The organism is Micromonospora fulviviridis, assembly GCF_014648395.1.
GTDB lineage: Bacteria > Actinomycetota > Actinomycetes > Mycobacteriales > Micromonosporaceae > Micromonospora > Micromonospora fulviviridis.
Genome location: NZ_BMRA01000003.1, coordinates 103,055 through 157,916 on the forward strand (window position 1 = coordinate 103,055; position 54,862 = coordinate 157,916).

The 54,862-nt window shown below is 75.2% G+C and carries 43 protein-coding genes and 1 pseudogene; 28 read left to right on the plus strand and 16 right to left on the minus strand.

Annotated elements, in window-relative coordinates; genetic code table 11:
- From IEY96_RS32550 to IEY96_RS09080, 8 genes are all read left to right on the plus strand, one after another.
- The coding region (locus IEY96_RS32550; protein WP_229791483.1) for a lantibiotic dehydratase at positions 1-1,631 on the plus strand (1,631 nt) is incomplete at its 5' end.
- Positions 1,628-3,931: a lantibiotic dehydratase gene (locus tag IEY96_RS09050; RefSeq protein ID WP_189194360.1), complete on the plus strand. Its 2,304-nt coding sequence runs from the start codon at positions 1,628-1,630 to the stop codon at positions 3,929-3,931. The genes IEY96_RS32550 and IEY96_RS09050, both read left to right, overlap by 4 nt.
- On the plus strand, positions 3,928-7,428 hold the full coding sequence (locus IEY96_RS09055; RefSeq protein ID WP_189194361.1) for a non-ribosomal peptide synthetase: 3,501 nt from the start codon (positions 3,928-3,930) through the stop codon (positions 7,426-7,428). The genes IEY96_RS09050 and IEY96_RS09055 overlap by 4 nt, the downstream gene beginning before the upstream one ends.
- 47 nt (positions 7,429-7,475) lie before the next feature.
- Positions 7,476-12,935 (plus strand): type I polyketide synthase, encoded by a 5,460-nt coding sequence (locus tag IEY96_RS09060; protein WP_189194362.1) that lies wholly within the window; start codon positions 7,476-7,478, stop codon positions 12,933-12,935.
- 25 nt (positions 12,936-12,960) lie between these two features.
- Positions 12,961-13,914 carry a TauD/TfdA family dioxygenase gene (locus IEY96_RS09065; protein WP_189194363.1) on the plus strand — a complete coding sequence of 318 codons (954 nt, stop codon included), beginning with the start codon at positions 12,961-12,963 and terminating at the stop codon, positions 13,912-13,914.
- Between the two features lies 1 nt (position 13,915).
- Positions 13,916-14,104, plus strand: a complete 189-nt coding sequence (locus tag IEY96_RS09070) for an MbtH family protein (RefSeq protein WP_107078253.1) — start codon at positions 13,916-13,918, stop codon at positions 14,102-14,104.
- On the plus strand, positions 14,101-17,220 hold the full coding sequence (locus IEY96_RS09075) for a non-ribosomal peptide synthetase (RefSeq protein ID WP_189194364.1): 3,120 nt from the start codon (positions 14,101-14,103) through the stop codon (positions 17,218-17,220). The genes IEY96_RS09070 and IEY96_RS09075 overlap by 4 nt, the downstream gene beginning before the upstream one ends.
- A complete protein-coding gene (locus IEY96_RS09080) occupies positions 17,220-22,766 on the plus strand; it encodes a non-ribosomal peptide synthetase/MFS transporter (protein WP_189194365.1) in 5,547 nt (1,848 codons plus the stop codon). Before IEY96_RS09075 ends, IEY96_RS09080 begins: the two co-directional genes overlap by 1 nt.
- 40 nt (positions 22,767-22,806) lie before the next feature.
- On the opposite strand, the gene IEY96_RS09085 is transcribed toward IEY96_RS09080, so the two are convergent.
- Together IEY96_RS09085 and IEY96_RS09090 are read right to left on the minus strand one after the other, a co-directional pair.
- Positions 22,807-24,042 (minus strand): hypothetical protein, encoded by a 1,236-nt coding sequence (locus tag IEY96_RS09085; RefSeq protein WP_189194366.1) that lies wholly within the window; start codon positions 24,040-24,042, stop codon positions 22,807-22,809.
- Between the two features lie 40 nt (positions 24,043-24,082).
- Positions 24,083-24,601, minus strand: coding sequence for an NUDIX hydrolase (locus tag IEY96_RS09090; RefSeq protein ID WP_189194367.1), 519 nt, complete (start codon positions 24,599-24,601; stop codon positions 24,083-24,085).
- A gap of 56 nt (positions 24,602-24,657) precedes the next feature.
- Here IEY96_RS09090 and IEY96_RS09095 point away from each other — a divergent pair, with 56 nt between their 5' ends.
- The gene (locus tag IEY96_RS09095; RefSeq protein WP_189194368.1) at positions 24,658-25,395 is read left to right on the plus strand and encodes a class I SAM-dependent methyltransferase; all 738 of its coding nucleotides are present in this window, start codon (positions 24,658-24,660) and stop codon (positions 25,393-25,395) included.
- A 10-nt stretch (positions 25,396-25,405) separates the two neighbouring features.
- On the opposite strand, the gene IEY96_RS09100 is transcribed toward IEY96_RS09095, so the two are convergent.
- Together IEY96_RS09100 and IEY96_RS09105 are read right to left on the minus strand one after the other, a co-directional pair.
- Positions 25,406-25,828, minus strand: a complete 423-nt coding sequence (locus IEY96_RS09100) for an OsmC family protein (RefSeq protein ID WP_189194369.1) — start codon at positions 25,826-25,828, stop codon at positions 25,406-25,408.
- A 66-nt stretch (positions 25,829-25,894) separates the two neighbouring features.
- Complete coding sequence (locus IEY96_RS09105; RefSeq protein WP_189194370.1) at positions 25,895-26,497, minus strand: DUF4291 domain-containing protein; 603 nt, start codon at positions 26,495-26,497, stop codon at positions 25,895-25,897.
- A 96-nt stretch (positions 26,498-26,593) separates the two neighbouring features.
- Between IEY96_RS09105 and IEY96_RS09110 the strand changes: the two genes are divergently transcribed.
- Positions 26,594-27,088 carry a type II toxin-antitoxin system PemK/MazF family toxin gene (locus IEY96_RS09110; protein WP_189194371.1) on the plus strand — a complete coding sequence of 165 codons (495 nt, stop codon included), beginning with the start codon at positions 26,594-26,596 and terminating at the stop codon, positions 27,086-27,088.
- Between the two features lie 78 nt (positions 27,089-27,166).
- Here IEY96_RS09110 and IEY96_RS09115 read toward each other — a convergent pair whose 3' ends face one another.
- Entirely contained in the window at positions 27,167-27,802 is a 636-nt protein-coding gene (locus IEY96_RS09115) for a GGDEF domain-containing protein (RefSeq protein WP_189194372.1), read from the minus strand.
- Positions 27,803-28,056: 254 nt separating this feature from the next.
- On the opposite strand from IEY96_RS09115, the gene IEY96_RS09120 reads away from it, so the two are divergent.
- The 5 genes from IEY96_RS09120 to IEY96_RS09140 all read left to right on the plus strand — a co-directional run bounded on the left by IEY96_RS09120 (position 28,057) and on the right by IEY96_RS09140 (position 32,240).
- Positions 28,057-28,311 (plus strand): DUF397 domain-containing protein, encoded by a 255-nt coding sequence (locus IEY96_RS09120; protein WP_189194373.1) that lies wholly within the window; start codon positions 28,057-28,059, stop codon positions 28,309-28,311.
- 115 nt (positions 28,312-28,426) lie between these two features.
- On the plus strand, positions 28,427-29,314 hold the full coding sequence (locus tag IEY96_RS09125) for a Sco1979 family transcriptional regulator (RefSeq protein WP_189194374.1): 888 nt from the start codon (positions 28,427-28,429) through the stop codon (positions 29,312-29,314).
- Positions 29,315-29,402: 88 nt separating this feature from the next.
- Complete coding sequence (locus IEY96_RS09130; RefSeq protein ID WP_229791484.1) at positions 29,403-30,452, plus strand: LacI family DNA-binding transcriptional regulator; 1,050 nt, start codon at positions 29,403-29,405, stop codon at positions 30,450-30,452.
- A 2-nt stretch (positions 30,453-30,454) separates the two neighbouring features.
- The gene (locus tag IEY96_RS09135) at positions 30,455-30,676 is read left to right on the plus strand and encodes a hypothetical protein (protein WP_189194375.1); all 222 of its coding nucleotides are present in this window, start codon (positions 30,455-30,457) and stop codon (positions 30,674-30,676) included.
- A 130-nt stretch (positions 30,677-30,806) separates the two neighbouring features.
- A complete protein-coding gene (locus IEY96_RS09140) occupies positions 30,807-32,240 on the plus strand; it encodes a protein kinase domain-containing protein (RefSeq protein WP_189194376.1) in 1,434 nt (477 codons plus the stop codon).
- 7 nt (positions 32,241-32,247) lie between these two features.
- Here the strand turns inward: IEY96_RS09140 and IEY96_RS09145 are convergent, their stop codons facing one another.
- From IEY96_RS09145 to IEY96_RS09155, 3 genes are all read right to left on the minus strand, one after another.
- Complete coding sequence (locus IEY96_RS09145) at positions 32,248-33,075, minus strand: MOSC domain-containing protein (RefSeq protein WP_229791485.1); 828 nt, start codon at positions 33,073-33,075, stop codon at positions 32,248-32,250.
- Entirely contained in the window at positions 33,072-33,728 is a 657-nt protein-coding gene (locus IEY96_RS09150; RefSeq protein ID WP_229791486.1) for a phosphotransferase, read from the minus strand. The genes IEY96_RS09145 and IEY96_RS09150 overlap by 4 nt, the downstream gene beginning before the upstream one ends.
- 76 nt (positions 33,729-33,804) lie before the next feature.
- The gene (locus IEY96_RS09155; RefSeq protein WP_189194378.1) at positions 33,805-34,497 is read right to left on the minus strand and encodes a carbon-nitrogen hydrolase family protein; all 693 of its coding nucleotides are present in this window, start codon (positions 34,495-34,497) and stop codon (positions 33,805-33,807) included.
- 65 nt (positions 34,498-34,562) lie between these two features.
- On the opposite strand from IEY96_RS09155, the gene IEY96_RS09160 reads away from it, so the two are divergent.
- Together IEY96_RS09160 and IEY96_RS09165 are read left to right on the plus strand one after the other, a co-directional pair.
- Complete coding sequence (locus IEY96_RS09160; RefSeq protein WP_189194379.1) at positions 34,563-35,315, plus strand: DedA family protein; 753 nt, start codon at positions 34,563-34,565, stop codon at positions 35,313-35,315.
- A 441-nt stretch (positions 35,316-35,756) separates the two neighbouring features.
- Positions 35,757-36,332, plus strand: a complete 576-nt coding sequence (locus IEY96_RS09165; RefSeq protein WP_189194380.1) for a hypothetical protein — start codon at positions 35,757-35,759, stop codon at positions 36,330-36,332.
- Between the two features lie 65 nt (positions 36,333-36,397).
- On the opposite strand, the gene IEY96_RS09170 is transcribed toward IEY96_RS09165, so the two are convergent.
- Both IEY96_RS09170 and gdhA read right to left on the minus strand, forming a co-directional pair.
- Positions 36,398-37,765: a hypothetical protein gene (locus IEY96_RS09170; RefSeq protein ID WP_189194381.1), complete on the minus strand. Its 1,368-nt coding sequence runs from the start codon at positions 37,763-37,765 to the stop codon at positions 36,398-36,400.
- 165 nt (positions 37,766-37,930) lie between these two features.
- On the minus strand, positions 37,931-39,268 hold the full coding sequence (gene gdhA / locus IEY96_RS09175; protein WP_189194382.1) for an NADP-specific glutamate dehydrogenase: 1,338 nt from the start codon (positions 39,266-39,268) through the stop codon (positions 37,931-37,933).
- 91 nt (positions 39,269-39,359) lie between these two features.
- Here gdhA and IEY96_RS09180 point away from each other — a divergent pair, with 91 nt between their 5' ends.
- The 5 genes from IEY96_RS09180 to IEY96_RS09200 all read left to right on the plus strand — a co-directional run bounded on the left by IEY96_RS09180 (position 39,360) and on the right by IEY96_RS09200 (position 43,467).
- Positions 39,360-39,668, plus strand: a complete 309-nt coding sequence (locus IEY96_RS09180; RefSeq protein ID WP_189194383.1) for a pyrophosphohydrolase domain-containing protein — start codon at positions 39,360-39,362, stop codon at positions 39,666-39,668.
- A 428-nt stretch (positions 39,669-40,096) separates the two neighbouring features.
- The gene (locus tag IEY96_RS09185) at positions 40,097-40,672 is read left to right on the plus strand and encodes a hypothetical protein (protein WP_189194384.1); all 576 of its coding nucleotides are present in this window, start codon (positions 40,097-40,099) and stop codon (positions 40,670-40,672) included.
- A 261-nt stretch (positions 40,673-40,933) separates the two neighbouring features.
- The gene (locus tag IEY96_RS09190; RefSeq protein ID WP_189194385.1) at positions 40,934-41,779 is read left to right on the plus strand and encodes a toast rack family protein; all 846 of its coding nucleotides are present in this window, start codon (positions 40,934-40,936) and stop codon (positions 41,777-41,779) included.
- A gap of 15 nt (positions 41,780-41,794) precedes the next feature.
- A complete protein-coding gene (locus IEY96_RS09195) occupies positions 41,795-42,766 on the plus strand; it encodes a pirin family protein (protein WP_189194386.1) in 972 nt (323 codons plus the stop codon).
- A gap of 32 nt (positions 42,767-42,798) precedes the next feature.
- Positions 42,799-43,467, plus strand: a complete 669-nt coding sequence (locus IEY96_RS09200; protein WP_189194387.1) for a hypothetical protein — start codon at positions 42,799-42,801, stop codon at positions 43,465-43,467.
- A 212-nt stretch (positions 43,468-43,679) separates the two neighbouring features.
- Here the strand turns inward: IEY96_RS09200 and IEY96_RS09205 are convergent, their stop codons facing one another.
- Entirely contained in the window at positions 43,680-44,342 is a 663-nt protein-coding gene (locus IEY96_RS09205) for a DUF1345 domain-containing protein (protein WP_229791487.1), read from the minus strand.
- Between the two features lie 8 nt (positions 44,343-44,350).
- Positions 44,351-44,620: a DUF2795 domain-containing protein gene (locus IEY96_RS09210; RefSeq protein ID WP_189194388.1), complete on the minus strand. Its 270-nt coding sequence runs from the start codon at positions 44,618-44,620 to the stop codon at positions 44,351-44,353.
- Between the two features lie 156 nt (positions 44,621-44,776).
- Between IEY96_RS09210 and IEY96_RS09215 the strand changes: the two genes are divergently transcribed.
- Entirely contained in the window at positions 44,777-45,181 is a 405-nt protein-coding gene (locus IEY96_RS09215; RefSeq protein ID WP_189194389.1) for a DUF2267 domain-containing protein, read from the plus strand.
- Between the two features lie 30 nt (positions 45,182-45,211).
- Here IEY96_RS09215 and IEY96_RS09220 read toward each other — a convergent pair whose 3' ends face one another.
- Entirely contained in the window at positions 45,212-46,357 is a 1,146-nt protein-coding gene (locus tag IEY96_RS09220) for a CaiB/BaiF CoA transferase family protein (protein ID WP_189194390.1), read from the minus strand.
- Between the two features lie 250 nt (positions 46,358-46,607).
- On the opposite strand from IEY96_RS09220, the gene IEY96_RS09225 reads away from it, so the two are divergent.
- The 4 genes from IEY96_RS09225 (at position 46,608) to IEY96_RS32555 (ending at position 49,386) form a co-directional block, all read left to right on the plus strand.
- Positions 46,608-47,627, plus strand: a complete 1,020-nt coding sequence (locus IEY96_RS09225) for a TerC family protein (protein ID WP_189194391.1) — start codon at positions 46,608-46,610, stop codon at positions 47,625-47,627.
- 94 nt (positions 47,628-47,721) lie between these two features.
- Positions 47,722-48,312 carry a sulfite oxidase-like oxidoreductase gene (locus tag IEY96_RS09230; protein ID WP_229791528.1) on the plus strand — a complete coding sequence of 197 codons (591 nt, stop codon included), beginning with the start codon at positions 47,722-47,724 and terminating at the stop codon, positions 48,310-48,312.
- A 1-nt stretch (position 48,313) separates the two neighbouring features.
- Positions 48,314-49,075, plus strand: a complete 762-nt coding sequence (locus IEY96_RS09235) for a ferredoxin reductase (protein ID WP_189194393.1) — start codon at positions 48,314-48,316, stop codon at positions 49,073-49,075.
- 17 nt (positions 49,076-49,092) lie between these two features.
- Entirely contained in the window at positions 49,093-49,386 is a 294-nt protein-coding gene (locus IEY96_RS32555; RefSeq protein ID WP_308429899.1) for a DUF6510 family protein, read from the plus strand.
- Here IEY96_RS32555 and IEY96_RS09240 read toward each other — a convergent pair.
- From IEY96_RS09240 to IEY96_RS09250, 3 genes and pseudogenes are all read right to left on the minus strand, one after another.
- Positions 49,387-50,925 (minus strand): annotated as a pseudogene (locus IEY96_RS09240) (glycosyltransferase family 2 protein); the annotation flags it as partial.
- The gene (locus IEY96_RS09245) at positions 50,907-52,478 is read right to left on the minus strand and encodes a glycosyltransferase family 4 protein (protein WP_189194769.1); all 1,572 of its coding nucleotides are present in this window, start codon (positions 52,476-52,478) and stop codon (positions 50,907-50,909) included. The pseudogene IEY96_RS09240 and the gene IEY96_RS09245, both read right to left, overlap by 19 nt.
- Before the next feature lie 226 nt (positions 52,479-52,704).
- Positions 52,705-53,931: an MFS transporter gene (locus IEY96_RS09250; protein WP_189194394.1), complete on the minus strand. Its 1,227-nt coding sequence runs from the start codon at positions 53,929-53,931 to the stop codon at positions 52,705-52,707.
- Between the two features lie 390 nt (positions 53,932-54,321).
- Here IEY96_RS09250 and IEY96_RS09255 point away from each other — a divergent pair, with 390 nt between their 5' ends.
- Positions 54,322-54,849 carry a GNAT family N-acetyltransferase gene (locus IEY96_RS09255; RefSeq protein ID WP_229791488.1) on the plus strand — a complete coding sequence of 176 codons (528 nt, stop codon included), beginning with the start codon at positions 54,322-54,324 and terminating at the stop codon, positions 54,847-54,849.
- Positions 54,850-54,862: the final 13 nt, after the last annotated feature.

Sequence of the window (54,862 nt, forward strand, 5' to 3'; positions counted from 1 at the left end):
GCAGCGCCGCCGACCTGGTGGCCGACCCGGCCATCGGGCTGCGCCGCCCCGAGGACGGGTACGCCCTGCTCGACCGGCTGGTGGAGCGGGAACTGATCAGCTGGGACGCCGCGCTGCCGGTCAGCCCGGACGCCGAGCGGGTGCTGGCCGACCGGATCGCGGGGATCGGCGACGAGGCCGCCCGGAGCACCGCCCGGGCCGGGTTCGACCGGCTGCGCGCCGCCCGCGACGCGGTGGCCGAGGCGGCCGGTGACCCGGTGCGGCTGCGTGCCGCCCTGGACACCCTCGACGCCACCTTCACGGAGCTGACCGGCGTCCCCGCCGTGCGCCGCGCCGGCCAGATGTACGCCGGCCGCACCATCTGCTACGAGGACAGCGCCCGCGACCTGGACGTGGTCTTCGGCGCGCCGCTGCTGGCCGAGCTGGCCGCCCCGCTGGACGTGCTGCTGCGCGCCGCCCGGTGGATGGGGAACGCGCTGGCCGAGGCGTACGACGAGGTGTTCCGCGGGCTCTACGAGGAGCTGCGCGCCGAGGCCGGCGCCGGCCCGGTGGCCCTGGCGGACCTGTGGTTCCTGGCCCAGGGCCTGTTCTGGGGCGGGGGCGAGCGCCCGGTCGACGCGGTCGCCGCCGACTTCGCCGCCCGCTGGGCCGGGCTGTTCGGGCTGGACGGGCTGCCGCCGGGCACCACCGACGTGCGGCTGCGGGCGGCCGACCTTGCCGACCGGGTCGACGCGGCCTTCCCCGGCGCCCGGCCGACCTGGTCCAACGCCGTGATGCAAAGCCCCGACCTGCAGATCTGCGCCACCGACGCGGCGGCGCTGGCCCGGGGCGAGTACACCGTGGTGCTCGGCGAGCTGCACGCCGCCTGGTCCTCGTTCGACTGCGCGGTCTTCACCCCGTCCCACCCCGACGTGGAGCGGCTGCGCGCCGCGCTGGCCGAGGACCTGGGCGAGCGGCGGGTCCGGCTGCTCTTCCCGGCCGAGTGGCCGCGCCGGACCAGCCGTACCGCCGAGTCGTTGACCGGGCCCACGGACCGGCACCTGGCCTTCCAGGACGCGCCGGGCGCGGAGCCGGACCGGGTGCTGCCCACCGTGGACCTCACCGTCACCGAGGTCGACGGGCGGCTGGTGGCCACCGCCTCCGACGGGCAGCGCTGGCCCCTCACCGAGGTCTTCGCGGAGCTGCTCAGCGCGCACGCGGTGGACGGCTTCAAGCTGGTCGCCGCCGCGCCGTACACGCCCCGGATCACGCTGGACCGGCTGGTGGTGGCCCGGCAGACCTGGCGGACCACGGTGGGGGAGACCGGCCTGGCGCAGGCCGCCGGCGAGCGGCAGCGCTTCCTGGCCGTACGGGACTGGCGGCGCCGGCTCGGCCTGCCCGAGCAGGTCTACGTGAAGCTCGGCACCGAGACCAAGCCCTGCTTCGTGGACCTGGCCAGCCCGGCCTTCGCCAACATGTTCTGCGCCATGGTCCGGGCCGCCCGGGTCGACGGCGGCGACGGCGTCTCGCTCACGGTCAGCGAGATGCTGCCCACCACCGACCAGGCGTGGGTGCCCGACGGCGCGGGCCGCCGCTACTTCAGCGAGCTGCGCCTGCACCTCGTGGACACCCAGGGGACGGAGGACCGATGAGCCACCTGCTGCCACTGGGGGAGACCGGCTGGTCGGTCTGGCGGGACGTGGTGCTGCGTACCGCCGGTTTCCCGGCGGCGGGCCTCGACCGGTTCGCGGCGCCGGAGGCGGCGGCCGTCGCCGACGGGGTGCTCACCGGCGCGAGCGGCCCGGAACTGCTCGACAAGGTGCTGCGCGAGGCGTTCGCCGAGTCGTCCGCCGTGGTGAACGAGCTCGCCGCCGACCCGCTGCTGCGCGAGGCGGTCACCTGGCAGAACGCGGACATGCTCGTGGCGCTCGACGGCCTGCTGCGCACCGATCCCGAGGTGCGCAACGTACGCCGGCGCAAGCGCGAACTGAGCCTGCTGCGCTACTGGCAGCGGTACTGCGGCAAGGCGGAGACGATCGGCTTCTTCGGCCCGGTCTGCTGGGGGACCTTCGATCCGGCGGAGCCGGGTGTCCGGTTGTCGCCCGGCCCGTCGCTGGTCGACCGGCGGCACGTGTTCTTCGAGGCGTGGGCGCTGATCGCGTACGCCGACCGGCTGGGTGACGACCTGGCGGTGCGCCGCTGGTGGGCTCCCGCGCTGCAACCGCACCTGACCGTCGACGGGCGCCAGCTGCGCTGGCCACTGCACCCGCCGATCGCGCTGACCCCGACCGAGGCCCGGCTGCTCGCCGCCTGCGACGGGCGGACGCCCGCGATCGAGCTGGCCGAACGGATGCACGCCGACGGCGAGGTGCACGGCGTCGACGACGTCTACCTGCTGCTCGACCGGTGGGTCGATCGCGGCCAGCTCATCTGGGGCGCCAACCTGCCGGTCAGCCCCGACGCCGAGCGGGTCCTCGTGGAGCGGATCGGGCTCATCGGCGACGAGAGCGTCCGGGTCGAGGTGGCGGCCGGCTTCGACCGGCTCCGCGCGGCCCGGGACGCGGTCGCCGCCGCGGCCGGCGACCCGGACCGGCTCGGCGCCGCCCTGGCCGCACTGAACACCGAGTTCACGGCGGTGACCGGCCGGCCGGCCACCCGCCAGAGCGGCCAGATGTACGTCGGCCGCACCGTCTGCTACGAGGAGACCGCCCGGGACCTGGAGTTCACGGTCGGCTCGGCCGTCCTGGACGCGCTGGCCGGCCCGCTGGCGCTGGTGCTGCAGACCGCCCGGTGGTTCACCGGGGAGGTCGCCGCCCGATGCGCCGAACTCTTCGCCGAGCTGCACGACGAGCTGGCCGCCGACGGCCCGGTGCGGCTGGCCGACCTCTGGTCGCTGGCCCAGGGGACCCTGGTCGCACCGGACGGCCCCATCGGCCGGGCCGGCGCCACCCTGACCGAGCGGTGGGCGGAACTGTTCGGCCTGCGCGACCTGCCCGCCGACCAGGCGGAGCTGCTGCTGCGCGCCGAGGACCTGGCCGAGCGGGTCCGGCAGCTCTTCCCGGCGGAGCGCCCCGGCTGGCCGTCGGCCCGGCTGCACAACCCGGACGTCCAGCTCAGCGCGGCGTCGCCGGAGGCGATCGGGCGGGGCGAGTTCCTGCTCGTGCTCGGCGAGCTGCACCCGGCCCATGTCGCCTACGACAGCGCCGTCTTCGGCCTGTTCCACCGCGACCCGGCCGCGCTGCGGGCCGCCGGCGACGTCGACCTCGGCCCCGCCCGGCTGCGGCTGCTGTGGCCGGACAGCTATCCCCGCCGGACCACCCGCACCACGTACGGACTGACCGGGCCCGCCGACCGCCAGCTCGGCATCGACAGCGCCCACGGCGCGGATCCCGACCAGCTGGTGCCGGCCACCGCGGTCACCGTGGAGGGCGCCGCCGGCCAGCTCGTCGCGATCTTCCCCGACGGCGGACGCCGGCCGCTCATGGAGGTCTTCGCCAGCCTGCTCGACTCGCTGCTGATCGACGCCTTCAAGCTGCTCGACCCGGCACCGCACACGCCCCGGATCACCATCGACCGGCTGGTGGTGGCCCGCCGCACCTGGCGGAGCACGGCCGGCGAATGCGGCCTGGCCGGGCACACCGACGAGACCGCCCGCTACCTCGCCGTACGCCGGTGGCGGGCGGCCGCCGGCCTGCCCGAGCGGGTGTTCGTGAAGGTGGGCACCGAGATCAAGCCCTGCTACGTCGACCTGACCGGCCCGCTCTACGCGCAGTCGCTGTGCGCCATGGTGGACGCCGCCCACCGGACCAGCCCGGACGTCCCGATCGTGGTCTCCGAGCTGCTGCCCGCCCCGGACCGGTCCTGGGTCACCGACGCGCAGGGCCGCGGCTACGTCAGCGAACTGCGACTCCAGATCACCGACCCGACCGAGCACCGGGGAGACCACGGGTGACCGACATCCTGACCGTCAGCGCCGCGTACGGGGCGGACCTGCCCTGGCCCGACGCGACCCTGGCCGACCTGATCGCCGCGCAGGCCGCCCGCACCCCCGACGCGGTGGCGGTACGCCAGTGGGACACCCGGCTGACCTACCGGCAGCTCGTCGACCGGGCCGCCGGGCTGGCCGCCGCGCTGCGCGAGCGCGGGATCCGCCCCGGCGACCGGGTCGGGGTCTGCGGGGCGCGTACCCCCGACCTGGTGGTCACCGTGGTCGGCGTGCTGCTGGCCGGGGCCGCGTACGTGCCGTTGGAGCCGGGCGGCCCCCGCGAGCGGCTGCGCGAGATCGCCCGCGACGCCGGGATCCGGGTGGTGGCCGGGGACGCCGCGGCGGCCGAGTTCGGCGACGAGCCCGGCGTCGAGGCGGTCGGCCTGCCCGGCCCGGCCCCCCTCGCGCCCTGCCCGGCCCGCCCCGGCGACCCGGCGTACGTGCTGTTCACCTCCGGCTCCACGGGCCGGCCCAAGGGGGTGCTCACCACCCACCGCAACGCCGTCGAGTTCGTCACCGGCGTCGCCGCGCTGACCGGCGCCGACGCCTCGGTACGCAGCCTCGGCATCGCCTCGCTCGGCTTCGACGCGGCCACCATGGACCTGTTCGTGCCGCTGCTGCTGGGCGGCGCAGTGCAGCTGCTCGGCGCCGACGACCGGGCCGACCCGGTCCGGCTGGCCCGGTTCGTCGCCGCGCACGAGGTGACCTGGGGCTTCATCACCCCGACCGTGCTCGCCCTGCTCGACCCGGCGGAGCTGCCGTCCTGGCGGGTGCTGCTCTGCGGCGGCGAGGCGGTCCCGGCCGAGCTGGTCGCCCGCTGGGCCCCCGGCCGGCGCTTCCTCAACGGCTACGGCCCCACCGAGACCACCGTGCTGGCGGTCAGCGGCGACCTCACCGCCGCCGACACCGACCCGGTGCCGATCGGCCTGCCCCTGCCCAACCACCGGGCGTACGTGGTGGACGCCGACCTGCGCCCGGTGCCGCCGGGGGAGACCGGCGAGCTGCTGATCGGCGGCCCCGGCCTGGCCGACGGCTACCTCAACCGGCCCGGGCTGACCGCCGAGCGGTTCGTCCCCGACCCGTTCGGCGACCGCCCCGGCGAGCGGCTCTACCGCACCGGCGACCTGGTCCGCCAGGCGTCCGACGGCCGGATCGTCTACCTGGGCCGGGCCGACCGGCAGGTCAAGGTGCGCGGCCAGCGGATCGAGCTGGGCGAGGTCGAGGCCGTGCTGGCCGGGCACCCCGGCGTCGACCGGGTCGCCGTGGAGGCCCTGCCCGGTCCGGCCGGCACCGAGCTGGTCGCCTTCCTCACCCCCGCCGACGCGCCCGACGACGAGACACTGCGGGCGTACGCCGGGCCGCGGCTGACCACCGCGATGCTGCCGGCCCGGACGGTGCGGCTGGCCGCGCTGCCGGTCAGCCCTACCAGCGGCAAGCTGGACCGGCCGGCGCTGCGCGCCCTCGCCGTGGCCGCACCGCGGGAGGCCGACGAGGACGCCGGCGGTGACCCGGTGGAGGCGGCGGTCCGGCGACTGTGGGCCCGGCTGCTCGGCGCCGTCCCCGGCCCGGACAGCGACTTCCTGGCCGCCGGCGGCAACTCCATCGCGGCCATGCGGCTGGTCGCCGCGCTCCGCGCCGAGCTGGGCCGGCGGGTCGACACCCGGGTGCTGTTCACCGACCGCACCTTCGCCGCGCTGGTCGACCGGGTACGGGCCGCCGCCCCCGCCGACGGCGACGAGCTGACCACCGGCAACCCGCCCACGCTCTCCCCGCCGCAGCGGCGGCTCTGGTTCATGGACCAGCTCGCCCCGTCCAGCGCCCCGTACAACATCGCCGTGGCGCACCGGCTGCGCGGGCCGCTGGACACCGCCGCGCTCGGCGCCGCGCTGCGCGCCGTGGCCGAGCGGCACGACGTGCTGCGCTGGCGGATCCCGCAGACCGGCGGGGTGCCGTACGCGGTCCGCGAGGAACCGACCGACGTGGCCGTGCCGGTGGTCGACCTGACCGGCGCCGCCGACGCCGAGGCGGAGCTGGCCGGCATGCTCGCGGCCGGCGCCGGGCACTCCTTCGACCTGGCCACCGGGCCGCCCTGGCAGGTGACGGTCTACCGGCTGGCCGCCGACACCCACGTGCTCGCGATCACCGTGCACCACGCGGTCTTCGACGGCTGGTCCGAGGCGCTGCTCTACGACGAGCTGGCCGAGGCGTACGCCCGGGCGGGCGCCGGCGCCCCGCCGGCCCGGCCGCCGCTGCCCGCCACGTACGCCGACTACGCGGTCTGGCGCGCGGAGCGGGACCGCCGCCGCGGCGCGGCCGACCTGGCCTGGTGGACCGAGCACCTGGCCGGCGCGCCGACCGTGCTGGACCTGCCCCGGGACCGGCCCCGCCCGGCGGTGCAGACCTACGCCGGCGTCGAGGCCGCGGTGCGGCTCACCGAGGCGGCCGACCGGGCCGTGCGCGAGCTTGCCGCCCGGCGCGGCACCACCGTGGCGGCCGTGCTGCTGGCCGGCTTCGGCGAGCTGCTGCGCCGGCTCACCGGCGGCGACGACCACGTGCTCGGCGCGATCGTCGCCGACCGGCGGCTGGCCGCCTTCGACGACGTCATCGGCTTCTTCATCGACACCGTGCCGGTGCGGGTCCGCACCGGCGGGGCGACCTTCGCCGGGCTGGTCGACCGGTGCGCCGCCGAGCTGCACGCGGTCACCGAGCATCCCGGTGCGCCGCTGGAACGGATCGTCGAGGCGCTCGGCGTCGGGCGGGACACCTCCCGCGCGCCGCTCGTGCAGGTGCTGTTCAACGTGCTCAACTTCGTCCCGCCCCGGCTCGCGCTGACCGGCCTGGCCGTCGAGCCGGTGCCGGTGCCGAAGCCCGGCTCGCCCTTCGACATCACCGTCTACGTGGTGGAACGGGACGGCCGGGCCGGCGTCGAGGTGGTGCACAACCCGGACCTGTTCGACGCGGCCCGGATCGAGGGGCTCCTGGCCGACCTGGCCGCCCTGGTCGGCGCCCTCGCGGCCGACCCGGACGCGCCCGCCGACCAGGTCGCCCCGGAGCTGCCCCGGCCGGCGGTACGGGTGCCGGCGCTGGGCGCCATGACCGTGGCCGCCGCCGAGCCGGCCCGGGCCCCGCTGCCCACCGGGCCGGACGCGCTCACCGCCACCGAGGAGCTGATCGCCGGCATCTGGCGGGAGGTGCTCGGCCGGGACCGGGTCGGGGTCGTCGACAACTTCTTCGACATCGGCGGCCACTCGATGGCCCTCGCCGCCGTGCACGCCCGGCTCACCGAGGCCACCGGCCGCTCCCTCACCATGCTCGACCTGTTCCGCCACCCGACCGTGCGGGCACTCGCCGCCAGCCTCGACGGCGCCGCCGACCGGCCGGAACTGGCCCGCGCCGCGCTCCGGGCCGCCGCCCGGCGGGGCCGCGCCCGCCGTACCCCACCCCGACGACCGAACCAGCCGTGACGCCGCAACCCCTCCCCGACGTACCGCGTGAGCTAAGGACAACCCCGATGCAGAACGACATCCCCTCCACCGACGACGGCATCGAACCGATCGCGATCGTCGGGCTCGCCGCCCGCCTGCCCGGCGCGGCCGACGTCGACGAGTTCTGGCGAAACCTGGTCGACGGCGTCGAGTCGGTGACCGAGCTGACCCGCGAGGAGCAGCTAGCCCGTGGCGCCACCCCCGAGGAGGTCGACGACCCCGGCTGGGTGAGCCGCGCCCCGCTGGTCGACGGCTACGACGAGTTCGACGCCGGCCTGTTCGGGATGACCGCCCGCGAGGCCGAGATCACCGACCCGCAGCACCGCCTGTTCCTGGAGAGCTGCTACACCGCGCTCCAGGACGCCGGCTACGACCCGGCCCGCTACGACGGCGCGGTCGGCGTCTACGCCGGCACCGGCGGCAACACGTACCTGCACCGCAACGTGCTGCGCAACAAGCGGGTCGGCGGCAGCCCGCACGGCGCGGTCTCGCTGGCCACCGGCAACTCGCCGAACTACGTGGCCACCAACGTCTCCTACCGGCTCGACCTGCGCGGCCCCAGCCTGACCGTGCACACCGCCTGCTCCACCTCGCTGGTGGCGTTCCACCTGGCCTGCGAGGCGCTGCGCAACGGCGAGTGCGACATGGCCCTGGCCGGTGGGGTGAACATCGAGCTGCCGCACGTCGGCTACCTCGGCATGGACGGCTTCACCTCGCCGGACGGCCGGTGCCGCCCGTTCGACGCCGGGGCCAACGGCACGGTCTGGGGCAGCGGCGTCGGGGTGACCCTGCTCAAGCGCCTCTCCGACGCGATCGCCGACGGCGATTCCATCCGCGCCGTGGTGCTCGGCAACGCGATCAACAACGACGGCGCCGGCAAGGTCGGCTTCACCGCGCCCAGCATCGACGGCCAGATGGAGGCGGTCGCCCAGGCGGTCGGCCTGGCCGGCATCGACCCGCGCACCATCAGCTACGTCGAGGCGCACGGCACCGGCACGGCGCTGGGCGACCCGATCGAGATCGCCGCCCTCTCCGCGGTGTACACCAAGGACACCGACGACCGGGGCTGGTGCGGCATCGGCTCGGTGAAGTCCAACATCGGCCACCTCAGCCAGCCGTCCGGCATCGTCAGCGTGATCAAGACGGTGCTCGCCATGGAGCACGGCCTGATCCCGCCGACCATCAACTACGAGACCGCGAACCCGGCCATCGACTTCGCCGACACGCCGTTCTACGTGGCGAACACGCTGACCAAGTGGGACACCGACGGCGGGCCGCGGCGCGCCGGGGTCAGCTCGTTCGGCATCGGCGGCACCAACGCGCACGTGGTGCTGGAGGAGGCGCCGGCCGCGTACCGGACCGAGCGGCGGGTCCGCCCGGCACACCTGCTCCAGGTCTCGGCGAAGACGCCGGCCGCGCTGGACACGGCGGTCAAGCGGCTCGCCGACCATCTGGAGAACGGCACCGCGGGAGGTCCGGAGCTGCTCGCCGACGTCGCGCACACCCTGCGGGTCGGCCGCCAGCAGTACCCGCACCGCGCCGCCGTGGTCGCCAGCGACCTGCCGTCCGCGGCGGTCGCCCTGCGCGACAAGCGCAAGGGGCACCGCGGCGCCCTCGACGGCCCCGCCCCGCGGGTCGCCTTCCTGTTCAGCGGCCAGGGCTCCCAGTACGCCGGCATGGGCGCCGAGCTCTACGCCGAGGACCCGGCCTTCGCGGCCACCGTGGACGAGTGCGCCGAACTGCTCCGCCCCGAGCTGGGCCTGGACATCCGGGACCTGATCCTGGGCCGCGACCCGGAGGCGGGGGAGAAGCTCACCCAGACCCGCTACACCCAGCCCGCCCTGTTCACCGTCGAGTACGCCCTCGCCACCGCCTGGCAGCGCGCCGGCGTCGCCCCGGCCGCGATGCTCGGCCACTCCATCGGCGAGTACGTCGCCGCCACCGTGGCCGGCGTGCTCACCCTCCCCGACGCGCTGCGGGTGGTCGCCGCCCGGGGCCGGCTCATGCACTCGCTGCCGGCCGGCTCGATGCTCGCCGTGACGCTGGACGAGTCGGCCGTCGCCGACCGGCTGCCCGCCGGGCTCTCGGTCGCCACCGTCAACGGCCCGGGCACCTGCGTGGTGGCCGGCGAGACCGCGCTGGTCGAGGAGTTCGCCGCGAGCCTGGGCGGCAAGAACAAGTCCAAGCTGCTGCGGACCTCGCACGCCTTCCACTCGCCGATGATGGAACCGATCCTCGACGAGTTCACCGCGCTGATGGCGAGCGTGCCGCTGCGCCCGCCGGCCGTGCCGTTCCTGTCCAACGTGACCGGCACCTGGATCACCGAGGCGGAGGCCACCGACCCGGCGTACTGGGCGGCACACCTGCGCCGGCCGGTCCGCTTCGGCGCCTGCGTGGCCACGCTGCTCGCCGAGGGCACCTGGGCGCTGGTCGAGTGCGGCCCGGGCCGCCAGCTCGCCAACCTGGCCCGGATGCAGGTCGCCAAGGCGTCCGAGGCGCAGCGGAAGCTCACCCCGCTGGGCAGCCTGCCCGGGCCGGGCGAACCGGTCGGCGACCTGGCCACCCTGCTCGGCAGCGCCGGTGCGCTCTGGTGCGCCGGGGTGCCGGTCACCCTGGCCGTCGACCCCGACGCCCGGCGGGTGCCGCTGCCCACGTACCCCTTCGAGCGGCGCCGCTACTGGGTCGAGCCGGACCCGGTGGAGCAGGCGACGGCGCCGGTCGAGACCGGGCCCCGGCCGCTGCCGGAGTGGTTCGCGGTGCCGGTGTGGCGGCAGGCCGCCCCGGCGCGCACCGTCGTCCCGCTGGGCCGGTGCCTGGTGCTGGCCGACGGCCCGCGCGGCGAGGCGCTCGTCGCCGCGCTGCGCGCCGCCGGCGACGACCCGGTCGAGGTACGCGCCGGCACCGCCTTCGCCGCCACCGGCACCGGCTTCCGGCTACGCCCCGGGGTCCGCGAGGACCACGAGGCGCTGGTCGCCGCGCTCGGCGCCGACCTGCCCCGCCGGATCGTGCACGCGTACGCCCTCGACGGGGAGCCGGCCGGCACGGACATCGCCGCGGCCTGGGCCGCGCAGGACCGGGGCTTCTTCAGCGCGCTGCACCTGGTGCAGGCGCTCGCCGGCGCCGGGCTGACCGCCGACGAGGAGGGCATCCACCTCGACCTGGTCACCGCCGGCACCGGCGACGTCCGCGGCGACGACCTGGTCCGGCCGGAGCACGCCACCCTGGCCGGCCTGGCCCGGGTGCTCCCGGTCGAGATGCCCGGGCTCACCGTCCGGCTGGTCGACGCCGACACCGCCGCGCGCGGGGTCGCCGCGCTCGCGGCCGAGCTGCGCGCCCCGGTCGACCCGGAGCACCCGGAGGTGGCGCTGCGCCGCGACCGGCGCTGGGTGGCCGGCTACGAGCAGGTCACCGTGGACGCCGAGGGCGAGCCGGGCGTGCTGCGCGAGGCGGGCCGCTACCTGATCACCGGCGGTCTCGGTGGCATCGGCGTCACCCTGGCCGAGGACTTCGCCCGCCGGGCCCGCGCCAAGCTGGTGCTGCTGGCCCGCTCCGGCCTGCCCGAGCGGGACGGCTGGGACGAGCACCTCGCGGTGCACGGTGGCGCCGACCGGGCCGGCCGGGCCATCGCGGCGATCCGCCGGATGGAGGCGGCCGGGGCCGAGGTGCTGGTGCTCGCCGCCGACGTCACCGACCCGGACGACCTGCGCCGGGTGCGGGAGGCGGCGATCTCCCGGTTCGGCGGGCTGGACGGCATCGTGCACGCCGCCGGCCTGCCCGGCGGCGGCATGGCCGAGATCAAGGAGCGGGCCGAGGCGGAGCGGGTGCTGGCACCGAAGCTCGCCGGCACCCTCGCCCTGGCCCAGGTCTTCGGCGACCTGCCGCTGGACTTCGTGGCGCTCTGCTCCTCGATCACCGCGGTGATCGGCGGCTTCGGTCAGGTCGACTACTGCGCGGCGAACAACTTCCTGGACGCGTGGGCGCGCTCCGGCGCCGGCTTCCGCGCCCCGGTGGTGTCGCAGAACTGGGGCGGCTGGGCCGAGGTCGGCATGGCCGTGGAGACGAACGCGCCGGCCGCCTTCCGGGCCGCCGGGCGGGACACCGTCACCAGCCCGGTGGACCACCCGGTGCTCACCACGAGGGTGGCCGGCCCGGACGGCACCGTCCTGCACGGTCTCGTCTCCGCCAGCACCCACTGGCTGCTCGACGAGCACCGGATCGGCGGGGTGCCGGTGGTGCCCGGCACCGCCCACCTGGAGTCGGTGCGGGCCGCGGTGACCGCCGCGCTGCCCGCGCCGGGGCCGGACGCCGCCGTGGAACTGCGTGACGTGGTCTTCCTGGAACCGTTCTCGGTCCCGGACGGCACGGTCGCCCAGTACCGGGTGGAGCTGACCCCGGCCGAGGACGGGGTGGACTTCACCGTGGCCAGCCTGGCCGCCGGCCAGCTCCGCACCCACGTGCGCGGCGCCGCCGGCTGGACCACCGAGCCCGCCCCGCCGGCCGGCACGCCCGCCGTCGCGGGCCGCCGGGTCGACGACGACGCCTCGTTCGGCCGGGGCCGCACCAGCATGCTCACCTTCGGGCCGCGCTGGGCCGCGCTGGCCGAGCACCACCTGGCCGAGGGCGAGGAACTGGCCCGGGTCGAGGCGCCCGCCGCCGCGCTGGGCGACCTGCCGTCGTGGGGGCTGCACCCGGCGCTGCTGGACGTGGCCACCGCGTTCGGCCGCGGCCAGGGCTCCGGCACCTACCTGCCGCTGTCGTACGGCCGGATCGTGGTGCGGGGGACGCTGCCGGCGACCTTCCACAGCCACCTGCGGCACCGGCCCAGCGCCACCGAGGAGGTCGTGGCGGCCGACCTGTCGCTGCGCGACACCGAGGGCCGGGAACTGGTCGCCATCAGCGACTTCGTGCTGCGCAAGGTGGACCAGGGTGCCGTCACCGGCGGCCTGGCCGACACCCCGGCCGCCGCCGAGGCCGCGCCGGCCCCGGTCACCGAGGACATCTGGCCGGTCGACGGGGCCGAGGCGTTCCGCCGCAGCCTCACCGCCGGCCTGGGCGCGCAGGTGGTCATCACCACCCGCACCGTCGCCGACATCCGGCGGCGCTCGGCCCGGGTGACCACGGACAGCCTGGAGGCGGAGACCGACGCCCCGGCCACCGCTGCCGCCGCCACGGGCGGCGGCTCGGCCGCGCCCTCCACCGAGCTGGAGAAGACCATCGCCCAGGTGTGGCGGGACGGCCTCGGCGTGACCGAGGTCGGCGTGGACGACGACTTCTTCGCCCTCGGCGGCAACTCGCTGGTCGCGGTGCAGCTGATCGCCGCGATGCGCAAGGCCACCGGGGTGCGGCTGCCCATGCGCAGCCTCTTCGAGACCCCCACGGTCGCCGGGCTGGCCGCCCGGATCGAGGAGCTGCGCGCCGACCAGCCCACCGACGAACCGGCCGCGCCGGCGGCGATCCCGGCCATCCCGCGGCTGCCCCGCGCCTGACCACGAGAACAGGAGACACCGCATCATGAGCGACACGATCGCCACACTTCCGGTGGTCGTCGAGAACGACGGCCGGGCGCTCACCGACCTCATCGGGGCCCGGCGCGCCGAGCTGCGCGCCACCCTCGTCGAGCACGGCGGGCTGCTGTTCCGCGGCTTCGACGTCGGCGGGGTGGACGGCTTCGACGGGGTGGTCCGCGCCCTGTCCGGCGAACCGTTGACCTACACGGAGCGTTCCTCGCCCCGGCACTCCATCAAGGGCCGGGTCTACACCTCGACCGACTACCCCCCGGACGAGGAGATCTTCCTGCACAACGAGAACTCGTACCAGGCGCGCTGGCCGCTGACCCTGTTCTTCTACTGCATCACCCCGCCGGAGACCCAGGGCGCCACCCCGCTCGCCGACGTCCGCCGGGTGTACGAGCTGATCGACCCCTCGGTGCGTGAGGAGTTCGTCCGGCGGCGCTGGATGCTGGTGCGCAACTTCCACGGTGACTTCGGCACCCGCTGGCAGGAGGTGTTCAACACCGAGAACCGGGCCGAGGTCGAGGCGTATGCGGCGGCCAACGGCATCACCGTGGAGTGGGTCGGCAAGGACGGCCTGCGCACCCGGGCGGTGCGGGACGTGGTGCACCACCGGCCGGGCTCGGACACCCCGCGCTGGTTCAACCACGCCACCTTCTTCCACGTGAGCACCCTGCCGGCGGACTACCAGGAAGGGCTGCTGGCCATGTTCGGCGCCGACGGGCTGCCGTCGAACACCTACTACGGCGACGGCGGCGAGATCCCCGCCGACGTCATGGACCACCTGCGCGCCGCCTACCGGGCGGCCACGGTCCGCTTCGACTACCAGCGCGACGACGTGCTGGTGGTGGACAACATGACCGCCGCGCACGGCCGGGAGCCGTTCACCGGCCCTCGGAAGATCGCCGTGGCGATGGCCGAGCCGCACACCCCCGACACCCCTGGAGCGAACTGAGATGGCCGAACCCCGATTCCTGGTCGTGCGCAACGACGAGGAGCAGTACTCGATCTGGTCGGCCGACCGGGACCTCCCCGCGGGCTGGCACGACACCGGCTTCGCCGGCACTCGCGAGGAATGCCTGGCCCACATCGACACGGTCTGGACCGACATGCGTCCCCGCTCGGTCCGCGAGGCCCACTCATGAGCCAGGAGTGGACCTTCCCGGCCTCCTTCGCCCAGGAGCGGGTGTGGATGGCCAACCAGCTCGACGCCGGCTCGCCCGTGTTCAACGTCTCCATCCCGTGGCGCTTCCCGGCCGGCGTCGACGCCGACATGGCGAGCGACGTGGTCAACCGGGTGGTCGCCCGGCACGAGGCGCTGCGCACCCACCTGCGGGTCGACGACGGCGCGCTGGTGCAGGTGGTCCGGGCGCACGAGCCGGTCCCGCTGCCCACCACCGACCTGCGCCACCTGCCGGAGTCCGAGCGGCTGGCCGCGTTCGAGGCGGTCCGGGCCGAGCTGGCCCGCACCCCGATCCCGCTGGACACCCCGCCGCTGTGGCGGGCCCGGCTGGTCCGCCTCGGCGACGCCTGGGCGCTGGTCTTCGTGGTGCACCACGCCGTCTTCGACAGCCACTCGGCGGTGCTGTTCCACGCCGAACTCGCCGCGTTCTCCGCGGCCGCGCGGACCGGCGCCGAGCCCGCCGTGCCCGAGCTGCCCATCCAGTACGCCGACTTCGCGGTCTGGCAGCGCGACCAGCTCGCCGGGGCGGAACTGGACCGGCAGCTCGCCTTCTGGACCGGTCACCTGGCCGGCGCGCCGCCGGTGACCAACCTGCCGCTGGACCGGCCCCGCCCCGCGCAGCTGGGCTTCGCCGGCGACGAGGTGCGCTTCGACCTGCCCGACGGGCTGCTGGACCGGGTCGGCCGGCTGGCCGCCGGGGCGGCGGCCACGCCGTACATGGTGCTGCTGGCCGGCTTCGCGGCGCTGCTGTCCCGGATCTCCGGCGACACCGACGTGGTGGTCGGCGTCTCCACCGCGGGCCGCGACACCCCCGAGCTGGCCCCGCTGATCGGGATGTTCGTCAACCCGGTGGCGCTGCGCTGCGACGTCTCCGGCGACCCGTCGTTCACCGCGCTGCTCGGCCGGGTCCGGGACGGCCTGGTCGACGCCATGGAACACGGGCAGACCCCGTTCCAGAAGATCGTCGAGGCGGTCGACCCGCAGCGCGACCCGTCGGTGCAGCCGATCTTCCAGACCGCGCTGAACTACATCCCGGACTCCGGCCTCGACCCGGTCGAGCTGGGCACCACCAAGGACGACCTGGCCTTCGACATCACGGCCGGGGAGTGCCGGCTGGTCTACCGGACCGAACTGTTCGACCGGTCCACCGCCGAGACGGTGGTGCAGCGCTACGTCGCGCTGCTCACCGCCGCCGTGGCCGACCCGGAGCGCACCGTCGCCGCGCTGCCGCTGCTCACCGACGCCGAACGCGACCTGGTGCTGGGCGCCTGGAACGACACGGCGCGCGAGGTGCCGCCGGCCACCGTGGTCGACGAGGTGCAGCGGCAGGCCGCGGCCACCCCGGACGCCACCGCGCTGGTCTGCGACGGCGTGCCGCTGACGTACGCCGAGCTGAACACCGCCGCGAACCGGCTGGCCCGGCTGCTGGTGTCCCGCGGCGCCGGCCCGGAGACCCGGGTCGCGCTCGCCCTGCCCCGCTCCTGCGAGCTGGTGGTGGCGATGGTCGCCGTGCTGAAGTCCGGCGCCGCGTACGTGCCGGTGGACACCGGCTACCCGGCCGGGCGGATCGCCTACCTGCTGGAGGACACCGCGCCGGCCCTGGTGGTGGCCACCCCGGACACCGCCGCCCTGGTGCCCGGCGGGGCGCTGGTGCTCGACGGCGAGATCGGCGCGGACCAGCCCGACGGCGACCTGACCGACGCCGACCGGCGGAGCCCGCTGCGCCCCGAGCACCCGGCGTACGTGCTCTACACCTCCGGCTCCACGGGCCGGCCCAAGGGCGTGGTGGTGGAGCACCGGGCGGTCACCGCCTACCTGGCCTGGGCCCGGCACACCTACCCGGGGCTGGCCGGCGCCGCGCTGCTGCACTCGCCGGTCTCCTTCGACCTCACCGTCACCGGCCTGCTCGGCACCCTCACCGCCGGCGGCACGGTCCGGCTCGCCGCGATCGACTCGCCCGCCGCCCGGGCCGGTGGCCGCCCGGCCTTCCTCAAGGTGACCCCGAGCCACCTGCCGCTGCTCGACGGCGAACTGTCGCCCACCGCCGACCTGGTGATCGGCGGCGAGGCGCTCACCGGCGAGCAGCTCGCCGGCTGGCGGGCCGCCCACCCCGACGTGGCGGTGGTCAACGAGTACGGCCCGACCGAGGCCACCGTGGGCTGCGTGGCGGCCCGGACCGCCCCGGGCGAGCCGGTCCCGCCGGGCCCGGTGCCGATCGGCACGCCCACCTGGAACACCCGGGCGCTGCTGCTCGACGCCGCCCTCCAGCCGGTGCCACCGGGCGTCGTCGGCGAGCTGTACGTCACCGGCGCGCAGCTCGCCCGCGGCTACCACCGCCGCCCCGGCCTCACCGCCGAGCGCTTCCTGCCCTGCCCGTACGGCCCGCCCGGCGCGCGGATGTACGCCACGGGCGACCTGGCCCGCTGGCGGCCCGACGGCACCCTGGACTACCTGGGCCGCCGGGACGACCAGGTCAAGGTGCGCGGCATGCGGATCGAGCTGGGCGAGGTCGAGGCCGCCCTGCTGGCCCACCCGGACGTCCGGGCGGCCGCCGCGGCGGTGCGCACCGACGGCGGCGAGCCGACCCTGGTCGGCTACCTGGTGGGCCCCGCCCACGAGGACTCGGTCCGCGCCGAACTGGCCCGGGAACTGCCCGCGCACCTGGCGCCGGCGGCCCTGGTCCGGCTCGACGCGCTGCCGCTGACGCCGAACGGCAAGCTGGACCGGGCCGCGCTGCCCGCCCCGGCCGCCGCCGCCCCGGCCGAGGACGCCTACGTCGCGCCGCGCACCGAGGCCGAGGCCCTGGTCGCCGAGGTGTACGCCGAGATCCTCCAGGTGGAGAAGGTCGGCGCCCTGGACGACTTCTTCACCCTCGGCGGCAACTCGCTGCGCGGCATGCGGGCGATGGCCCGGATCCGCGCCGAGGTGGACGTCGACCTGCCCATGCGGGCGCTGTTCAGCAGCCCCGTGGTGGCGGACCTGGCCGCCCAGATCGAGCAGCGGATTGCCGCGGAACTCGACGGGCTCTCCGACAGCGAGGTCGCCGCGCTGCTCGCGGCGGAAGAGGAAAGCAGCTGATGACCGACCTGAAGGATCCGGCCCGCGAGGCGGCCCGGCAGGCGCTGATCGCCAAGCGGCTGCGCGCCCGCCAGGCCGCCCCCGCGGCCCGGATCACCCCCCGGCCCGCCGGCGCCGAGGTGCCGCTGTCGTACGCCCAGGAGCGGGTCTGGTTCATGGACCAGCTCGCCCCGGGCGAGGCGGCGTACCACATCGCGGTGCCGCTGCGGGTGCGCGGCCCGCTCGACGTCGAGGCGCTGCGCGCGGCCCTGGCCGCGCTCGCCGCCCGGCACGAGTCGCAGCGCACCCGCTTCCCGGCCGACGCCGACGGCCGCCCCACCGTGGTGGTGGAGGAGTCGGTCGAGGTGCCGCTGACCATCGTGGACGCCCCGGACGAGGCGAGCGCGCAGGCGCTCGTGGACGCGGCCGCCGCCGAGCCGTTCGACCTGGCCGACGGGCCGCTGCTGCGGGCCCTGCTGATCCGGCTGGCTAACGACGATAATCCGGCCTCCGCGCCGCAAGACGGCACTCCGGACCGGATGAGCGTCGTTGACGACCACGTGCTCTTCCTCGGCCAGCACCACATCGTCGGCGACGGCTGGTCGGTGGACGTGCTGCTGCGCGACCTGATCACCCTCTACCGGGGCGGCGAGCCGCCCGCCCTGCCGATCCAGTACGGCGACTTCGCCGTCTGGGAGGCCAAGGAGCTGGACGGCCCGCAGGCCCGGGCGCACGTGGACTACTGGAAGCAGCGGCTCGCCGGGATCACCCCGCTGGAGCTGCCGCTGGACCGGCCCCGCCCGGCCACCCAGACCTACCGGGGTGACTTCGTCGAGTTCCAGCTCGACCCGGCGGAGACCGAGGCGCTCAACGCGCTCACCCGGGCCACCGGCGGCACGCTGTTCATGACCCTGCTCGCCGCGTACCAGGTGCTCCTGGCCCGGCACGCCGGCCAGGACGACTTCGCCGTCGGCGCCTCGGTGGCCGGTCGGTCCGCGCCGGAGCTGGAGAACGTCGTCGGCATGTTCATCAACATGCTGCCGCTGCGCGCCGAGCTGGCCGGCGACCCCACCTTCACGGAGCTGCTGGAGCGCACCCGGCGCAGCGTGCTGGACGGTTTCGAGCACGCCGAGGTGCCGTTCGCCAAGGTGGTGCACGAGCTGGGCCTGCCCCGCGACGTCAGCCGGTCCCCGGTGTTCCAGACCATGTTCGTGTTGCAGAACTACGAGATGGGCCGGTTCAGCGGGGTCTCCCGCAGCGACGAGGTCACCTTCGAGTGGACCCCCATGGAGCTGCGGGCCACCCGGTTCGACTTCGAGCTGCACGCGGTGGAGACCGTCGACGGGCTCTGGGGCAAGCTGGTCTTCAACACCGACCTGTTCAGCCGGGACACCGTCGAGCGGATGGCCGAGCGGTGGACCACCCTGCTGGCCGCGGTCGTCGCCGCGCCGGACACCCCGGTGTCCCGGCTGGAGCTGCTCCCCGCCGACGAGCGGGCGCTGCTGGCCGGGTGGAACGACACGGCCGCGGACTTCCCGCGCGACGAGACCCTGCACGGCCCCGTCGAGGAGCGCGCCGCCGCCACCCCGGACGCGGTCGCCGTCACCATCGAGGGACGCAGCCTCACCTACGCCGAGCTGAACGTCGCGGCCAACCGGATCGCGCACCGGCTCCGCGCCGCAGGCGTCGGCCCCGAGACCCTGGTCGGTGTCTGCGCGGAACGCTCCGTCGAGCTGGTCGCCGGCCTGCTCGGCGTGCTCAAGGCCGGCGGCGCCTACCTGCCGCTGGACCCGGAGTACCCGGCCGACCGGCTCGCCTTCATGGTCACCGACGCGGACGCGCCGGTGGTGCTGGTCCAGGAGCACCTGCGCGACGTGCTGCCGGCCACCGGCGCCACCGTGCTCGCCCTCGACGACACCACGGTCTGGGCCGACCAGCCGGCCACCGACCCGGCGCCCACCGCCGGCCCCGACCACCTGGCGTACGTCATCTACACCTCCGGCTCGACGGGCCGGCCCAAGGGCGTGCCGAACACCCACCGGGGCATCGTCAACCGGCTCGACTGGATGCAGAAGACGTACGGCCTCGGCGCCGACGACGCGGTGCTCCAGAAGACCCCGGCCAGCTTCGACGTGTCGGTCTGGGAGTTCTTCTGGCCGCTGCGCACCGGCGCCCGGCTGGTGCTCGCGAAGCCCGGTGGCCACAAGGACGCCGGCTACCTGCGCGACCTGCTGGTCGCCGAGCGGATCACCACGGCCCACTTCGTGCCGTCCATGCTGACGGTCTTCCTCGCCGAGGAGGGCATCGAGGCGGCCACCGCGCTGCGCCGGGTGATCTGCTCCGGCGAGGAGCTGCCGCTGGCCTCCGCGCTCGACTTCACGGCCCGGCTGCCCTGGTGCGGTCTGCACAACCTGTACGGCCCGACCGAGGCGGCCATCGACGTCACGGCCTGGCACTGCGACCCGGCCCGCCTCGCGGAGGTGACCGGCGTGCCGATCGGCGCGCCGATCGCCAACCTGCGGCTGCACGTGCTCGACCCGGCCGGCGCGCAGTGCCCCGTCGGGGTGGCGGGGGAGCTGCACATCGGCGGCGTCGGGCTGGCCCGCGGCTACCACCGCCGGCCCGCGCTGACCGCCGAGAAGTTCGTGCCCGACCCCTTCTCGGGCGAGCCGGGCGCCCGGCTCTACCGCACCGGCGACCTGGCCCGCTGGGTCGTCACGCCGGACGGGACCGGGGTCATCGAGTTCCTCGGCCGGATCGACCACCAGGTCAAGCTGCGCGGCCTGCGCATCGAGCTGGGCGAGATCGAGAGCGCGCTGCGCGAGCAGCCCGGGGTCACCGAGGCGGCGGTGATCGTCCGCGAGGACAGCCCCGGCGACAAGCGGCTGACCGCGTACCTCGTCGGGCCGGCCGAGCACGCGGCGCTGAAGGCGGCGCTCAAGGAGACCCTGCCGGAGTACATGGTGCCGGCCGCGTTCGTCACCGTCGACGCGCTGCCGCTGACCCCGAACGGCAAGCTCGACCGGAAGGCGCTGCCCGCGCCGGTGGTCACCCGCGAGGCGTCGGTGGCGCTGGTCGAGCCGCGCGACGACACCGAGCGGGCGCTCGCCGCCATCTGGTCGGAGGTGCTCGGCGTCGACACGCTCGGCATCGACGACGACTTCTTCGACCTCGGCGGGCACTCCATGCTCGCCACCCAGGTCGTCGCGAAGATCCGCAAGGCGGAGCTGGGCGGCCGGGCGGTCGGCGTCATGGACCTGTTCCAGCAGCGGACCATCCGCGAGCTGGCCGCGTTCATCTCCGGCGACGCCGCCGAGGCCGGCCCGCGCCGGCTGCTCTACGAGCTGACCAAGCCGATCCCCGCCGCCCAGCGGGTGCTCAGCTACGTCTGCGTCCCGTACGGCGGCGGCAGCGCCATCGTCTACCAGCCCCTCGCCGACGCGCTGCCGGCCGGGCACGCGCTGTGGTCCCTCGCCATCCCCGGCCACGACGTCGGCCTCAGCGAGGACGCGCTGCCCTTCGACGAGCTGACCACCCGGGTGGCCGACGAGATCCTGGAACGGGTCGAGGGCCCGCTGGCCCTCTACGGCCACTGCGGCGTGGGCAGCGCCATCGTCGCCGAGGTGGCCCGCAAGGTCGAGGCGGCCGGGCGGGACCTCGACGCGGTCTACATCGGCGCGATGTTCCCGTTCGCCCGCCCCAAGGGCTTCTTCGCGGCCGCCCGCAACCGCCTCGAACAGCTGCGCAGCAACAAGCACTACGCCAGCTGGCTCAAGTCGATGGGCGTGGACACCGACGAGCTGGACCCGGAGCAGGCCGACCGGATCATCAGCAACATGCGGGCCGACTCCCGCGCCTCGGAGGAGTACTTCACCCGGCTGCTCGACCGGCAGGCCACGAAGCTGCGCGCCCCGATCATCTCGGTGGTCGGCTCCGAGGACCCGGTCACCGACTACTACCGCGAGCGGTACGCCGAGTGGCAGTTCCTCAGTGACACCCTCGGGCTGGTCGTCCTCGACCAGGCCGGGCACTTCTTCCTCAAGTACCGCGCCGAGGAACTGGCCGAGATCGTCACCCGGGTGCACCCGGCGGTGGTCGCCGGGGACGTCGCGGACCTCGGCCCGCAGGCCCGGGGTGAGGACGCCGGCTGGGCGGTGCTCGACCGGTTCCGGGTCGGCGCCGAGGAGCGGCCGGCCGCCGCGACGGTCAAGCCGAGCATGGCCCGCTTCCTGGCGATCACCGTGGGCCAGCTCGTCTCCAGCACCGGGTCGGCGCTGACCGCGTTCGCCCTGCCGATCTGGCTGTTCAACCGGACCGGGTCGGTGGCCGACCTGGGCCTGCTCTGGGCGCTCGCGCTGATCTGCGGCGTGCTGATGCTCCCGGTGGCCGGCGCCATCGTGGACCGGGTCAGCCGGCGCCGGATCATGATGCTGGCCAGCTCCGTGGCCGGCTCCATCCAGCTGGTCCTGGCCACCCTGCTGTGGACCGACAACCTGGTGCTCTGGCACATCTACCTGCTGGTCGCGCTCAGCTCGGTCGCCGGGTCGTTCCAGCGGATCGCGTTCCAGTCGGCGGTGCCGCAGCTGGTGCCGAAGCGCTACCTCGGCCACGCCATGGGCATCACCCAGCTCTCCACCGGCGTGGCCACCCTGCTCATGCCGGTCTTCGCGGCCGGCCTGCTCGCCGCCATCGAGCTGAAGGGCATCCTGCTCATCGACGTGGCCAGCTACGTCGTGGCGGTGCTCACCCTGGCCGTGGTCCGCTTCCCCGACCTGCTCGGCTGGCGGCCCCGGGAACGGCTGCTGGTGGCCATCGCCAACGGCCTGCGCTACTCCTGGCAGCACCGCGGCTTCCGGCTGATGCTCGGCTACTTCGCGCTGGGCAACATCTTCCTCGCCCCCGCGCTGGTGCTCGCCACCCCGCTGGTGCTGTCCTTCGGCAGCCCGACCCAGGTGGCCCAGGTGGCCCTCGCCGAGGCGGTCGGCGCGGTGGCCGGCGGTGTGCTCATGTCGCTCTGGGGCGGCCCGCGCAAGCGGCGGATGATCGGCGTGCTGATCGGCAACCTGGGCACCGCGATCGGCTGCGTGCTGATCGGCCTGGACGCCTCGCTGGCGATGATCTGCGTCGGCTTCTGCTGGCTGGCCATGGCGATGACCACCGCGCAGTCGATCTACGCGACCATCGTCCAGGTCAAGGTGCCGCAGCGCTTCCACGGCCGGGTGTTCAGCCTCAACCAGACCATCGCCTGGTCCACCCTGCCCATCGGGTTCGCGCTGCTCGCGCCGGGCGCCACCGCCCTGTTCGAGCCGATGCTCGCCCCGGGCGGGGCGCTGGCCGGGTCGGTGGGCGCGGTGATCGGCACCGGACCGGGCCGCGGCATCGGTTTCGCGTACGTCTGCTTCGGGGTGGTCCTGATCCTGATCACCGTGGGCGGATTCGCGATCCGCCTGCTGCGCCGCTTCGACCTGGAGGTCGAGGACTCCCTGCCCGACGACCTGATCGGCGCGCAGGAGCGGGAACGGCGGCTCGCCGCCCGGGCCGCCGAGCGGGAGAAGGTCGCCGCCTAGGCGGGTGGGGGCCTCCGGCCGCGACCGGAGGCCCCCACGCTCACCACTGCTCCGGCGGGTCCGCCACCTCGTCCTCGGGCAGCTCCGCCGGCTCGGCCACCCACCCCGAGTAGACCGGCAGCCCGTGCCACGGCCCGCCCGCCTCGTCGGTGGCCACCGCCACCACCGCGTACGGGTGCCCGAACCGCAGCTCCGCGAGCCGGGCGATCCCCTCCGGCGGCAGCCCGGCCGCCACGCCGAACGCCGTCACCGCGGCGGCCTCGAAGCCGTAGCGCCCGAACCGGGCCACCGCCGACTGCACCGCCTCGAACGGCGGCTCCGCCAGCCCGAGCAGCGCGCCCAACGCCCGGGCGGCCCCGTCGAAGCCGAACCCGGCCGGCGTCAGGTCGTGCCGGCTCTCCGCCGACCAGCAGGGCAGGACGGCCGAGGCGTGCTCCAACCGCCCGTCGGCGGCGAACGTCCGGGTCGGCTCCTCCCGCAGCGTCCACAGCGGCGTCTCGCCCAGCGGCAGGTCGAACAGCGACCGCCGGCCCGGCTCGACCCCGTCGGGAGCGGTGGCGGCCGTCGCGGCCACCTCCCCGGCGGCGGCCAGCACGAACGCCGCCGGCACGTCCGGCGCGGCGGCCACCGACACCACCAGCAGGCCGGCCCCGCCGTCCGCCGGCCGGGCGGGCGCGGCGTGCACCGCCACGTCGCCGGCCCGCTCGGTGGCCGCCACCCAGCAACGGTGTCCCCACGGCGGCGTCCGCAGCACCCGCCGCAGCCGGCCCGCCCACACGCTGCCCGCCCCCAGATCGGCGGCCGGTGCCACCTCGAACGGGTCCGCCCACGACACCCGGGTGGCCAGGGCGCTGGCCAGGATCAGGAGGGTGTCCGGGGCGACGGTGACCGGGAACCGCTCGATCAGGCCGCCGGTGCGCTCCCGGGCCCAGGCGTCCAACGTCGCCTGGTCGGGCAGCGGGCCGCGTTCGGTGCGCTCCGGCAGGCCGGCCCGCCAGGCGGCCAGCTCCTCGAAGGGGGTCCGCTCCCACAGCGCGGTGGCCGCGGCGACCAGCGGGTGCGGCTCGGCGAGCAACGCGCGGGCCGCCGCGGCGGCGTCGTCCGCGTCGGTGCCGAGCGCCTCGGTGAGGGTTGCCCGGGCCTCGCCGGTGGCCGCCGGACCGGTCAACGCCAGCAGCAGCCAGGCGCCCAGCGGCGAAGCGACGTGGTGGGCGTCGCCGGCGGCGCGGTGCAGCCGCTCGGCGTAGTGGGCCAGGGGTGCGTGGAGAGGATTCACCGCTCCACTGTGCCGGTCGGCGTCGCGTACGGCACGCCGGTCACGACCACAACTCGAACGGCTCGTCGATCTCCTCGCCGGCCAGGAACGCCGGCAGCAGCTCCGGCAGCCGCCCCGGATAGCAGCGTGGTCGGTCGGCGACCACCTCGGCCACCGGCCACCAGCGGAACCCGAAGTAGTCCTCGACCTCGTAGTCCAGCCGGTGCGCCTCGTCCACGTCCGGCCCCGGCCCGGCCAGCCGCACCGGCACCACCACCTCGTCCTGGAGGTGCCGCCGCTGCCGGTGCCGGAAACTGGCCCGCCGCCGCCAGCTCGGCGCGCCCACCTGGGCCGGTGTGACCACGATGCCGGTCTCCTCGCGCAGCTCCCGCACCGCCGCCTCCAGGTAGGTCTCCCCGGGGTCGAGCCCGCCGCCGGGCAGCTCCCACCAGGTGCCCAGCACGGGATGGTCCGGGTCGCGGGTGTGGAACAGCAGTACCCGGTCGGTGGCGTCCAGCACCACCACCCGGACCGCCCGGCGCTCGAACAACGGCAGGTCACGGGGCAGCTCCGGGTCCACGGCATTCCCTCCGTCTGGGGCGGCGGCGACCGGCCGGCCCTGCGATGATGACGATCATGTCGCAGCTCTTCGGCGAGGTGGCCGGCGCCTACCACGAGGCCCGCCCAGGCTATCCGGCGGAGATCGTCGCGGCGATCCGCGCCTACCACGGCGGAACGCCCGACCACCTGGTCGAGGTGGGCGCCGGCACGGGCCTGGCCACCGCCACCCTGCTCGGCCTCGGCGCGCCGACGACCTGCGTCGAGCCCGACCACCGGATGGCCCGGGCACTGGCCGCACGCTTCCCCCAGGTCGAGGTGGTGACGGCGGCGTTCGAGGAGTGGACCCAGCCGGCCGGCGGCGTGCCGGCGCTGGCCTGCGCCATGGCCTGGCACTGGCTCGACCCGGCCACCCGCAACCGCCGGGCGCACGACGTGCTCCGCCCCGGCGGCACCCTCGCCGTCTTCGGCCACCGCTACGACTACGTCGACCCGGCCCAGCGGGCGGCCATCGGGGCGGCGTTCGAGTCGGCCGACCCGCAACGGCAGGGCGACCGCCCCGACGCCTGGTTCCACGACGACATCGCCGGCAGCGGCCTGTTCACCGACGTCCGTGCGCCGCTCTTCCGCCGCGATCTGCCGCTGGACACGGCGGCCTACCTGCGGCTGGTCAGCACCTTCTCGCCGCAGCTGCGCCGCCCGCCCGCGCTGCGCGAGCGGGTGCTCACCGCGGTCGGCGCGGCGATCGACGGGTTCGGCGGCACCGTCGTCCTCGACCTGCGCACCACGCTCGTCCTGGCGCGCCGTCCCGCCTGAGGCCGGCCGGTCAGCCGGCGGTCCCCGCCACCTCGGCGTGCCGCAGCCGGACCGGGGTGCCCCGGCGCAGCGAGTTGGGGATCTCCGCGATGGCGTCCACCCGGGCGACGAGGTCCCGCAGCCGGTCGTCGGTCGCGTCGCCCTCGACCCGGACGTCGTAGCCGACCTCCGTGGACACCGCCGGGTCGCCGGTGAAGTCGCCGTGCACGGTCACCTCGACCCGGTGCAGGGTGATCCCGGCCGCCCGGGCCTCGCGGAACAGGTCGTTGGAGACGCAGCCGGCCACCGCCAGGTAGAGCAGCTGCCCGCCGTTGAAGCCGAGCCCGTCCCCGCCGCCGTCGGCCGGGCGGTCCACCACCAGCGTGAACGGGCCCGCCGCGCCGATCGCCGCGGGCCGGCCCGGCAGGCTGCGCGTGCGTACCTCGAAGGTCATGCCGACCACCTCCGCTTCCGACCAGGCCGAGTCAACCATCCCCGGCCGGCCGGCAGCCTCGGCGCTTCAGTCCGAATCGGCGTCGGCCACCCGGGCCACCTCGGCCGGCAGCGGGTACGGCCGCTCGGCCGGCAGCAGCGCGGTCGCGCCGGGCTCGTCGCCGGCGGTGAGACGGGCGTGCACCGCCCGGGCCAGCGGCGTGACGTCGGTGAGGCCGACCAGCCACTCGTCGACGTAGCGGCGTACCGCCTCGCCGGCCAGTCCCACCTGCACCGACCGGTACGCCAGCGGTGCCAGCCGCAGCGAGCGTTCCGGGTCCCACTGCACCCGCACCGGGCTGGTCCGCAGCTGCTGCCGCCAGCTCTCCCGGTCCGGGTGCCGTCGCGGGTCGTAGCTGCTCAGGCAGGCGTGCCCGAGCGCCCACTCGAAGCCGGCCCGGCTGATCTCCACGGCGAGCACCCGCTCCTGGCCGGGCTTGAGCGCCCAGCCGCAGCGGTACATCATCCACCGGAACGAGGGCTTGATCCACGTCATCCGCTCCCGCTTGAACGGCGGCACGAACCGGCCGGCGGCCAGCGCGGCGTCGGCGATCTCCGCCGGGTATGCCTGGTAGACGGTGATGGTGTCGGCGGTGAAGGCCGCCCGGACCTGGTGGTGGGGAACGGTCACCGGGGCATCGTGGCGGAGCACCGGCCGGCGCGGCCACCGCTTTCCCCGGCTCCGCCGCCGCGCGCCCGTCCCGTGGCGGGGGATAGGCTGCCCGCCGTGGCAGGTCTGTTGAGGAACGTGGCGTCCCGGCTCGGCCGGATCGCCGGGGGCGCGGCCGCGCCCGCCCGTACCGCCCGGCCGATCCCGGCCCAGGTGGCCCGGCGCCGCCAGGTCACCGCGTTGCAACGGCGCGAGCTGGCGTACGCGCCGGAGCTGGACGGGCAGGCCGACCCGGGGGAGATCGTCTGGACCTGGGTGCCGTACGAGGACGACCCCCGCCAGGGCAAGGACCGCCCCGTGCTGGTGGTCGGCCGGCAGAGCCGCACGCTGTTCGGGCTGATGCTGTCGAGCCAGAGCGACCGCGACGGCCAGCGGCACTGGCTGGCGCTGGGCCCGGGGGAGTGGGATCGGGACCAGCGGCCGAGCTGGGTCCGCCTGGACCGGGTGCTCACCATGCGCGAGGACAGCATCCGCCGCGAGGGCGCGGTGCTGGACCGGCGCCGGTTCGACCGGGTGGGCCAGGCGCTGCGTACGGGCTACGGCTGGCGCTGATCGGCGCCGGGTGGACCACCCGCTCGCGGCTCGGGGCGCGTTGCGCGACCTCGGTCGCCGGGCTGACCGGCGGCCGGCTCAGCACTCGGCGACGAGTTGGCGGGCCGCGCGGGCCGCGCCGACCGTCTTCGCCTGGTACATCGCCGCGTCGGCCCGGCACAGCGCGTCGGTGAGCTGGGTGGGGCCGTGCACCGGGGCGAGCCCGACCGAGGCGGTCACCCGGATGGTGCGGGCGCCCAGCGGGATCGGCGCGGCGAGTGCCTCGCAGAGCCGGCGGGTGGCGTGCTCGATCCAGCGCCGGTCCACCGTCGGGCTGACCAGCAGGCCGGCGAACTCGTCGCCGCCGAGCCGGGCGACGAGGTTGTCCCCGGCGAACGCGGCCAGCCGCTGCGCCACGCTGACCAGCACCTGGTCGCCCGCGGCGTGCCCGTAGCGGTCGTTGACCTGCTTGAAGTCGTCGAGGTCCAGCACGATCGCCACCAGCGGCTTGCCGGCGGCGTCGGTGAGCAGGGTGGCGGCCAGCCGGAAGAAGGCCCGCCGGTTGGGCAGCCCGGTGAGCGGGTCGTGACTGGCCGCGTGCCGCTCGGCCGCCAGCTCGGCTTGGAGCAGCTCGATCTCGGCCTCGGCGCGGACGGCCCGGCGGCGCAGTTGCCAGGCGGAGACCAGGGCGCCGACCGCGGAGATGCCGGAGGCGACGGTCATCGGATCCGGCACGAGCCCTCCCTCACCGCAGTCCACAGCCGCGCCGGAGGGCGCTGGGCCGGGGATGTTCTCCCTGCTCGCAACCGGGATCCGGGTAACCGAGCGTGAACGTCCGGGTACACCGCACGTGCGTTATCATGCTCGCTGTCCATTGCAGATGCAATAGCAGATGCACGTGCATCTCCGTCTACAGTCGACAGCACCCCGTCGCCACCCACCGCCCCTCTCCGCGGCATCGGCTGGCTCTTCCCGTGAAGGACGCCCCCATGCAGCAGCCCTCGAATGGCGTACCCACCACCGAGCTGCCGCCGGTGCGATGGCTCAAGAGCCGGCGCAGCAACCCGAGCGGCAACTGCGTCGAACTGGCCGAGCTGCCCGACGGCGGTGGCATCGCGGTACGCAACTCCCGGCACCCGGAGGGGCCGGCGCTCATCTACACGGTCGACGAGATCGCCGCGTTCGTGCTCGGTGCCCGGGACGGCGACTTCGACCACCTGATCGCCCGGCCGCCGTCCCGCTGACGGGACCACATCCACCGTCCGGGGGAGTTCACCTCACTGTCGGTCCATGACATGCTTACTCCTCGGCCGGGCTGGGGCGTCCGGTCAGGACAGTCGGCATGCGAAGGACGGCCAGGTGACGACGGTGCCCGTCGAGGGAGGCCCGACCAGCGGCCCGACCGTGCTGCGCATGCTGCTCGGGGCGCAGCTGCGCCGGCTCCGGGAGAGCGCCGGGGTGAGCCGGGAGAGCGCCGGCTGGGAGATCCGCTCCTCCGAATCCAAGATCAGCCGGATGGAGCTGGGTCGGGTCGGTTTCAAGGAACGCGACGTCGCCGACCTGCTCACCCTCTACGGCGTCACCGCGCCCGACGAGCGGGCGGCGCTCCTCAAGCTCGCCCGGGACGCGAACAGCCCCGGCTGGTGGCACCGCTACGGTGACGTGCTGCCCGGCTGGTTCCAGTCCTACCTGGGGCTCGAGGCCGCCGCCGCGCTGATCCGCACGTACGAGGTGCAGTTCGTCCCGGGCCTGCTCCAGACCCCCGCGTACGCCCGGGCGGTGATCCTGCTCGGCCACCGCGGCGCCCCGCCGGCGGAGGTCGAGCGGCGGGTGAACCTGCGGATGGAACGCCAGGAGCTGCTGCGCCGCAGCGACCCGCCGCAGCTCTGGGCGGTGCTCGACGAGGCCGCCCTGCGCCGGCCCGTCGGGGGCCCCGAGGTGATGTGCGGGCAGCTGGACGCGCTGATCGAGGCGACCGCCGCGCCGCACGTCCGGCTCCAGATCGTCCCGTTCGACGCCGGTGGGCACGCCGCCGCCGGTGGCGCCTTCAGCATCCTGCGCTTCGGCGACCAGGACCTGCCGGACATCGTCTACATCGAACAGTTGACCAGCGCCGTCTACCTCGACAGGCGCGACGACCTCGACCACTACGCGGGGGCCATGGACCGGCTCTGCGGTGAGGCCGCGCCGCCGGAACGCACCCCCGAGCTGCTGATCCGGATCCGGGACGAGCTCTACCCGGCCTGACCGCGCCGGTTCTCCGTTGACGCCCGTCGCTTGGTGGGGTAGCTTCTGAATCGATACAGCACTGAATCGATCCAGAAGGGCAGACCCGGTGGTGAAGCCGACCCTGCAGGACGTCGCGAACGCGGTGGGCGTGTCCCGCAGCACCGTCTCCAACGCCTACAGCCGGCCGGACCAGCTCTCCGCGGCGCTGCGGGCGAAGATCCTCGATGCCGCACGCCGCCTCGGCTACCCCGGCCCCGACCCGACCGCCCGCTCGCTGCGCCGCGGCTACGTCGGCGCGATCGGCGTCCTGTTCACCTCCGAGCTCTCCTACGCCTTCACCGACCCGTTCGCGGTGCGCTTCCTGGCCGGCGTCGGCCAGGTCGCCGAGCGGCACTCCACCAGCCTCCTGCTGGTGCCGCTGCCCGGCGACCGCGACCGGGCCCGCGCCGCCGTCGACAACGCCGCGGTCGACGGCTTCTGCGTCTACTGCGTCGGCGACGAGGAGCACGTGCTCGACGCGATCCGCGGCCGCGGGCTGCCCCTCGTCACCACCGCCCCCGACGCCGCCGGGCCCGCCGACAGCTTCGTCGGCATCGACGAGCGGGCCGCTGCCCGGTCCGTGGCCGCCCACGTCGCCGGCCTCGGGCACCGGCGGGTGGCCCTGCTCGGCGACACCGTGCTGCCCGACGCGCCGCCCGGGCCGCTGCGGCTGGCCGATCCGCGCGACGCTCCCCACCCCACGACCCGCGGCCGGCTCACCGGCTTCGCCGACGCGTTCGCCGCCGTCGGCGTCCCGTGGTCGGCCATCACCGTGGTCAACACCGCCGGCAACAGCCGGGCGGCCGCCGCCGCGGCCGTCGCACCGGTGCTGGCCGGGGACGACCCACCCACGGCCGTACTGGCCTGCTCCGACGTGCTGGCGCTCGGAGTGCTCGACGCGGCCGGCCCGGATTCCGGCCTCTCGGTCACCGGCTTCGACGACGTCGCCGAGGCCGCCGCCGCGGGGCTGACCACCGTTCGGCAGCCGGCCGAGGAGAAGGGCCGGCTCGCCGCCGCACTGCTGCTGGAGCCGCCGGCCGACCCGGCCGACGGCCACCTCCTGCTCCCCACCGATCTCGTCGTCCGGACCTCCACCGGTCCCGTCCCCAGGAGCTGACCATGGAACACTCCACCGGTTTCGTCCTCGCCGTCGACGCCGTGACCCGGCACGTGAACTCCGCCCGCCCCGACGCCCCGGTCCGCCCCGACCGGCCCCGGCAGCCCCGGCAGCCCCGGCAGCCCCGGCTGGCGCCCACCCGGCTGGCCACCGCGGCGGCGCTGCGCCGCCTCGCCGACCGGATGGAGCCCCGCCCCGCGCGGGTCCCCACCTGCCAGTCCTGACCGCGGCCGACGGCCCGTCCGGGTGGCCGGCGCCCGGACGGCATCCCGTTCGACCCGGAACCGCCCGATCGGCGCGGAACCTGGCACCGGGTTGGTGGGGCACCCCACCGGCCAGGCACACTGGACCACCATGTCGCCGTTCACGCCCTCGCTCCGGCTGCACGATCGGTACGTCCTGCGCGAGCGCATCGGGCTCGGAGGGATGTCCGAGGTGTGGCGCGCCGACGACGAGGTCCTGCACCGCCCCGTCGCGGTCAAGGCCCTCGCCACGCAGCTCGCCGCCGACCCGCAGCTGCGCGCCACCATCCAGCGCGAGGCCCGCGCGGCGGCGCGGCTCACCCACCCGCACGTGACCCAGGTGTACGACTACGGCGAGGCCACCCTGCCCGACGGCTCGGTGGTGCCCTACCTCGTGATGGAGTTGGTCGAGGGGCGCACCCTCGCCGACCGGCTGACCGGCGGGCCACTCGCCTGGCCGGAGGCCGTCCGGCTGGCCGGGCAGATCGCCGCCGCCCTCGCCGCCGCGCACCGGATCGGCGTGGTGCACCGCGACATCAAGCCCGGCAACGTGATGCTCACCGAGACCGGGGCGAAGGTGCTCGACTTCGGCATCGCCACCCTGGCCGGGCCGCGCCACCCCCTCGCGGGCCAGACCGGCGAGCTGCTCATGGGCACCCCGGCGTACTTCGCGCCGGAGCGGATGACCCCCGGCCCGGCGAACCCGGCCAGCGACGTGTACGCCCTCGGCGCCCTGCTCTACCGCACCCTCACCGGGCACGCCCCGCTGCCCGTGCAGACCTGGGACGACGTGCTCGACGTCCAGGCCCACCGCCCCCCGGTGCCGCCGCTGCGCATCCCCGGGCTGCCCGCCGACGTCGCCGAACTCACCCTGGCCTGCCTGGCCGTGGACCCCGCGCGGCGGCCCACCGCCGCCCAGCTCGCCACCCGGCTCGGCGCCGGTCAACCGGCCGACCCGCCGACCGCGATCCTGCCCACGGTGGCCCGCCCGGAGCACCCGCCGACGCTGATCGAGCGGGCCCCCCGCCCCGTCCCGCTGCCGCCCGCGCGGCCGGCCACCCGGTCGAACCGGCTCATCGGGGCGCTGGTGGCCGCCGGGGTGGTGCTGCTGCTCGCCCTGGTCGGCACGCTGCTGCTCGGCGACAACCCCGACAACCCGACGGGCACCGGGCCGGTCGCCGGCCCGTCGACCGGCACGACGCCGGCCGAGGAACCGACCCCGTCCGAGCCGGCCACCTCCGGCCCGGCCAGCACCCCGCCGGCTCCGGTCACCCTGCGCCAGCTCGCCGCGCAGTTCGGGGAGGTGGTCGACCAGGCCGTGGCCGACGGCCGGATCGACCGGAAGACCGCGAACGACCTGCGCGAGAAGGCCGCCGAGCTGGACCGGGGCAAGCCCAGGGACCGCGCCAAGCGGGTCGAGGACCTGCGCGAGCGGATCGGCGACCTGGCCGACGACGGCAAGCTCGACGAGGCCACGGCCGGCGCCCTCCAGGACCTGCTCGACGCGTACGCGGGGCTGCGCGGGGGCGGCCGCGACGAGGGCTGAGCCCGGCTCAGTCCAGCCGCACCGGGTCGCCCGCCCGCACCCGGCCCGCCCGGACCACCTGCGCGTACGCGCCGACACAGGGCTGCGGGGCCAGGCCGTCCAGCGGCACCACCCGGTTCAGCCGGGCCGGCACCCGCAGCGCCTCCGGGTCGCGGGGGAGCTCGCCGTGCGCCAGGGTCGGCACCGCGCAGCGGGGCGTGCGGGCCACCACCCGCAGCACCAGCTCGGCGCCGATCCGCAGCTCGCGGCCCGGCCAGTCGTTCTCCTCGAACCCCGCGCCGCCGGTGTCCAGCACCAGGTTCGGCCGGTACCGCGCCGGGTCCACCACGCCCGACGGCAGCTCCGCGCCGATCCGGCGCAGCGTGGCGGTGGTCAGCAGGTGCACCGGGGCGAAGTCGACGAAGCCGCCGGGCGGCGCGGCCGCCCCGAGCCGCCCCTCGTCGACCGGCACCGGCACCGCCACCCCGGCGGCGAGCACCTCCTCCGGGCGGGACCGCTCGAGCACCGCGTCCGGCGGCGGGGTGTCGACCAGCGTCACCGGCGCGCCGAGCACCTCGGAGAGCACGTCGTCCACCCCCTCGTCGCCAGCGGCCACGCCGCGGCCGTCGGGCAGCGCGATCCGCACCACGCCGTCGCCGCCGGTGGCCCGCAGCGTGGTCAGCGCCCGCCACCGGTACGGGTTCTTCGCGCTCGCCACCCGCCCGGTCTCCCGGTGCAGCAGGGCCAGCCGCCGGTCCCCGGCCAGCCCGGCCGCGTCCACCCCCACCGCGTCCAGCTCCTCGCCCAGCAACGACTTCACCGGAAAGCGCCGAATGCCCACCACCCGCCCGCTCACCGGCAACCACCTGCCCGTGCCGTCGCCTCGACCAGGGCGGCCGCCTCGGGCAGCCGGGCGGTCTCGAGCGGCCCCAGGCCGGACCGCCGCGAAACGGCCTCCGCCACCGGCGCCAGCGGCCCCGCCTCGGCCACGTACGCCGACAGCAGCTCGCCCGCCGCCGCCCGCAGCGGAAGGGAGGGGTCCACCGCGGCCTCCGCGATGATCAGCGCGGTCATCGCCCGGTCCAGTGCGGGCGGCCCCTCGGCGGCGGTGGCCCAGTCGATGACGACCGGGCCGGCCAGCGTGAGGAGCACGTTCTCCGTGTGCAGGTCGAGGTGCAGGAGCCGGACCGCCGGGTCGGCCGACCGGAGGGCGGGCAGCGCGTGCAGCCGGCCGTGCAGGTCGACGAGCAGGCGCGCCATGGCCGGCAGCGTCACGTCGCCCGCGACGAACGCCTCGACCAGGGTCGGGCCGGCAACCCGTTCGAGCACCAGGTCCGGGCCGTCCGCGTGGTGCACCCGGGGCACGGGGTAGCCGGCCGCGTGCAGGTGGCGCATCAGTGCGGCCTCGGCACGTACGTCGCCACCGGACCGGTACCGGCGCAGCACCCGGCCGCCGGCCAGGGCGTACACGTCGGCGGTCCGGCCGGAGGCCAGGGGAGCGGTCGGCACGGGCTCCTCCCTCCCTGGGCCGGCGGACACCACCGCACCACCGTAGGTGACCGGTCCGGCGTCCGGGTGCCCGTACTCAGTGGAGGGTCGCCGTGACGAGGTCCCCGACGGCCGTCCCGGCCCGGGCGACCGCGACCCCTGCCGGCGACCAGATCCCCGAACCCCCGGCCGCCCGCGCATAGCCGCCGCCGGTGGCGCCGGCGAAGCTGGACATCACCACCCACACCCCGTGGGCGGTGGCGATCCGGCACGCGCGTTCCCCGGGGACCGCCGCGTCGTCGGCCGACTCCAGCACGCCGGCCAGGTAGGCGTCGGCGCCCCGGGCCACCGTCGCCGCGGCGTGCGCCGGGACGCCGGTGTCCTTGCAGACCGCGAGGCCCAGCCGCCAACCGTCGACGTCGAGCACCGCCGGCTCCGGCCCCGGCCGGAAGTGTCGCGGCTCCGCGCCACCCAGCCACATCTTCCGGTACGCCACCCGCGCGCCGTCCCCGTCCACCGCGAGGACCGCGATGTGCCGCCCGGCCACCGGTGCGCCCGCCAGCGCCAGCGCACCAGTGTCGGCGCAGGCCGCCACCAGTGGCGCGAGCCGGGCGTCGGCGGGGTCCAGTGGCGCCGCGTCCAGTTCGTACCCGGTGAGCGACAGCTCGGGGAAGACGACCATGCGCGCCCCGGCGGCCCGCACCGCGGCGGCATGCCGCTCGGCGTTGCCGGCGACATCGTGCGAGCGGCAGAGCGGCTGGGCGACCGCGAGACGCAGCGGCGTACGCATGCCCCGCAGCGTAGTAGGCCCCGGTTTCCGTGGTCGCCGGCCGCGTCGCCTCGTAACGTTGTCGGATGATCGGAAACGCACAGCTCCTCGTCGGTCCCCGCGTCGCGGCTCCGCGAGCCGCGGAACCGGCCGGCGAAGGACCCGTCGGCTGGGTCACCGGCCTGGTCGAACGGCTCGGCGGCCCGGGCGCCGGTCTCGCGGTGGCTCTGGAGAACCTCTTCCCGCCCATCCCCAGCGAGGTGATCCTGCCGCTGGCCGGGTTCACCGCCAGCCAGGGGCGGATGAGCCTTGCCGGGGCGATCGCGTGGACCACCCTCGGGTCGGTGCTGGGTGCGCTGGCCCTCTACTACGTCGGCGCGGCCCTCGGCCGGGACCGGATGCGCGCCGTCGTGGGCCGGCTGCCGCTGGTCAAGCTGGAGGACGTCGACCGCACCGAGGCGTGGTTCCTCCGGCACGGCGTCAAGGCCGTGTTCTTCGGCCGGATGATTCCGATCTTCCGCAGTCTCATCTCCATCCCGGCCGGCGTGGAACGGATGCCCGTGCCGGTCTTCCTGCTCTTCACCTCGCTGGGCAGCCTCATCTGGAACAGCGCCTTCGTGCTCGCCGGCTACCTGCTCGGCGAGAACTGGCACGTCGTCGAGGCGTACGTCGGGACTCTGCAGAACGTGGTCATCGTGGTCTGCGTGGGCGCGGTCGGCTGGTTCGTGGTCAGCCGCGTACGCCGTGCGCGCCGGTCCCGTACCGCCCCGGCCGAGCCTCCCCGCGGCACCCTCTACCGGGGCGGCTGGTGGGTCCCCGAGGAGTCCGACGACCACTGACCGCCCGACGTCCCGCCCTGGCTGGCTGTGGTCTGAGGCGGTATGTCCGGTACCCGCCCGGCTTGGCGCGTCGAGTGGAACGCCATGGGTGTCTCCGGGGCCTGGATACGTCCATGCCGTTCCACCGACCGCGCCATCCTGGGCGGGGTGTCCGTTTCGCGGGTGGCCGGCGGCACCCTGCCGGCGGAATGGCGGGCGGGTGGGCGTCGTTGTATCCGGGTGAACGGCCGAGGAAGACGCCCCCCGAGGCGGGGTGGCCGGGCCCGGAATGATGGTGGGCCGCCGGTCGTTGTACATGGTCCCGGCGCCGCGAAGAGGCTTTGCCCCGCGCACCGGATGATCCCCCAAGACTTTTTGAGCGCCTGACGGTGCTTGCGCACACCACACCCGGCCGACCCCCATCGGCTTGTGTGTGCGCCAACCCCCGAATGGAGCTTTCCCATGAACACGATGCTGCGTAAGAGCGTGCTGGGTATTGCTGGTCTGGCCTTCACCGGTGGCGTGTTCGCCGGTCCGGTCGCCGCCCACGCCGATGCCGGCCCCGTCGAGGGCAAGCCGGTCGCGGTGGCCGTGCAGAGCGACAAGCTCATCCCGCACGGTGTGCAGGGCGCCCAGTCGAAGATCACCCTGAACGACGAGCAGACCGCCAACGCCAAGGCGATCATCGCCGCCACGAAGAAGGCGGGTCTGCCGGAGCGGGCCGCGGTCATCTCGATCGCCACGAGCCTGCAGGAGTCGAAGCTGGAGAACCTGGGCCACCTCGGCGACAAGAATGACCATGACTCGCTGGGCCTGTTCCAGCAGCGCCCGTCCAGTGGTTGGGGCACGCCGGAGCAGATCACCAACCCCGAGTACTCCACCCTGGCTTTCGAGAAGGGTCTGAAGCAGGTTGACGGTTGGCAGGACATGCCGCTGACCGAGGCCGCCCAGACCGTGCAGGTGTCGGCCTACCCGGATGCGTACGCGCAGTGGGAGCAGCAGGCCGCCGACATCGTCGCCCACCACTGGAACAGCTGACCCAAGAAGCAAACGCTGGCCGGCACCCCGAGGGGGTGCCGGCCAGCGGCGTCTCCGGAACGCGGTCAGCAGGGCGGGTACAGGCGACGCGTCCCCGAGCCGGCGGCCCAGGCGGCCGGGTCGCTGAACCGGCAGCCGAAGTCCGGCGCCGACACCGCCTTCCGGTCGGTGACGGCGTCGCCGGCCGGGCGCTGGCCGGTGCGTACCCAGGAAACCAGGTCGTCCCAGGCGGCGCCGGCCTCGGCCGGGCTGAACTCGCAGTGCTGTGCGGCCCGGACCGCCCGCTGCACGACCAGCCGGCTACGGCCGTGCCACGCGGCGTCCCGGGCGTACGCCTGCTCCATGCTGAACGGCACGAAGAGGTCGCCGAGGTCGTGCAGGCTGAGCACCGGCACGGTCGGCCGGCCGCTGATCCGCGGCACCTCGGTCAGCGTCGGGGACAGCCGCTGCCACAGGTTCTCCGGGGCGACCCGCTGCACCGTGGCGTTGACGTTCACCGGGCTGTTCGGGGAGTACCGGGTCAGCAGGTTGGTGGCGAGCTGACCGGGCCGCTGGGCGGGGGAGTCGCCGCCGTCGGTGGTGGTGATGCTGAACAGGAAGTCCTTCCAGACCGCGAAGGCGGCGTCGGCGCCCGGCCGCGGGCCGCCGGACCGCTCGACCGTGACCGCCCGCAACTGCTTGCCGAGGTCGTTGGTGGTGTCCGGGCCGCCCGGCTTCAGCCCGGCCAGACCGAGCGCCACCTGGATCCGCGGGACGGCGTTCGTCAGGTAGTCGTCGGGCGTCGGGTACGCGCGCACCCCGGCGAGGGCCTGCGCCACCAGGTTGTAGTCGAGGAAGAAGTCGAACAGCTCGTGGTCGCCGAGCACCCCGCACATCGGCAGCGCGCCGTCGTAGTAGCCCGGGTACTGCTCCAGCGAGCGGCCGATGATGTGCCCGCCCATGGAAACACCGGCGATGTACACCCGCTTCGGCCGCTTCACCGTGTCGGCGAAGAAGTCGGCCAGCGCCCGGGTGCCGAGGACGCCCGAGCGGATGTCGTAGCCGTTGCGGTCGTACGAGGACGACGCCCACGCGTAGCCCTGCGCCAGCAACCGCTGCCGCAGGTCGTAGCCGGGCGGTTCGGGGGAGAGCACGGTGCCCTGGCCGCGGTAGCCGTGGGCCCACATGACGAGCTCGCCGTTCCACCGGGCGGGCGTCTCGATCACGTAGCCGGCGTGTTCGTGCACGCCCTGCCGGACGGTGGTGGTGGCGCCGTCGACGACCAGCGGCGCGAGCGGCGGGTTGCTGATGGTGTAGCCGGGCAGCGGCTGGCTACCGTCGTCGCCGCGGTCGGCGGCGACGGCGGGCGCGGCGCCGGCGAGGCCGACCGTGAGGGTGAGAGCCGCGCCGGCGGCGAGCAGCCGGCGCAGGAGGCGGGTGGATGAGGTCAGCATCGATGCTCCCCCGGGGACGGGTGCCGCCCCGGGACGGGGGCGGCCAGGCGGGACGGGTGCCTACCGGCCGGTAGCGCCCTGAACCTAAGCTCGGCCTCGACACCTGTCAATCGTTGACTGACCGAACGGTCAGCCAGGTCCGCCCGGTCCGCCCACAGTGGCCGCTCACACCAGACCGTGCGCCAGCATCGCCTCCGCGACCCGCCGGAACCCGTTGATGTTCGCCCCGGCCACGTAGTCGCCCGGCAGGCCGTACTCCTCGGCGGTCGCCCAGCACCGGGCGTGGATGTCCCGCATCGTCTCGCGCAGCCGCTGCTCCGACTGGGCGAACGTCCACGAGTCGCGGCTGGCGTTCTGCTGCATCTCCAGCGCGCTCACCGCCACCCCGCCGGCGTTGGCCGCCTTGCCGGGGGCGAACCGCACCCCGGCCCGGCCCAGGATCCGCACCGCCTCCGGGGTGGTGGGCATGTTCGCCCCCTCGACCACCGCGACGCAGCCGCCGGCCACCAGCGCCGCGGCCTCCGCGCCGCCGATCTCGTTCTGCGTCGCGCAGGGCAGCGCCAGGTCGCAGGGCACCTCCCAGACGGTACGGCCGGAGACCGCCACCGCGTGCGGCACGTGCCGGACGTAGTCGTCGAGGCGGGCCCGGCGCTCCTCCTTCAGCTCGCGCAGCAGGGCCAGGTCGATGCCCTTCTCGTCGAGCACGTACCCGTTCGAGTCGGAGCAGGCCACGACCGTGCCGCCGAGCTGGTGCACCTTCTCGATCGCGTAGATGGCCACGTTGCCGGAGCCGGAGACCACCACCCGCTTGCCGTCCAGGCTGTCCCCGGTCTGCTTCAGCATCTCCTCGGCGAAGAACACCGCCCCGTAACCGGTCGCCTCCCGCCGCACCTGCGCGCCCCCGTACGCCAGACCCTTGCCGGTGAGCACCCCCGACTCGTACCGGTTGGTGATCCGCTTGTACTGGCCGAACAGGTAGCCGATCTCCCGGCCGCCCACGCCGATGTCCCCGGCCGGCACGTCGGTCTGCGCGCCGATGTGCCGGTACAGCTCGGTCATGAAGCTCTGGCAGAACCGCATCACCTCCCGGTCCGAGCGGCCCTTCGGGTCGAAGTCCGCGCCACCCTTCCCGCCGCCGATCGGCAGGCCGGTGAGCGCGTTCTTGAAGATCTGCTCGAAGCCGAGGAACTTCACGATGCCCAGGTAGACCGACGGGTGGAAGCGCAGCCCGCCCTTGAACGGGCCCAGGGCGCTGTTGAACTCCACCCGGAAACCGCGGTTCACCCGGACCCGACCGTTGTCGTCCTCCCACGGCACCCGGAAGATGACCTGCCGCTCCGGCTCGCAGATCCGCTCGATGACACAGGCGTGCGCGTACTCGGGGTGGCGGGCCAGGGCGGGTCCGATGCTCTCCAGCACCTCCCGGACCGCCTGGTGGAACTCGGGCTCACCCGGGTTCCGCTTGACCACGTTCGCGAACACCGTCTCGACGGTCTCCGGCATCACGGACACGCCCCTTCCGGTCCCGGTGCCGGCCTCGTCGCCGCACCGCCCCCGGGTACGGATCGTCACCGCCGTCCGGTTCACTTGTCCGATGGACGAGTTGATCTGGGAGACGGCCCGGGACGCCCGCGCCTGGCTGGACGCCGCCAACGGCACCGGGGACACCGAGCTGACCGTCCGCCTGCTCAAGCTCACCGAGGAGGCGGGGGAGGCGGCCGCCGCCTGGATCGGGGTGCTCGGCCAGAACCCCCGCAAGGGCGTCACGCACACCCGCGAGGAGGTGGCCGCCGAACTGGCGGATGTCGCCTTCACCGCCCTGGTGGCGATCGAGAGCCTGGGCCTGGACGCGCGGACCGTGCTGTCAGCCTGCGCCGCGAAGGCACGCACCCGACTCGGCTGACCGTCCGCCCGACCCCCGGTCGGGGACGAATGTCCGGTTCCCGCCACCTGGGCGCATCGAGTGGAACACCGTGGGTGTCCCCGGGGCCGGGATACCTCCATGCCGTTCCACCGAACGGGCCGGTGTGGGCGGCGTGTCCGGTTCGTCGGGTGGCCGGCGGCACCCTGGCGGCGGAATGGCGGGCGGGTGGCCGTCGTTGTATCCGGGTGAACGGCCGAGGAAGGCGCCCCGCCAGGCGGGGTGGCCGGGCCCGGAATGATGGTGGGCCGCCGGTCGTTGTACATGGTCCGGCGCGACGAAGAGGCCCTAGCCCCGCGCACCGGATGATCCCCCTAAGACTTTTTTGAGCGCCTGACGGTGCTTGCGCACGCCCGGTAGCCGACCCCCGTCGGCGGGATGGTGCGCCGACCCCCGAATGGAGCTTTCCCATGAACACGATGCTGCGGAAGAGCGTGCTGGGTATTGCTGGTCTGGCCTTCACCGGTGGCGTCTTCGCCGGTCCGGTCGCCGCCCACGCCGCTGAGCCGGTGAACAGCGGCAAGCCGGTCGCCGTGGCCGTGCAGGGTGACAAGCTGATCCCGCACGGTGTGCAGGGTGCCCAGTCGAAGATCACCCTGAACGACGAGCAGACCGCCAACGCGAAGGCGATCATCGCCGCCACCAAGAAGGCCGGTCTGCCGGAGCGGGCGGCGGTCATCTCGATCGCCACGTCGCTGCAGGAGTCGAAGCTGGAGAACCTGGGCCACCTCGGCGACCGCAATGACCACGACAGCCTGGGTCTGTTCCAGCAGCGCCCGTCCTCGGGTTGGGGCACGCCGGAGCAGATCACCGACCCCGAGTACTCGACGCTGGCGTTCCTGAAGGGTCTGAAGCAGGTTGATGGTTGGCAGGACATGCCGCTGACCGAGGCCGCCCAGACCGTGCAGGTGTCGGCCTACCCGGATGCGTACGCGCAGTGGGAGCAGCAGGCCGCCGACATCGTCGCCCAGCACTGGAACAGCTGACCCACACCAACGAACCGCTGGCCGGCACCCCAAAACACGGGGTGCCGGCCAGCGGCGTACCTGGGAAAAGACCGCGAGGGACCGCGCGGTGATGGACCACGACGGGCTGGGGGCGAGGGTGACCGGCGCAGGGATCAAGCCTGACCGCCCGGAGCCGGTCACCCTCGCCCCCAGCCCCCGAGCGCAACCACCCCCATCGGAATGAACTGAACCCCAGACGGAGACGTATCAGCCAGCGGGGACCGGTGAGAGGGGACAACCATGGCGGCATCAGGGGACGACCCTGACCTGACCGGGCCAGGGTCGGGCTGGTCCGGGGCGGCCCGGCTGCTGGTCGCCGCCGCCGTGCTGGTGGTGGCGCTCGGCGTGGTGGCCGTGGTGGTGACGCTGTCCCATCCCGCCCGCCTCGGGGTCGCCTTCTCCGGCGGGGCGCCCACGGTGACCGCTCCCGAGGACCGCCACCAGCCGGGCGGCGTGGGCGCGGCCGAGGTCGCCGCCGAGGAGACTCTCACGGCCCCGCGCGGCGACCGGCGGCGCGCCGACTTCGAGCTGACCGACGGCCTGACCAGTTTCACCCTGCGGGCCGCCGACCTGGGCGACGACCTGTACCGGGTCAGCGCCCCGGACGGGGCGGGCGTGACCCCGCGGCCCGACGTGACCGGGGATCGCGTCCGGCTGCGCGTCCAGGAGAACGGCCGGCCTGGGCCGGCCGCCGTCGAGGTGGTGCTCAACTCGCGGGTGACCTGGCGGTTGCGCCTGGTCGGCGGGGTCAGCGAGCAGCAGCTCGACCTGGGTGCGGCCCGGCTGGCCGGGATCGAACTGGTCGGCGGCGCGTCCCGGACCGGCCTGCGACTGCCCCCGCTCAGCGGCGCGATGACGGTACGGATGACCGGAGGGGTCAGCGAGCTCACGGTGATCGTTCCCGGCGGGCCGCCGGCCCGGGTCCGGGTCGCCGCCGGCGCCGGCTCGGTGGCCGTGTACGACGAGCACCGCACCGGGGTGGCCGCCGGGCAACTGGTCAGCTCGCCGGGCTGGGACCGGTCGCGGGACCGGCTCTACCTCGACCTGGTGGCCGGGGCGAACACGGTGAGCGTCGCGGCCGGCTGAGCGTACAGTCGGGCGGTGGACCGTACCGAATCCCTGCCGGCGCAGACCCTCCCACCTGGCGTGGGCTCCACCGATCCGGGCAGCGTGCTGCTGCCCGGGCACGACGTGCCGTTGGGCCGCTACACCACCGTGCGCCGGCTGCTGCCGCAGCGGCAGCGGCGGCTGGTCGGCGCCTGGTGCTTCGTCGACCACTTCGGACCGGACGACGTGGCCGAGCGTCCCGGCATGGAGGTGCCGCCGCACCCGCACACCGGGTTGCAGACGGTCACCTGGCTGCTCGACGGGGAGATCCTGCACCGGGACAGCCTGGGCAACGTCCAGCCGATCCGCCCCGGCCAGCTCAACGTGATGACCTCCGGGCACGGCATCGCCCACTCGGAACGCTCGCCCCTGGTGCACCCGCCGCTCATGCACGGCGTGCAGCTCTGGGTGGCGCTGCCGGACCCGGCCCGGGCCGGCGCGGCCGACTTCGCCCACCACGCCGAGCTGCCCCGCTGGCGCGACGGCGACCTGGCCGGCACCCTGCTCGTCGGCGAGATGGCCGGGGAGCGCTCCCGGGCCGTGGTGCACACCCCGCTGGTCGGCGCGCAACTGGAGGTCAGCGGCCCGGCGCCGGCCACGCTGCCGCTGCGCCGCGACTTCGAGTACGGGCTGCTCGCCATGTCCGGCTCCGCCGAGGCGGACGGGGTGGCCTTCGCCCCCGGCGCGCTGCTCTACCTGGGCGCCGGCCGGGAGTCGCTGACCCTGCGCGGCGCCCCGGGCAGCCGGCTGCTGCTGCTCGGCGGCACCCCGTTCGAGGAGCCGCTCGTCATGTGGTGGAACTTCGTGGGCCGGTCGCACGAGGAGGTCGCCGCCGCCCGCGAGGACTGGATGGCGGGCCGGCGGTTCGGCACGGTCGCCGAGGACCCCGCACCTCCGCTGCCCGCCCCGGCGCTGCCCACCACACGGCTCAAGGCACGGGACCGGCACGGCAGCACGCTCGGCTGAATGCCCCGCCCCACCCCGGGTAGACGGCGGGCATGCCCACCACCAGTGCGATTTCCAGTATCGAGGACAAGAAGCGGCTGGTCCGCCGGCTCGCCGGGGACGGTCGGGGGTTCGCCGAACGGTACGGGTTCCGGGTCACGAACAACCCGTCCCAGCTGTTCCAGGTGCTCTACCTGTCCGTTCTGCTGGCGAGGCGGGGCGACTTCCACAAGGCGGTCGACGCCGCGACGGGGCTGCGGGACGCCGGCTGGGACAGCGCCGCCCGGCTGGCCCGCTCGTTGCACGCCGACCGGGTGCGCGTGCTGCGCGCGGCCGGGCAGCGTGGCGACGTGGACACCCTCGCGGCCACCCTGGGTGACCTGGCCCGGAAGATCGTCGACGCCTACCGGGGTGACCTGCGCCGGCTCCGTACGGAGGCGCACCAGGATCCGGCGCGGGAGCGGCGGCTGCTGACCGCGCTGCCCGGGGTGGACGACGAGGTGGCCGACCTGTTCCTGCGCGAGGCGCAGGCGGTGTGGCGCGAGGTGGCGCCGGTGGCCGACCGGCGGGCCCTCGCGGCGGCCCGCCGGCTGGGGTTGGGCCGCTCCGCCGACGACCTGGCCGGGCTGGCCGGCAGCGGCGAGTCGGAGCGGCTGGCCTGGCTGGTCGGGGCGCTGGCCCGGGTGGACCTGGAGAAGCGGTACGCGGAGTTGAGCGCCTGACCGGGACGTGCGACCGGACACAGTTTCGCGATACTCACCCGTTCGGAGGATGCCGCGTCGTATGATGATCGTGGCAGCGATGCCCGCCCGGTTCGGGCGAACATCCACCGCCTGTCGGTCGCGACCCGGTTCGGGCGCGGACCGGCGGGGACAGGTGCTGCGTGGCGCCCCAGGTCGCGGTTCGTGACCCGGGGCGCCCGCCTGCTGTCGGGTCACGCGGCGAGGCCGGCGATCAGGTTCACCGTGGCGGCGATGATGACCGCGCCGAACAGGTACGACAGCAGCAGGTGCCGCAGCGCCGTGCGCCGCATCTCCGAGTTGCACAGGTCGGTGTCGGACACCTGGAAGGTTGCGCCGACTGTGAAGCCGACGTACGCGAAGTCGGAGAAGCAGGGCGGCTCCGCCTGGTGGAAGTTGATCCCGCCCGGCTCGCCGCTGTAGTACAGGCGGGCGTACCGGGTGGTGAAGACGGTGTGCACCACGAACCAGGCGATCACGACGCTGAGCACGCCCAGCCCTCCGTAGAGGTCCCGGGGCAGTCCGGGCGGGATGGTGTGCGCGGAGGTCAGCACCAGGCCGACCGCGAGCAGGCTGGCCAGGCAGGCGGCCAGCAGCAGGGCGTCGCGCGTCGCCCGGTTGGGGTCCTCCAGCTTCGCCAGCCGCGCGGTGCGGACGGCGTCCAGCCGGGACAGCCGCCCCCACTGCAGGACCAGCCAGCTCAGCGCGGCGCCGTCCCACCCCACCAGCGGGGCGAGCGTCGGCGTCAGCATGACGGCGGCGGCACCACCGGTGACGGCGCCGACCAGCGCCATCACGACGAGTTGGACCGTCGCCGGCACGTGCCCGTGGACCCGGGCGGCCGTCCGGCGCGGCACCGGTCGGATCAGATGCCGCGCAGGTGCTGCGAGACCCGGGTGTGCCTCTCCCGGGCCTGCGCCGCGCGCTGCGATCGGCCCACCTCGGGCGCGGCGTCGATGCCGGCCGACCGGGCCACCTCGGTGCCGTTGGCGTAGTCCACCGGCGGCAGCGCCCGCAGCGCCCGCAACACCTCCGGCGGCGCACCCTCCCGTTCGGCCTCCCGGATGACGTCGTCCTTGCCGGCCGGGTAGTCCAGCGCCGACAGGTACTCAAGGACGTCCGTGTAACTCGCCATGGGTCGGGCTCCTCGCGCCTGTAGTTGCGGTCACGACCGGCGGCGGATACCCGCCCGACCGCGGGTCACGCGCGGACCGGCGGAAAATCCGCCCGCCGTTTCCCGGGCGCAGTGGCGGGTACGCGGCCGGTCCGCGCACCGAAGGGGGTACCACGCATGCACTACCTCGCCTTCGTCGACCGGGTGGCACGGCGTACCGGGACGTCCGAGGAGCGGGCGGTGGAGCTGACCCGGGCCACGTTGGAGACCCTGGCCGAGCGGTTGACCGGCGGTGAGGTGCTGGATCTCGCCGCGCAGCTGCCGAAGTCCCTGCAGGGGATGCTGAGGCCCCACCCCCGTACCGAGGCCGCCGACCGCTTCGGTGCGGCCGAGTTCGTCGCCCGGGTCGCCCAGCGGGTCGCCGGCGACGAGAACACCGCCCGGGACGCGGTCCGGGCCGTGTGCACCACGCTGCACGAGTCGATCACCAGCGGGGAGTTCCAGGACGTGGTGGTCCAGCTGCCGCGCGACTTCCGGGACATGGTCGAGCCGGCCCTGGCGCCGGCCTCCCGCCGCCGCTGAACCGGCGGGCGCGCCGGTGACCGGTCCCCGTCAGGCGACCGTGCCGGCGGCGCGCAGGGCGGCGATCCGGGCCGCGTCGAGGCCGGCCTCGGCCAGCACCTCGTCGGTGTGCTCACCCGGCTGCGGCGGCGGCCGGCGTACCGAGGTGGGGGTGGCCGAGAAGCGCGGCGCGGGGGCCGGCTGGGGAACCCCGTCGGGCGCGACGAAGACCTTCCGGGCGGCCAGGTGCGGGTGCTCCGGGGCCTCGGCCCAGTCCAGCACGGGCGCCACGCAGGCGTCCGAGCCGGACAGCAGCGCGGCCCACTCGTCCCGGGTCCGGGTGCGGAACAGCCGGGCCCAGGCCGCCCGCAGCGCCGGCCAGTTCGCCGGGTCGTGCCGGTCCGGGGCCTCGTCGCCGTCGAGCGGGAAGCCGGTGAGCCGGACCAGCTCGTCGTAGAACCGCGGCTCCAGCGCGCCCACCGCGAGGTGCCGCCCGTCGGCGCACTCGTACGTGTCGTAGAACGGCGCGCCGCCGTCGAGCAGGTTCACCCCGCGCGGGTCCTGCCACATCCCGACGCGGCGCAGCGCGTGGATCTGGGTGGCCAGCACCGACACGCCGTCCACGATGGCCGCGTCGACCACCTGGCCGGGGGCGCCGGCGCGGACCGCGTACAGCGCCGCGACGATGCCGAGGGCCAGCATCATCCCGCCGCCGCCGAAGTCGCCGAGCAGGTTCATGGGCGGCACCGGGCGCTCGCCGGCCCGGCCGACGCCGTGCAGCGCGCCGGTCAGCGCCAGGTAGTCGATGTCGTGGCCGGCGGTGTGGGCCAGCGGGCCGTCCTGCCCCCAGCCGGTCATCCGCCCGTACACGAGGCGGGGGTTGGTGGCGTGGCAGTCGTCCGGGCCGAGACCGAGCCGCTCGGTGACCCCGGGCCGGAAGCCCTCGATCAGCGCGTCCGCCCCGGCGACCAGGGCCAGCACCACCTCGCGCCCCTCGGGCGTCTTGAGGTCGACGGCGAGCGAGCGGCGGTTGCGGTTGAGCAGGTCGCCCGGGAGGTCGCCGAAGCCGCCGCCGCCGATCCGGTCCACCCGCACCACGTCCGCGCCGAGGTCGGCCAGCATCATGGCGGCGAACGGCCCGGGACCGATGCCGGCCAGCTCGATCACCCGTACGCCGGTCAGCGGCCCGTTGTCCATCGCGTCACCATAGGGCCCCGGCTGCCCGGGCACCACGCCCCACCGGCCCGCACAGCGGTTGACCAGGGCAATCATCCGCGTCGAAACTTGGCGTGCGGGTTGAGGTTGCCCTAACCTTGGAGCCGCGAGGGGAGTACTTCCCACGAACCATTCCGGTCAGTACGGCGGGCCCCGGGCTCGCCTCGGGTGGTTGCCCACGATCGGTGGGTGAAGGAGACCTCGGACATGGCACCGTGTTCGAGGAGGCTCCATGACCGAGTTGTCGTACCTGTCCGCCGCCGAGCTGTCGTCGGTCGGCACCCCCACCCTGTGGGCGGTGACCATCGCCGGCGTGCTCGCGCTGCTGGTGCTGGACTTCCTGGTCACCCGGAAGCCGCACGAGGTCTCCCTCAAGGAGGCGCTGGGCTGGTCGGCCTTCTACGTCGCCCTTCCGCTGGCCTTCGGCGCCTGGGTCTGGGGCCGCTACGGCTCCGAGCAGGGCGTCCAGTATCTCACCGGTTACCTGGTGGAGAAGTCGCTCTCGGTCGACAACCTCTTCGTCTTCATGCTGCTGCTGGCCGCGTTCGCGGTGCCCGCCGTGCTGGCCCAGCGGGTGCTGCTCTACGGCATCGCCGGCGCGCTGGTGCTGCGCGCGATCTTCATCGCGCTGGGCGCCGCCGCCCTGCAGACCCTCGACTTCGCCTTCCTGCTCTTCGCGCTCATCCTGATCGCCACCGCGGTCAAGCTGCTGCGCGACGCCCTGACCGGGCACGAGCAGGAGGTCGACATCGACAAGATGCGGTCGGTGCGGCTGCTCCGCAAGGTCATGCCGGTGGTCGACGAGTACCACGGCCCGAAGATGACCATCCGGCGGGACGGCCGCCGGGCGCTCACCCCGTTCGCCCTCGTGGTGGTCGCGGTGCTCGCCACCGACGTGGTCTTCGCCGTCGACTCGGTGCCCGCCGTCTACGGCATCACCGAGGACCCCTACCTGGTCTTCGCCACCAACGCCTTCGCCCTGCTCGGCCTGCGGGCGCTCTACTTCGTCCTGCACGCCGCGCTGAGCCGCCTCGTGCACCTCAGCTACGGCCTGGCCGCCATCCTCGCCTTCATCGGCCTCAAGCTGGGCCTGCACTGGGCGCACGGCATCTGGTCGGGCGTGCCGGAGATCCCCACCCTGGCCTCGCTCGGCGTCATCATCGGCGTCCTGGCGATCGTCACCCTGACCAGCCTGCGCGCCACCCGCGACCGCGCCCCCGGCGAGCGGGAGGCCGTCGCCGAGCGGCGGTGACCCGGGCCGCCGCGGTGGTCACCCACCACGGCGGCTCCCCGCCGAACCCGTCGCCCCGACCCACCCCAGGTGGTACGACTGACGGGTGGGAATCGTGTCGCCAGGCTTCCAGGGCCGGCCCCGTACGGCCGAACCGGCCCTGCCGCCGGGGCAGTACCTCACCCAGGACTTCCCGGTCCTCTCCGCCGGGCCGACCCCCCGGGTGCCGCTGGACACCTGGGAGTTCGTGGTCACCGACGAGGGTGGCGCCGAGTACCGGTGGTCCTGGGACGAGCTGATGGGCCTGCCGCAGGAGACGCCGCACGTGGACATCCACTGCGTCACCCGCTGGTCCAAACTGGGCACCGACTGGCAGGGCGTCTCGCTGGACACCCTGCTCGACGGCATCGACACCGCCGCCCGGTACGCCCTGGTCCACTCCTACGGCGGGTACACCACCAACCTGCCGCTGGACGACCTGCGGGGCGGCCGGGCCTGGGTGGCGCACAGCTACGACGGCGGCCCGCTCCCGGCCGAGCACGGCGGGCCGGCCCGGCTGCTCGTCCCGCACCTCTACTTCTGGAAGTCGGCCAAGTGGGTCCGCGGCATCCGGCTGCTCACCGACGACAAACCGGGCTTCTGGGAGACCGCCGGCTACCACGACTACGGCGACCCGTGGCGCGAGCAGCGTTACCAGGGCGACTGAGGTGGCCGCCCCGACGACCGGTGGTCGGGTGGCCGCCCCGCTGACCTGGCGGGTGGCCCGGCTCGTGGAGCGGCGGGTCGAGACGCCGACCGCGCAGACCCTGGTGCTGGAGGTGCCCGGCTGGCCGGGGCACCAGCCGGGGCAGCACGTCGACATCCGGCTCACCGCCGCCGACGGCTACCAGGCGGCCCGCTCGTACTCGCTGGCCGGGCCGGCCGAGGGGGAGCGGATCGCGGTGACCGTGCAGCGGGTGCCCGACGGGGAGGTGTCGCCGTACCTCACCGACACCTACGCCGAGGGCGACCCGGTGGAGGTGCGCGGGCCGGTCGGCGGCTGGTTCGTGTGGCGTACCGACGAGACCGCGCCGGTGCTGCTGGTGGGAGGCGGCTCCGGGGTGGTGCCGCTGATGGCGATGGTCCGGGCCCGGCGGGCCGCCGGCAGCCGGACCCCGTTCCGCCTCATCTACTCGGTGCGCACCCCCGACGACGTCATCTACGCCGACGAACTGCGCCGCCGCGCCCGCGACGACCAGGGCCTCGACGTGGCGTACGTCTACACCCGGGCGGCCCCGGAGGGCTGGCGGGGGGAGCCGCACCGGATCGGCCTGGCCGACGTGAACAGCCACGGCTGGCCGCCCGACCTGGAGCCGCTCTGCTACGTCTGCGGCCCCACCGGCTTCGTGGAGACCGTGGCGGACCTGCTGGTGGGGCTGGGCCACCCGACCCGGCGGGTGCGGACCGAACGGTTCGGCCCGACCGGCTGACCACCCGAGGAGAGCGCATGACCGACATGTCCTACCTGGACGGCAACATGCTCGACGGGCCGATGCGCGAGCTCTTCGCGGTCGACCTGAGTTCCGCCATGGGCCGCTGCGACCACTGCGGCACCACCGGCCCGGTGGCCGGGCTGCACGTCTACTCGCACGCCCCCGGCCTGATCGGGCGCTGCCCGGCCTGCACCGGTGTGATGGTGCGCCTGGTCCGCGCCCCCGACCGCGCCTGGCTCGACCTGCGCGGCACCACCTTCCTCCAGATTCCCATGCCCCTCGACCAGCCCCACCCCCGACCGCTCTGACGCCGCCCCGCCCCGCCAGCGGCGGCGCAGCCGGCTGACGAGCTGCCCGACGGTCACCGGCACCACCGACAGGACGAGCTGGCCGTTGCGCGGGTCGACGGTCGCGGCCACCCCGTACAGGCGGGCGCCCTGGCGCACCAGCCGGGGGCGGCCGGCGGCGAGCCGGGGCGCGCGGACCGGGGCGCTGCCCTGACCGTGGCCGCCGTCGAGCTCGGCCCGGACCGGGTGCCGCTGCCCGCTGGCCGCGCTGCCGGCGAGGAGCCGGTCGACCGGGAAGTCGGTCCGCACGGTCCGGCCGGTCGGATCGGTGGCGTCCAGCAGGGTGGTGCCGGCGAGCGGACCGGCCACCAGCCGGACCGGCCCCGCCTCCGCCGCGAACCGGGGGTACGGGCTGCGCGTGGTCACCGCGAGGGTGTGCGCGTCCGCCCAGCTCACCGTCACGGTGTCCAGCCGGGCCAGCCAGTCGGCGCGTACCTCGGTGACGTCGGTCCAGGCGGCCGGTGCCCCCGGGTATCCGGCGTGCCAGCGGCCGTGGGCGACCACCGTGGCCGGGACGCCCCGCTCGGCGTCCTGGTCGATGACGGCCAGCAGGTCGTCGACGCCCCCGGCGGTCACCGCGCCGAGCCGTAGCCGGGCCTCGATGTCGAGCCGGTCCCGGAGCCCGTCGGTGACGTACCGCTCGACGAGCCGGCGCACCGCGGCGTGCACCCGCTCCTGCGCGGGGCGGTCCAGCCGGCGGAAGTCGTCGCCGACCAGGTTGGCCAGCTCCAGCCCGACGTGCCGGCGCAGCACCGCGTCGCGCCGCGGGCCGGCCGGGATCAGCCCGGCCACGAACGCGAACAGCCGCTCCACGCTGACCAGGCGCTGGTCGACCCGGCTGTGGTAGGTGATGTTGCGGGCGTCCAGCCGGCGCACCGCGTGGTAGTAGTCGTAGTCGGCGAGCACCGAGATCCGCCGGGCGTGGTAGCAGGCGGCCAGGGTGAACGGCTGGTCGCTGAGCACCGGCATGTACTCGGGGAAGCGCAGCCCGAGCCGGTCCACCAGGTCCCGGCGGAACAACTTGGTGTTCGCCAGCGACCACGGCAGCGCCGAGTCGAACAGACTCACGTCGACCGCGTTGCCGGCGGCGAAGACGTCGGAGAAGACGTGCCGGCCGTTGACACCGACCACCTTGCCGAGCACCACGTCCGAGCCGTACCGGTCGGCGGCGGCGACCAGCCGTTCAAGGGCCTCCGGGCCGAGGTGGTCGTCCGAGCCGAGGAAGAAGACGTACCGGCCGGTGGCCACCTCCAGGCCCCGGTTGCAGGGTGCGGCCGGGCCGCCGGAGTTGGCCTGGTGGAGCACCGTCACGGTGCCCGGGTGGCGGGCGGCGAACCGGTCCAGCAGCCGGCCGCTGCCGTCGGTGGAGCCGTCGTCCACCGCCACGATTTCCATGCGGTCGTGGCCGATCGTCTGGCGCAGCAGCGAGTCCAGGCAGGTCCGCAGGTAGGGCAGGGTGTTGTAGACCGGGATGACGACGCTCACGTCGGGGGTGGGCACCGGAGCGCTCCTCGGGGAGTCGGCGGGTCGAGCGGGTCCGCGTGGGGCGGGGGTGGTGCGTCGGGCAGCAGCCGCCGGTAGACCGCCTCCAGCACCTCGGCCTGGGCCGACCAGGTCCAGCCGGCGAGCAGGCCCGGCCGGTCGTACGCGGCGCGGTGCCGGGCGGGGTCGGCCAGCACGGCGGTCACCGCGCGGACGAGGTCGTCGACGTCGCCGGCCCGGAAGACCTCGCCCTGGCCGGTCTGCCGGACGGTGGCGGCCATGGTCCGCACGTCGCTGACCACCACGGGCAGCCGGGCGTGCGCGTACTCGAAGAACTTGGTGATCAGGGCGATCTCGTGGTTGGGCCAGCGGTGGATCGGGATCACCCCGACGTCGGCGCCGGACAGGAACGGCACGACCTGCCAGTGCGGCACGTACGGCAGCACGTGCAGCCGGTCGGCGGCGCCGAGCCGGGCGGCCCGGTCGGCGAGCCGCTCGACGTAGCGCAGCGCCGGGTTGACCACCAGCGCGAGGTGCACCCCGGGCAGCCGGGGCAGCGCCTCGACCAGGCTGTCCAGCCCGCGCTGCGGGGCCGCCGCGCCGCTGTAGACCAGCAGCGGCACGTCCGGGCCGATCCCGCACTCGGCCCGCAGGTCCGGCGGCGGCGCGTCGTCGACCGGGCGGTGGTCGTCGGCGGGGGCGTTGAGCAGCACGCCCGGCGTCTCGGCGAGCCCGTGCTCGCGGCGCAGCAGCTCGGCCAGGTCCGCCGAGACGGTGAGCACCGCGTCGGCGTACGGGGCGTACTCCCGCTCGTGGGCCCGGTGGGCGGGCAGCCAGCGGGCGTGGTCCCGCCACGGCTTGATCCCGGGCAGGAACTCGTGGGCGTCCCAGACCAGCGCGACCCGGCGGCCCTGGCCGGCCGCCCGGATCTTGGCGCGGGCGCCGACGCCGAGCATCCGGAAGTCGTGCGCGTGGATCAGGTCCGGGCGCAGCCGGTCCACCTCGGGGCCGTAGGCCAGCTCGTAGTCCCAGAGCCCCGGCTCCAGCCGCCGCCACGCCCGGTCACCCTGGACGAGCTGCCAGAACAGCGTGTACGCCCGGTCCCACGGGCCGCGGAACCGGCGGCCGTACCGGACCCTGTTCATCATCTTGGTCCGCAACCACACCCAGCGGTCGAGCAGCCGGGCGGCGACCTCCCGGCGGCGCAGCGTGCGGCGCGCCCGGCCCAACCGGGCGCCGGCCAGCTCGCCGTCGGCCGCGCGCCGCGTCAGCAGGGCGGACCGGACGGCCAGGTCGGCCCGCCAGGCCCGGACCCACTGGGCGCGGTGCTCGGCGATGCCACCCGACCGGTACGCCAGCGGCCAGCGCAGCGAGCGGCGGAACTCGTGCCGGCGCCGGTGCAGGGGCTCCGGCATCGGCAGCAGCCGCACCTCGGCGGCCCCGAGCCGCCAGCTCCGTTCGGTGCCGTCCGGCGAGCGGCCGAGCAGCGTCACGTCCCACCCGGTCTCGGCGGCGGACCGGGCGATCTTCTGCACCCGGGAGTCGCCGTCGACCTTGTTGTCGACGAGCATGACGACCCGGCCGCGGCGCGGCGGCGTCGCCTCGTCGTGTGCCACTGCTGGTCCTCCGCTGGTCGGCCGGCCTTCCCGGCGCGACACCACGCTGGTGGAGGCAACCGTCGCCGGGGCTACGCCGACGTGACGGCCAGGTGACCGAGAGGAGGCGGTTGAGCGGTGACCCGCGACACAGGGGACGCCGGTGGGGAGACCGGACGGCCTCCCCACCGGCGGGGACGGCTCAGCGGCCGGTGTCGCCCAGCCTGCGCCAGGCAAGCGCCGTGAGCATCGCCAGGGCCGCGGCTGCCAGCCAGAACGGCGCCAGGAGGCTCCCGGTCGCCCGGGCCACGACACCGCCCGCGACCGTGCCCAGCGCCGCCCCGCCCAGGTCGGCAAGGGCGTAGACGCTGTTCACCCGGCCGCGCAGCCGGTCCGGCACGAGTCGTTGCCGCAGCGACACCACGAGCACGCCCCAGACCATGGCGTGCCCACCCCACACGGCCAGCGCCGCGCCGGCGACCGCCGGATGCCGGGTGCCGGCCAGGACGAGCTGGAGCCCGACCTCGATCAGCAGCCCGGCCCGCAGCAGCGCGGGCATGCCGAACCGGGACCGCAACCGGGTGGCCAGCGCGCTGCCGGCCAGCCCGCCGAGCGCCGAGGCGGTCAGCAGCAGGCCGTACCCGACCTCGGCGAGGCCGAGCCGCTGCCGGGCGTAGAGCACGAACGCGGCGAACGCGGCGCAGAACGCCACGTTCATGACGGCGATGCAGCCGGCCAGGGTGCGCAGCACCGGCACGGCCCAGAGCGCGCGTACCCCCTCCGCCACGTCGGCCCGCAACGACCGGCGGGCCGCCGCGGGCGCCGGCGGCGTCGCGGACGGAACGGGCCGCCAGCGCAGCAGCGCCAGGAGCAGCGCGGCCAGCCCGAAGGTGGCCGCGTCGAACCCGAACGGCAGCGCGGTCGCACCCACGAAGAGGTACGCCCCGAGTGGCTTGGCCGCGAACTGGTTGCCGATCACGAAGGTGGCAAAGAGCCGGCTGTTGGCCTGCTCCAGGCGGTCGGCTGGCACCACCGACGGCAGGAGTGCCCCGGCGGCGGTGTCGGCCAGGGTCTCGCCGACGCCGGTGAGGAAGAAGGCGAGGCAGATCAGTGGCACGGTGGCCACGCCGGCGAGCACCGCGCCGGCCAGCGCGGCCAGCGCCAGCGCCCGACCCAGGTTGACCGCGACGATCAGCCGGCGGCGGTCGAGCCGGTCCACGAGCGCCCCGCTGACCAGGGACAGGAGCAGCCACGGCAGTTGCGGGGCCAGCGCGGCGGCGGCCACCGCCGCCGGATCCGGGGTGAGCGAGGCGACGAGCAGCGGCGCGGCCACCAGGGTGACGCCGTCGCCGAGGTTGGAGACCGCCGAGGCGATCCAGAGCCGGTGGAAGTCGGGGCCGAGTCGCCCGGTGGGAAGGGTGGCCGTCATGCCGGCCACCGGGCAGGGGTGTGCGATCCGGGCGCGGCGCGGCGCCCGGACGGGTCGTCCGGAAACACGAGGAACTCCCTCGGAAGCGATGTGGTGGCGTGCGGGCACGCCGGGACATCGGGACCCGCGCGGGGCGAGTCACCGGATCGCTTCGCGGCGAGGGTGGCGGTGTCGGCCCGGCGGGAAGCGCCGGGCGGTCCGGGCGGCGGAGCCGCGCCGGTCAGGTCAGGACACCGGGGCGCCCAGCGGCGAAGCGGGAACCAGCACCGTGCCGAGTGGAGCAGTCCTCATGATCGACCTCCCGTCCTCGGGGGCCACGCTAGGGCACCTCGGCGCGCTGCGCGACCCCGGTTGGACAGGGGCCGGGCGGGTGACCGAGAGTGGATCGCCGTGAGGTACCTGCGCAGCGACGGCCGCGTCGCCATCCGCCGCCCCCGACCCGACGACGAGAGGGAGTTCGTCGCCGCCGCCCGGCGCAGCCACGACCTGCACCACCCCTGGCTCTCCGCGCCGGACGACGCCGCGCGGTACGCCGACTACCTGCGCAAGATCCGGGGGCGGGACAGCTCCGGGTATCTGCTCTGCGACCGGGCCAGCGGCGAGATCGCCGGGTACGCGAACATCAGTGGCATCGTCATGGGCGCGCTGCGCGGCGGCTACCTCGGCTACGCCGCCTTCCTGCCGTACGCCGGCACCGGGCACGCCTCCGCCGGGGTCCGGCTGGTGATCGAGCACGCGTTCACCGCGCTCGGCCTGCACCGGCTGGAGGCGAACATCCAGCCCGGCAACGAGCCGTCGAAGCGGCTGGCCCAGCGGCTCGGGTTCCGGCTGGAGGGCTTCTCGCCGGACTACCTGTTCATCGACGGCGCCTGGCGGGACCACGAGCGCTGGGCGATCACCGCGCCGACGGCCGCCTGAACGGCGCGGTGGC

Coding starts and splice junctions, on each gene's coding strand:
- IEY96_RS09050 (WP_189194360.1), top strand. CDS start 1,628: ATGAGCCACCTGCTGCCACTGGGGGAGACCGGCTGGTCGGTCTGGCGG.
- IEY96_RS09060 (WP_189194362.1), top strand. CDS start 7,476: ATGCAGAACGACATCCCCTCCACCGACGACGGCATCGAACCGATCGCG.
- IEY96_RS09065 (WP_189194363.1), top strand. CDS start 12,961: ATGAGCGACACGATCGCCACACTTCCGGTGGTCGTCGAGAACGACGGC.
- IEY96_RS09070 (WP_107078253.1), top strand. CDS start 13,916: ATGGCCGAACCCCGATTCCTGGTCGTGCGCAACGACGAGGAGCAGTAC.
- IEY96_RS09075 (WP_189194364.1), top strand. CDS start 14,101: ATGAGCCAGGAGTGGACCTTCCCGGCCTCCTTCGCCCAGGAGCGGGTG.
- IEY96_RS09080 (WP_189194365.1), top strand. CDS start 17,220: ATGACCGACCTGAAGGATCCGGCCCGCGAGGCGGCCCGGCAGGCGCTG.
- IEY96_RS09095 (WP_189194368.1), top strand. CDS start 24,658: ATGTCGCAGCTCTTCGGCGAGGTGGCCGGCGCCTACCACGAGGCCCGC.
- IEY96_RS09100 (WP_189194369.1), bottom strand. CDS start 25,828: ATGACCTTCGAGGTACGCACGCGCAGCCTGCCGGGCCGGCCCGCGGCG.
- IEY96_RS09120 (WP_189194373.1), top strand. CDS start 28,057: ATGCAGCAGCCCTCGAATGGCGTACCCACCACCGAGCTGCCGCCGGTG.
- IEY96_RS09135 (WP_189194375.1), top strand. CDS start 30,455: ATGGAACACTCCACCGGTTTCGTCCTCGCCGTCGACGCCGTGACCCGG.
- IEY96_RS09140 (WP_189194376.1), top strand. CDS start 30,807: ATGTCGCCGTTCACGCCCTCGCTCCGGCTGCACGATCGGTACGTCCTG.
- IEY96_RS09155 (WP_189194378.1), bottom strand. CDS start 34,497: ATGCGTACGCCGCTGCGTCTCGCGGTCGCCCAGCCGCTCTGCCGCTCG.
- IEY96_RS09160 (WP_189194379.1), top strand. CDS start 34,563: ATGATCGGAAACGCACAGCTCCTCGTCGGTCCCCGCGTCGCGGCTCCG.
- IEY96_RS09165 (WP_189194380.1), top strand. CDS start 35,757: ATGAACACGATGCTGCGTAAGAGCGTGCTGGGTATTGCTGGTCTGGCC.
- IEY96_RS09170 (WP_189194381.1), bottom strand. CDS start 37,765: ATGCTGACCTCATCCACCCGCCTCCTGCGCCGGCTGCTCGCCGCCGGC.
- gdhA (WP_189194382.1), bottom strand. CDS start 39,268: ATGCCGGAGACCGTCGAGACGGTGTTCGCGAACGTGGTCAAGCGGAAC.
- IEY96_RS09180 (WP_189194383.1), top strand. CDS start 39,360: ATGGACGAGTTGATCTGGGAGACGGCCCGGGACGCCCGCGCCTGGCTG.
- IEY96_RS09185 (WP_189194384.1), top strand. CDS start 40,097: ATGAACACGATGCTGCGGAAGAGCGTGCTGGGTATTGCTGGTCTGGCC.
- IEY96_RS09190 (WP_189194385.1), top strand. CDS start 40,934: ATGGCGGCATCAGGGGACGACCCTGACCTGACCGGGCCAGGGTCGGGC.
- IEY96_RS09200 (WP_189194387.1), top strand. CDS start 42,799: ATGCCCACCACCAGTGCGATTTCCAGTATCGAGGACAAGAAGCGGCTG.
- IEY96_RS09210 (WP_189194388.1), bottom strand. CDS start 44,620: ATGGCGAGTTACACGGACGTCCTTGAGTACCTGTCGGCGCTGGACTAC.
- IEY96_RS09215 (WP_189194389.1), top strand. CDS start 44,777: ATGCACTACCTCGCCTTCGTCGACCGGGTGGCACGGCGTACCGGGACG.
- IEY96_RS09220 (WP_189194390.1), bottom strand. CDS start 46,357: ATGGACAACGGGCCGCTGACCGGCGTACGGGTGATCGAGCTGGCCGGC.
- IEY96_RS09225 (WP_189194391.1), top strand. CDS start 46,608: ATGACCGAGTTGTCGTACCTGTCCGCCGCCGAGCTGTCGTCGGTCGGC.
- IEY96_RS32555 (WP_308429899.1), top strand. CDS start 49,093: ATGACCGACATGTCCTACCTGGACGGCAACATGCTCGACGGGCCGATG.
- IEY96_RS09245 (WP_189194769.1), bottom strand. CDS start 52,478: ATGCTCGTCGACAACAAGGTCGACGGCGACTCCCGGGTGCAGAAGATC.
- IEY96_RS09250 (WP_189194394.1), bottom strand. CDS start 53,931: ATGACGGCCACCCTTCCCACCGGGCGACTCGGCCCCGACTTCCACCGG.